The sequence below is a fragment of the Saccharopolyspora sp. NPDC000359 genome, assembly GCF_040300525.1.
Classification (GTDB): Bacteria; Actinomycetota; Actinomycetes; order Mycobacteriales; family Pseudonocardiaceae; genus Saccharopolyspora.
Genome location: NZ_JBEPDU010000061.1, coordinates 1 through 42,248 on the forward strand (window position 1 = coordinate 1; position 42,248 = coordinate 42,248).

40 protein-coding genes are annotated in these 42,248 nt (G+C 71.8%); 31 read left to right on the forward strand and 9 right to left on the reverse strand.

The window, feature by feature from the left end; genetic code table 11:
- Positions 1–245: 245 nt before the first annotated feature.
- On the reverse strand, positions 246–806 hold the full coding sequence (locus ABT324_RS29050; protein ID WP_351183928.1) for a TIGR03086 family metal-binding protein: 561 nt from the start codon (positions 804–806) through the stop codon (positions 246–248).
- Between the two features lie 253 nt (positions 807–1,059).
- Here ABT324_RS29050 and ABT324_RS29055 point away from each other — a divergent pair, with 253 nt between their 5' ends.
- The gene (locus ABT324_RS29055; protein ID WP_351183930.1) at positions 1,060–2,535 is read left to right on the forward strand and encodes a peptide MFS transporter; all 1,476 of its coding nucleotides are present in this window, start codon (positions 1,060–1,062) and stop codon (positions 2,533–2,535) included.
- Positions 2,536–2,584: 49 nt separating this feature from the next.
- Here the strand turns inward: ABT324_RS29055 and ABT324_RS29060 are convergent, their stop codons facing one another.
- The 3 genes from ABT324_RS29060 to ABT324_RS29070 form a co-directional block, all read right to left on the reverse strand.
- Entirely contained in the window at positions 2,585–4,099 is a 1,515-nt protein-coding gene (locus tag ABT324_RS29060; protein WP_351183932.1) for an alpha/beta hydrolase, read from the reverse strand.
- A gap of 82 nt (positions 4,100–4,181) precedes the next feature.
- On the reverse strand, positions 4,182–6,260 hold the full coding sequence (locus ABT324_RS29065) for an FUSC family protein (protein ID WP_351183934.1): 2,079 nt from the start codon (positions 6,258–6,260) through the stop codon (positions 4,182–4,184).
- A 105-nt stretch (positions 6,261–6,365) separates the two neighbouring features.
- Positions 6,366–6,953 carry a TetR/AcrR family transcriptional regulator gene (locus ABT324_RS29070; RefSeq protein WP_351183936.1) on the reverse strand — a complete coding sequence of 196 codons (588 nt, stop codon included), beginning with the start codon at positions 6,951–6,953 and terminating at the stop codon, positions 6,366–6,368.
- A gap of 208 nt (positions 6,954–7,161) precedes the next feature.
- Between ABT324_RS29070 and egtA the strand changes: the two genes are divergently transcribed.
- From egtA to ABT324_RS29095, 5 genes are all read left to right on the forward strand, one after another.
- Complete coding sequence (egtA, locus tag ABT324_RS29075) at positions 7,162–8,394, forward strand: ergothioneine biosynthesis glutamate--cysteine ligase EgtA (RefSeq protein ID WP_351183938.1); 1,233 nt, start codon at positions 7,162–7,164, stop codon at positions 8,392–8,394.
- Positions 8,395–8,413: 19 nt separating this feature from the next.
- The gene (gene egtB / locus ABT324_RS29080; RefSeq protein WP_351183940.1) at positions 8,414–9,736 is read left to right on the forward strand and encodes an ergothioneine biosynthesis protein EgtB; all 1,323 of its coding nucleotides are present in this window, start codon (positions 8,414–8,416) and stop codon (positions 9,734–9,736) included.
- Positions 9,736–10,488: an ergothioneine biosynthesis protein EgtC gene (egtC, locus tag ABT324_RS29085; RefSeq protein WP_351183942.1), complete on the forward strand. Its 753-nt coding sequence runs from the start codon at positions 9,736–9,738 to the stop codon at positions 10,486–10,488. The genes egtB and egtC overlap by 1 nt, the downstream gene beginning before the upstream one ends.
- Positions 10,488–11,459, forward strand: a complete 972-nt coding sequence (gene egtD / locus ABT324_RS29090) for an L-histidine N(alpha)-methyltransferase (RefSeq protein WP_351183944.1) — start codon at positions 10,488–10,490, stop codon at positions 11,457–11,459. The genes egtC and egtD overlap by 1 nt, the downstream gene beginning before the upstream one ends.
- A gap of 131 nt (positions 11,460–11,590) precedes the next feature.
- Positions 11,591–11,926, forward strand: coding sequence for a hypothetical protein (locus tag ABT324_RS29095; protein ID WP_351183946.1), 336 nt, complete (start codon positions 11,591–11,593; stop codon positions 11,924–11,926).
- Positions 11,927–11,971: 45 nt separating this feature from the next.
- Here the strand turns inward: ABT324_RS29095 and ABT324_RS29100 are convergent, their stop codons facing one another.
- Both ABT324_RS29100 and ABT324_RS29105 read right to left on the reverse strand, forming a co-directional pair.
- Positions 11,972–12,190, reverse strand: coding sequence for a hypothetical protein (locus ABT324_RS29100; RefSeq protein WP_351183948.1), 219 nt, complete (start codon positions 12,188–12,190; stop codon positions 11,972–11,974).
- On the reverse strand, positions 12,187–12,402 hold the full coding sequence (locus tag ABT324_RS29105; RefSeq protein ID WP_351183950.1) for an HC3 family zinc finger protein: 216 nt from the start codon (positions 12,400–12,402) through the stop codon (positions 12,187–12,189). Before ABT324_RS29105 ends, ABT324_RS29100 begins: the two co-directional genes overlap by 4 nt.
- Positions 12,403–12,695: 293 nt before the next feature.
- On the opposite strand from ABT324_RS29105, the gene ABT324_RS29110 reads away from it, so the two are divergent.
- From ABT324_RS29110 to metX, 6 genes are all read left to right on the forward strand, one after another.
- The gene (locus ABT324_RS29110) at positions 12,696–13,070 is read left to right on the forward strand and encodes an MmcQ/YjbR family DNA-binding protein (RefSeq protein ID WP_351183952.1); all 375 of its coding nucleotides are present in this window, start codon (positions 12,696–12,698) and stop codon (positions 13,068–13,070) included.
- Positions 13,071–13,281: 211 nt separating this feature from the next.
- Entirely contained in the window at positions 13,282–14,133 is an 852-nt protein-coding gene (locus ABT324_RS29115) for a hypothetical protein (RefSeq protein ID WP_351183954.1), read from the forward strand.
- Positions 14,134–14,227: 94 nt separating this feature from the next.
- The gene (locus ABT324_RS33445; RefSeq protein ID WP_502949815.1) at positions 14,228–14,674 is read left to right on the forward strand and encodes a 3-hydroxyacyl-CoA dehydrogenase NAD-binding domain-containing protein; all 447 of its coding nucleotides are present in this window, start codon (positions 14,228–14,230) and stop codon (positions 14,672–14,674) included.
- Positions 14,581–15,144, forward strand: coding sequence for an MFS transporter (locus ABT324_RS29125; RefSeq protein WP_351183956.1), 564 nt, complete (start codon positions 14,581–14,583; stop codon positions 15,142–15,144). The genes ABT324_RS33445 and ABT324_RS29125 overlap by 94 nt, the downstream gene beginning before the upstream one ends.
- A 186-nt stretch (positions 15,145–15,330) precedes the next feature.
- Entirely contained in the window at positions 15,331–16,647 is a 1,317-nt protein-coding gene (locus tag ABT324_RS29130; protein ID WP_351183958.1) for a bifunctional o-acetylhomoserine/o-acetylserine sulfhydrylase, read from the forward strand.
- Positions 16,644–17,780 (forward strand): homoserine O-acetyltransferase MetX, encoded by a 1,137-nt coding sequence (gene metX / locus ABT324_RS29135; protein WP_351183960.1) that lies wholly within the window; start codon positions 16,644–16,646, stop codon positions 17,778–17,780. Before ABT324_RS29130 ends, metX begins: the two co-directional genes overlap by 4 nt.
- Positions 17,781–17,783: 3 nt before the next feature.
- Here metX and ABT324_RS29140 read toward each other — a convergent pair whose 3' ends face one another.
- Complete coding sequence (locus ABT324_RS29140) at positions 17,784–19,694, reverse strand: glycoside hydrolase family 84 protein (protein WP_351183962.1); 1,911 nt, start codon at positions 19,692–19,694, stop codon at positions 17,784–17,786.
- Positions 19,695–19,948: 254 nt separating this feature from the next.
- On the opposite strand from ABT324_RS29140, the gene ABT324_RS29145 reads away from it, so the two are divergent.
- The 16 genes from ABT324_RS29145 (at position 19,949) to ABT324_RS29220 (ending at position 38,439) form a co-directional block, all read left to right on the forward strand.
- Positions 19,949–20,896, forward strand: coding sequence for a MetQ/NlpA family ABC transporter substrate-binding protein (locus ABT324_RS29145; RefSeq protein WP_351184001.1), 948 nt, complete (start codon positions 19,949–19,951; stop codon positions 20,894–20,896).
- Positions 20,893–21,918 (forward strand): methionine ABC transporter ATP-binding protein, encoded by a 1,026-nt coding sequence (locus ABT324_RS29150; RefSeq protein ID WP_351183964.1) that lies wholly within the window; start codon positions 20,893–20,895, stop codon positions 21,916–21,918. Before ABT324_RS29145 ends, ABT324_RS29150 begins: the two co-directional genes overlap by 4 nt.
- On the forward strand, positions 21,915–22,577 hold the full coding sequence (locus tag ABT324_RS29155; protein ID WP_351183966.1) for a methionine ABC transporter permease: 663 nt from the start codon (positions 21,915–21,917) through the stop codon (positions 22,575–22,577). The genes ABT324_RS29150 and ABT324_RS29155 overlap by 4 nt, the downstream gene beginning before the upstream one ends.
- 25 nt (positions 22,578–22,602) lie before the next feature.
- Positions 22,603–23,610 carry a LacI family DNA-binding transcriptional regulator gene (locus ABT324_RS29160; protein WP_351183968.1) on the forward strand — a complete coding sequence of 336 codons (1,008 nt, stop codon included), beginning with the start codon at positions 22,603–22,605 and terminating at the stop codon, positions 23,608–23,610.
- Positions 23,611–23,719: 109 nt separating this feature from the next.
- Positions 23,720–25,030, forward strand: a complete 1,311-nt coding sequence (locus tag ABT324_RS29165) for an extracellular solute-binding protein (protein ID WP_351183970.1) — start codon at positions 23,720–23,722, stop codon at positions 25,028–25,030.
- Entirely contained in the window at positions 25,027–25,962 is a 936-nt protein-coding gene (locus ABT324_RS29170; RefSeq protein ID WP_351183972.1) for a carbohydrate ABC transporter permease, read from the forward strand. Before ABT324_RS29165 ends, ABT324_RS29170 begins: the two co-directional genes overlap by 4 nt.
- Positions 25,955–26,794, forward strand: a complete 840-nt coding sequence (locus tag ABT324_RS29175) for a carbohydrate ABC transporter permease (RefSeq protein WP_351183974.1) — start codon at positions 25,955–25,957, stop codon at positions 26,792–26,794. The genes ABT324_RS29170 and ABT324_RS29175 overlap by 8 nt, the downstream gene beginning before the upstream one ends.
- Before the next feature lie 20 nt (positions 26,795–26,814).
- Complete coding sequence (locus ABT324_RS29180; RefSeq protein WP_351183976.1) at positions 26,815–28,758, forward strand: glycoside hydrolase 5 family protein; 1,944 nt, start codon at positions 26,815–26,817, stop codon at positions 28,756–28,758.
- Positions 28,759–28,902: 144 nt separating this feature from the next.
- On the forward strand, positions 28,903–30,330 hold the full coding sequence (locus ABT324_RS29185) for an MFS transporter (RefSeq protein WP_351183978.1): 1,428 nt from the start codon (positions 28,903–28,905) through the stop codon (positions 30,328–30,330).
- 12 nt (positions 30,331–30,342) lie between these two features.
- Positions 30,343–31,866: an FGGY family carbohydrate kinase gene (locus ABT324_RS29190; protein WP_351183980.1), complete on the forward strand. Its 1,524-nt coding sequence runs from the start codon at positions 30,343–30,345 to the stop codon at positions 31,864–31,866.
- Positions 31,860–33,533, forward strand: coding sequence for a glycerol-3-phosphate dehydrogenase/oxidase (locus ABT324_RS29195; protein WP_351183982.1), 1,674 nt, complete (start codon positions 31,860–31,862; stop codon positions 33,531–33,533). Before ABT324_RS29190 ends, ABT324_RS29195 begins: the two co-directional genes overlap by 7 nt.
- Positions 33,530–35,083 (forward strand): FAD-binding oxidoreductase, encoded by a 1,554-nt coding sequence (locus ABT324_RS29200; RefSeq protein ID WP_351183984.1) that lies wholly within the window; start codon positions 33,530–33,532, stop codon positions 35,081–35,083. The genes ABT324_RS29195 and ABT324_RS29200 overlap by 4 nt, the downstream gene beginning before the upstream one ends.
- Positions 35,084–35,111: 28 nt before the next feature.
- Positions 35,112–35,729 (forward strand): glycerol-3-phosphate responsive antiterminator, encoded by a 618-nt coding sequence (locus ABT324_RS29205; RefSeq protein ID WP_351183985.1) that lies wholly within the window; start codon positions 35,112–35,114, stop codon positions 35,727–35,729.
- 24 nt (positions 35,730–35,753) lie between these two features.
- Entirely contained in the window at positions 35,754–36,062 is a 309-nt protein-coding gene (locus tag ABT324_RS29210) for a putative quinol monooxygenase (protein ID WP_351183987.1), read from the forward strand.
- Positions 36,062–37,183: a zinc-dependent alcohol dehydrogenase family protein gene (locus ABT324_RS29215; protein WP_351183989.1), complete on the forward strand. Its 1,122-nt coding sequence runs from the start codon at positions 36,062–36,064 to the stop codon at positions 37,181–37,183. The genes ABT324_RS29210 and ABT324_RS29215 overlap by 1 nt, the downstream gene beginning before the upstream one ends.
- An 80-nt stretch (positions 37,184–37,263) precedes the next feature.
- On the forward strand, positions 37,264–38,439 hold the full coding sequence (locus ABT324_RS29220) for a serine hydrolase domain-containing protein (RefSeq protein ID WP_351183991.1): 1,176 nt from the start codon (positions 37,264–37,266) through the stop codon (positions 38,437–38,439).
- Here the strand turns inward: ABT324_RS29220 and ABT324_RS29225 are convergent.
- A complete protein-coding gene (locus tag ABT324_RS29225; RefSeq protein ID WP_351183993.1) occupies positions 38,412–38,819 on the reverse strand; it encodes a DUF5313 family protein in 408 nt (135 codons plus the stop codon). The two genes, ABT324_RS29220 and ABT324_RS29225, sit on opposite strands and share 28 nt — an antisense overlap.
- A gap of 73 nt (positions 38,820–38,892) precedes the next feature.
- On the opposite strand from ABT324_RS29225, the gene ABT324_RS29230 reads away from it, so the two are divergent.
- Positions 38,893–39,375: a MarR family winged helix-turn-helix transcriptional regulator gene (locus ABT324_RS29230; protein WP_351184003.1), complete on the forward strand. Its 483-nt coding sequence runs from the start codon at positions 38,893–38,895 to the stop codon at positions 39,373–39,375.
- Here the strand turns inward: ABT324_RS29230 and ABT324_RS29235 are convergent.
- The gene (locus tag ABT324_RS29235; RefSeq protein WP_351183995.1) at positions 39,362–39,568 is read right to left on the reverse strand and encodes a hypothetical protein; all 207 of its coding nucleotides are present in this window, start codon (positions 39,566–39,568) and stop codon (positions 39,362–39,364) included. The genes ABT324_RS29230 and ABT324_RS29235 overlap by 14 nt on opposite strands.
- A 110-nt stretch (positions 39,569–39,678) precedes the next feature.
- Between ABT324_RS29235 and ABT324_RS29240 the strand changes: the two genes are divergently transcribed.
- Positions 39,679–40,881: a dipeptidase gene (locus ABT324_RS29240; RefSeq protein WP_351183997.1), complete on the forward strand. Its 1,203-nt coding sequence runs from the start codon at positions 39,679–39,681 to the stop codon at positions 40,879–40,881.
- Positions 40,882–40,980: 99 nt separating this feature from the next.
- Positions 40,981–41,868: an oxygenase MpaB family protein gene (locus ABT324_RS29245; RefSeq protein WP_351183999.1), complete on the forward strand. Its 888-nt coding sequence runs from the start codon at positions 40,981–40,983 to the stop codon at positions 41,866–41,868.
- The last annotated feature ends 380 nt before the right edge of the window (positions 41,869–42,248 follow it).

Consider the following 42,248-nt stretch of genomic DNA (forward strand, 5'->3'; position numbering starts at 1 on the left):
CCCCGTCCCCACCGTCAACACACCCACGAACACCACACCCAACACAGCCCACACCACACCCATCACCGGCCACCCCACCGGCAACCACACACCACCACACCAACGCCGGGACCACACCCCGGCCCGGTACTACCACCCTCAGCCGACTGTGCCGCAGGCACCGAAACCGTCACTCCTCGGAAAAAGACGAAAACTCGTCCGCCGATTGTACCGTGATCGGTTGCGCGCCAACGGGAACAACGCCGTCACGAGCGGCCGAGCAGCGCCAACAGCCTGGTCTGCTCGTCGGCGCCCGGGGGCACCTCGCGCGGCGCGGCGAAGATCCCCATGCCCTGCCAGGCAGGCACCTGCGGGGCCAGCACGGTGTGCAGCTCGGCCACCAGCTCGGGGTCCAGCCGCTCGTCCGCGCCGATGCCGCGGGCCAGGTCCCAGGCGTGCACCGCGAGGTCGGTGGTCATCTGCCAGCCGTAGTCGACGGCCGGGATGACCCCGCCGGTGACGTGCACTTCTCCCTCGGTCGCCCCCGGTGCGTCCCAGGCCCGCCGCGCCGCGGCGGCGGCCTCGTCCCAGGCGCCGACCGGGTCGCTGCCCAGCACGTCGCCGTCAAAGCGGTCGCCCACCTCGTCGAGGGTGGCCCCGTCCAGCAGCCACGGTGCCCACAGCTGCTCGCTGACCAAGTGGTTGAGCAGGTCGCGGACGTTCCACTCGGTGCACGGGGTGGGGTTGTCCCACTGCGACGCCTCGATCTGCTGAACGCGGGTGTCGAACTCCGCCATCGCTGTGCGGTGAGCCGCCAACAACTGCACGATTCCTCCTGGGTGCTGGTGTGAATCCGGTCACGCGGCGGCCGCCGGGGTGCGCGGATCCGCAGCTAGTGGGCTCCCAGTGTGACTGCGGTGCAGCGCTGTGTCGCGCGTGCGGGAGGCGGTTTTACGCCCCGGTGGTCTGGGCCACTCCGGGGAGTCGTAACCTGCCGAGCAGTTTCTTACGTGCGAGTAACCAATCGCGCGGCACAACCGGAGGCGGTCATCGCCGCCTGGCCAACGAGAGGACGTGATCGTGAGTTCACCCACGGTTGCGGACGCACCGCAGAAGGGGTTCTTCGGACACCCCCGCGGCCTGTCGACGCTGTTCTTCACCGAGATGTGGGAGCGCTTCTCCTACTACGGCATGCGGGCGATCCTGGCGTACTACCTGTACGCCGCGGTCGCTGACGGCGGCCTGGGCATCCCGGAATCCACCGCGCTGTCGGTGGTGGGCATCTACGGTGCCTCGGTGTACATGACCGGCGTCGTCGGTGGTTGGCTGGCCGACCGGGTCATGGGCGCGCAGGCCGCGGTGTTCTACGGCGGCGTCGTGATCATGTTCGGGCACATCTGCCTGGCGCTGCCCGGTGGTGTCCCCACCGTGGTGCTCGGCCTGGTGCTGCTGGTCATCGGCACCGGCCTGCTCAAGCCGAACGTGTCCGGGCTGGTCGGTGGTCTCTACAGCGACGACGACACCCGGCGCGACGCGGGCTTCTCGATCTACTACATGGGCATCAACCTGGGTGGCCTGCTCGCGCCGCTGGTCGCCGGGACGCTCGGGGAGCGGGTCGGCTGGCACTGGGGCTTCGGCGCCGCTGCCGTGGGCATGGCGATCGGCCTGGTCCAGTACTCGATGGGGCGCAAGAACCTCGGCTCGGCCGGGGCCAAGCCGGTCAACCCGCTGCCCGCGGAGCACAAGGGCCGCGTCCTGGGCCGCGTCGTCGGCATCGCCGCGCTGTTCGTGGTGGTGCTCGGCGGCCTGTCGGTGTCCGGGGCGCTGGGCCTGGACGGCCTGGTCAACGTGGTCAGCATCATCTCCGCGGTGCTGCCGGTCGTGTACTTCGCGGTGATGCTGTCCAGCAAGCAGATCACCAGCGTCGAGCGGGACCGGCTGGTCGCCTACATCCCGCTGTTCCTGGCCACCGCGCTGTTCTTCCTGCTGTTCGAGCAGCAGCCGAACACCCTGGCCAACCTGGCCGAGGCCGACACCGTCCTGCAGGTGTTCGGCTTCGAGGTCCCGGCCTCGTGGTTCCAGTCCATCAACTCGGCGACGATCATCATCCTCGCCCCGGTGATGGCCGCGCTGTGGCTGAAGCTGGGCGACCGGCAGCCGAGCACCCCGCAGAAGTTCGTCGGCGGTGTGTTCTTCGTCGGTGTCGCCTTCCTGTGGGTCGTGCTGTCGAAGGTCGTCGTGGGCGGCGACAAGCACCTGCCGCTGATGCTGGCGCTGGTGTTCGTGATCATGACCGTCGGTGAGCTGCTGCTCTCGCCGGTGGGCCTGTCGGCCAGCACCAAACTGGCGCCGAAGGTCTTCGCCTCCCAGACCATGGGCCTGTACTTTTTGGCCCCGGCGATGGGGCAGGGCCTGGGCGCCCAGGTGGTGAAGCTCTACTCGGTGGACAACCAGCAGGTCTACTTCGCCATCGTCGGCCTGGCCACCATCGGTTGCGCCGTGCTGCTCCTGGTCTTCGCCAAGGGCATCAAGCGCAAGATGCACGGCGTGCTCTGAGCTGGTCGAGCGGCGGCCGGGTCCGGTGCGGGCCCGGCCGCCACCGTGCTCAGCGCAGGTCGAGCGTCTTCGGCGCGGCCTGCGGTGCCGCGGGGTCCGGCTCGGGGTGGCCGGGCACGACCACGTCCTCCGGCGGCAGCACCCCGTTGACCAGGTAGTCGGAGCCGATGCGGTCGACCTCGGCGTTGCCCGCCACGGCCCACACCCCGTGTTTGCCCGCGTCCCGCTCGGTGACCAGGACCGAGGACGGCAGCGAGCGGTGCATCTCCTGCGCGCCGCGCAACGGGGTGGCCACGTCGTGCTCGGAGTTGATCAGCAGGATCGGCGGCAGGTCCTCGCCGGTGATCGCCAGCGGCTGCTGCGCGGGCGCGTGCCAGGACCGGCAGGGCGCCACGGTCCAGCTGTTGTACCAGGCGGCCAGCGGGTGGTCGGCGGCCAGCCGTTCGGCGTCGCGCTCCCACTCCGCGCGCCGGGTCGGCCACGGCGCGTCCACGCACTCCACCGCGTTGTAGATGGCGTTGCCGTTCTCGGCGACCTCGTCCTTGGGCTCGACCTGGCCGACGAGCTTGCCGTCGTCGTGGCGCAGGTGGAAGTCGGCCAGCCCCTCGGCCAGCTCCTGCCACGTGCTCTCGCCGTAGAGCGCGTTGAAGGTGATGTCGATGAACTCCGCAGGACCCAGGTTGCCGCGCGGGGCCCGGCGCAGCTCGGCCTGCACGCCCTCCCACGCCGCCTGCACCTGGGCGCGCTCGGTGCCCAGGTGGAAGGCCTGGTCGTGCTGGGCGATCCAGTCGAAGTACTGCCCGAGCCGCTCCTGGGCGGCGATGTCCTGGTTGAGGTTGTTGCGGTACCAGACCTCCGAGGTGTCCGGGTTGACCACGCTGTCCAGCAGCATCCGGTCCACCCGCTCGGGGAACAGCTGCCCGTACACCGCGCCCAGGTAGCTGCCGTAGGAGTAGCCGAGGTAGCTGATCTTCTCCTCGCCGAGCGCCTCCCGCACCCGGTCGATGTCCCGGGCGTTGTTCGGCGTGGTCAGGTGCGGCAGGTACTTCCCGGCGCGCTGCTGGCAGCCGTCGGCGTACTGCTGGGCGCGCTGCCAGTTCTGCTCGCGGGCCTGCGGCGAGTCCGGGTCGGGCAACGGCGTCTTCCAGTAGGTCGCCGGGTCCACGCAGGTGATCGGCGTGCTGTGCGCGGTGTTGCGGGTGTCCAGGCCGATCAGGTCGTAGCTGTCGAGCACCGGACCGGGCAGCATCGGGGCCAGCGCTCCGGCGAACCCGACGCCCGGCCCACCGGGGCCACCGGGGTTGATCAGCAGCACCCCGCGCCGGGCCTCGGGCTTGCGGGCGGGCTGCTTGGACACCAGTAGGGTCAGCTGCTCGCCGCCGGGGTCGCGGTGGTCCAGCGGCACCTGCAACTCGGCGCACTGCAACTGCGGGTAGGGCGTGCTGACGTCCTCTGGGCACGGCCCGAACTGCAGGCCGGGGGCGGCCTGCGCGGTCATCCCGGCGACCGCGGTGCTGGCGAGCACCACGGCGCCGGCCAGGCCGAGTGCGAACGAGCGCTTCAACGAGTTCTCCTCACCGAGCGGGGTCGGACAGATCCGGAGAGTATTCGATCAGCGCCCGGCAACCCGGGAGCCTCGCCGTCGGTCAGGCGCGCTGCTCGGTGGCGACGCCGAGCTCGCGGGCCAGGTCCTCGATGATCTGGCTGGTGCGATCCAGCCAGCGGACCGCGCGGTGCAGTGAGGTCGGGCCGTCGGTCAGCGACTCGGCGATGTCGTGCAGCGAGTCGGCCGTGCGGTGCGCGGAGTCCATCGCCGCCTCGAAGCCCACCTGCGCCTCGCCGGTCATCGACTCCACCGCGTCGGCCAGCGCCCACAGCAGCTCGGCGAGCCGGTCGCGGGTGTCGGCGTCGACCATGCCCGCCGCGGCCGACAGCGCGACCGCCAGGTTGCGCACGTAGTAGGCGCAGCCGCTGAGCACCGTCACGCTCCGCTGCACCTGGCTGCGGCGCGACCGCAGCCGGTAGGAGGTCAGTGGCCGGGCGCTGCGGACCACGCGCTGCAGGCCGTCGTCGAGCTCGCGCATCGACTCCTGCATGCCGGTGACCTCGCCGCGCTCGCTGAGCTCGGTCCCGGTGCTGCGCAGGAAGTCCCGCAGCACCAGCAGGAAGTCCTCGGTGTTGGTGCGCACCAGCGACCGGGTGCGGGTGGGCAGCACGAACACCGCGGCCAGCACCCCGGCGGTCGCCCCGACCGCGGTCTCCCACAGCCGGGTCTCCAGCACGGTGGCGTCGAAGGTGCCGAGCATGCCGTAGAGGGCGCCCAGCAGGGTGGTGATGAAGAAGGTCATCACCGCGTAGGAGAACCCGGCGAAGTAGAAGCCGAGGAACACGCAGACCAGGATCGTGGCGATCTCGGCGGCCAGGTGCCCGGAGATCTGCGCGGCGAGCAGGCTGCCCGCCAGCACCCCCAGCACCGTGCCCGCGGTGCGCTGCCACGCCCGGACCAGCAGCTCGCCGCGGCTGTTGGTGCTGATGAACACCACGAACGCGGTGATCACCGCCCAGTACCACCGGTTCGGCGAGACCAGCTCGCCGAGCACGATGGCCAGCGCGGCCGCGCAGGTCACCTGGACTGCCATCCGCACTTCCGGCCGCTGCAGACCGGTCTCGCCCGGCTCGGTGGTGCCGGGCTCCTCGGCAGGTGCCGGTTCGCCCACCTCGGCGCGCTGGTCCTCGAGCTCGCCGGTGGCGGTGGCCAGGTCGGTCAGGCAGGTGCCCAGCCGCCGCACGGCCATCGCGACCGCCACCGACCCCTCCTGCTCGATTCGCTCGGCGACCAGCCGGCTGGCTTCCCGCAGCTCCCGCGGGTCGGCGCGCAGCACCGCCAGCAGCGCGCCGACCGCGTGCGGCACGGTGTCGCCGCCGCTGGGGTGGTCGACCAGCCGCAGCAGCGGGGTGAGCAGGTTCTCGGCGGCCAGCTCCACGTCGAGGACGCGCTGGCGCAGCCGCTCGCGGCCGGTCTCGTCGAGCGAGTCGAGCTGGCCGACGGCACCTTCGAGCATCAGCGCGGTCTCGTTGAGCCGGACCGACCGGTTGTTCAGCTCGCGCCGCCGGGCCACTGACCCGGGGTGCTCGGCGACGTCGCGCACCGCGTGCAGCAGGCCGTGCACCTGCGCGCGCAGCGTCCGGTGGCCGCGTTCGAGCACCCCTTCGGGATCGTCGCGCAGCACCAGGAACCGCAGCGCGAACGCGGCCAGCGCCCCGGCGACCGAGGCCGCGAACAGCGCGGGCAGCTGGGGCAGCTGCGGTCGCAGGAACATCGCGAAGAAGTAGCCCATGAACGCGACCATGCCCAGCGGGAAGTAGCGCGGGCCGAAGCGCCGGACGTAGACCGCGGCGAAGATCACCACCAGGAACAGCAGGGTGTGCACCAGCGGCCAGGCTGCGGTCAGCATCGCCAGCAGCAGCGCGGCGGTCACCGGCAGCGGCATCAACAGGGTGGTGACCTGCTGCTGGCGCCGCTCCGGGTCGTTGACCCCGAGCGAGGAGTTGATCGCCACCACCGCGCCGATCATCGCCAGCGGCAGCGGCTGGCCCCACCAGGCCAGCACCGGCAGCACCGCGGCGGTGGTGAGCGCGACCGCGAGCACCACCCGCGTCGCGGTGCGCAGCCTGCGCATGGCCGGGTCCGAGGCGAGGAAGCGATTCCACCACTCGCTCCACATTGCGCCGCGGGCTCCTTCGCGCTCAGCTGATCGGGCTTGCGAGGTTACGCCGGTTCGGCGCTCGGTGGTGGCGGCCAGGCGGGCGCTGGGGGGGGGGAGCGCGCCTCAGTGGGTGCGGTGGCGGCGGACGCTCTCCTCGACCAGGTCCAGCACCGGGCTCAGGTGCTGCGCGGGCAGGCCCATGGCCAGGTGGGAGAGCAGGCCCTCCAGGACCAGTTCGAGGTAGGCCGTCAGGACGTCGATGTCGACGTCGTCGCGCAGGTTGCCCGCGTCCTTCTGCCACTGCAGGCGGGCCCGGGTGGCGGCGGTGAGCTGCTCCGAGCGCTGCGCCCAGCGCTCCCGGAACTCCTGGTCGGTGCGCAGCCGACGGGACACCTCCAGCCGGGTGCCCAGCCAGTCCGCGCCCAGGGCGGGCGAGCCGTTGGAGGCGTCGAGCAGGTTGCGCATCACCTGCACCAGGCCCTGCTCGGCGACCACGTCGGCCATCCGGGTCGCGTCGTCCTCGGCGAGGGCGAGGAACAGCGACTCCTTGTCCTTGAAGTGGTGGAAGATCGCGCCGCGGGAGAGCTGGGTCGCCTCCTCCAGGCGGCGCACGGTGGCGCCTTCGTAGCCGAAGCGCGCGAAGCACGACCGGGAGCCGTCGAGGATCTGACGGCGCCGGGCGTCGAGGTGGTCCTGGCTGACCCGAGGCATATCCTGATCGTCCCAGGTCGCCCCCGCGAATTGCAATCCGTACGTACGTTTTGCTGGGAACGTCCCACCTGCCGGGCGAGCGTCCGATCAGGTGGTCGCGCGCGGCAACCCCCGAACACCGTTAGCAGTTGGCGGGTCCGAGAACAAGGGTCGCGACCACCGGGGGTGCGCGGTAGCGTCGGTAACCGGCCAATCACGGGCGGTGATCATGTCTCCGGTGTCGACCGATCCTGCAGCCGCTGATTTCCCGACCTCCCGGGTGCGGACCCGAGCGGAGGCCGAGGCCTACGTGGCCTCGGTCTGCTTCAAGCACGGCCCCCCGCGGCTGATGGGCATCGAACTCGAATGGACCGTGCACCACGAGGAAGACCCAGCTCGACCGCTCGACCCCGCGACGCTCATCGCCGCGCTCGGCGCCCACGCGCCCCGCTCCCTGGTCCCGGACAGCCCGCACCGCCCGCTGCCGAACGGCTCGGTGCTCACCGTCGAACCCGGCGGCCAGGTCGAGGTCTCCAGCCGCCCCACCACGTCCATGCGCTCGCTGTTCACCGTCGTCGCCGCCGACGCCGCGCACGTGGCGCGCCGGTTGGGCCGCGCCGGGCTGGTGCTCGGCGACCAGGGCACCGACCCGTGGCGGCACCCCCGGCGGATCCTGCGGGTGCCGCGCTACGCGGCGATGGAGACGGCCTTCGACCGCATCGGCCTGGACGGTCGGTTGATGATGTGCAGCACCGCCGGGGTGCAGGTGTGCCTCGACGCGGGCGAACCCGACCGGGTGGCCGCCCGCTGGAGCGCGCTGCACGCCCTCGGACCGGTGATGATGGCGACCTTCGCCAACTCGCCGCAGCTGTTCGGTGAGCGCACCGGCTGGGTGTCGACCCGCACCCGCGCGCTGCTGCGCACCGACCCGCCGCGCACCCGACCGGCCACCATCACCGCCGACCCGGCGGGCAGCTGGGCCAAGCGCATGCTCGACACCTCGGTGGTCTGCCTGCGCCGCGACGGTGACGACTGGACCGCGCCCAACGGGATCAGCTTCGCGGAGTGGATCCACGGCGCCCTGCCCGGCCCGCCCACCCGCGACGACCTCGACTACCACCTGACCACGGTGTTCCCGCCCGTCCGGCCGCGCGGATACCTGGAGGTCCGCTACCTGGACGCGCAACCCGGCGACGGCTGGATGCTCCCGGCCGCTGCCCTGATCGCCCTCTTCCGCGAAGAGGCCACCGTGGACGAGGTGCTGGCGCTGACCGCCCCGGCGGTGGGCCGCTGGGTGCACGCGGCGCGGCACGGCCTGCGCGACCAGCCCCTGGCGCACGTCGCCGCGGAGGTCTTCGAGCTGGCCTGCCGACTGCTCGAGGGGCCGGACGTCCCAGCGGGGATGTCCGGTCGGCTGGCCGATTTCGTGGCGCGGCGCCTCGCCGCGGCCGGTGATCGCTGATCTTCTCCCGGAGGTACCGGTGAACCTGGTAGAGCTGAGCGACGACGACCTGCGCGCGCACGTGGCGGCCGAGCTGGCCCGCACCCGGCAGCGCAGCGCCGAGCTGACCGACGCGGTCGACGACGAGGACCTCGTCCGGCAGCACTCGCCGCTGATGTCCCCGCTGGTGTGGGACCTGGCGCACGTGGGCAGCCAGGAGGAGTTGTGGCTGGTGCGCGACGTCGGCGGCCGGGAGGCGGTCCGCCCGGACATCGACGACCTCTACGACGCCTTCCAGCACCCGCGCGCCGACCGCCCGCAGCTGCCGCTGCTGGGCCCGGCCGAGGCCCGAGACTACGTCGGCACGGTGCGCGAGAAGGTCTTCGACCTGCTGGAGCGCACCCCGCTGGAGGGGCGGCGGCTGGTCGACCGGGCCTTCGCCTTCGGCATGATCGTGCAGCACGAGCAGCAGCACGACGAGACGATGCTGGCCACCCACCAGCTGCGCAAGGGACCGCCCGCGCTGAGCGCCGCCCCGCCACCGTCCGATGTGGACGTCCTGCCGCCCGAGGTGCTCGTGCCCGGCGGGAGCTTCACCATGGGCACCTCCACCGAACCGTGGGCGCTGGACAACGAACGGCCCGCGCACGAGGTGCACGTGGACGACTTCTACCTGGACACCACCCCGGTCACCAACGGCCAGTACCTGGCCTTCATGGACGCCGGTGGCTACGACGACCCGCGGTGGTGGAGCGAGGCGGGCTGGGCGCACCGCCAGCGCGCCGACCTGCGGGCACCGCTGTTCTGGAAGCGCGACGGGGACCGGTGGCTGCGCCGCCGCTTCGGCCACCTCGAACCGGTGCCCGCGGACGAACCGGTGGTGCACGTCAGCTTCCACGAGGCCGAGGCCTACGCCGCGTGGGCGGGCAAGCGGCTGCCCACCGAGCCGGAGTGGGAGAAGGCCGCCCGGTTCGACCCCGGCAGCGGCCGGTCGCGCCGGTACCCGTGGGGTGACGACGACCCGCGCCCCGAGCACGCCAACCTCGGCCAGCGGCACCTGCGACCGGCACCCGCCGGGGCCTACCGGGCCGGTGCCGCGCCCTGCGGGGCGCGCCAGCTCATCGGTGACGTGTGGGAGTGGACGGCCTCCGACTTCCTGCCCTACCCGGGGTTCGCGGCGTTCCCGTACCGCGAGTACTCGGAGGTGTTCTTCGGGCCGGAGTACAAGGTGCTGCGCGGCGGCTCGTTCGGCACCGACCGGGCCGCCTGCCGGGGCACCTTCCGCAACTGGGACTACCCGATCCGCCGGCAGATCTTCGCCGGGTTCCGCTGCGCCCGCTCCCCGCGGGCGGAGGAGCGCTGATGTGCCGCCACGTGGGGTACCTGGGCCCGCCGGTCGCGCTGGACGAGCTGCTGCTGGAACCCGAGCACTCGCTGCTGGAGCAGACCTGGGCGCCCGCCGACATGCGCGGCGGCGGCACCATCAACGCCGACGGGTTCGGCGTGGGCTGGTACCGCGCGGACGGGTCCACCGGCAGCTACCGGGCGGCGGTTCCGATGTGGACCGACCAGTCCTTCCGGGAGGTGGCCCGCGAGGTGCGCAGCGGCGCGGTGGTCGCCGCGGTGCGTTCGGCCACCGTCGGGATGCCGGTGGTGCCCGCCGCGTGCGCGCCGTTCACCGACGGCACCCGGCTGTTCAGCCACAACGGACGGGTCACCGGCTGGCCGGATTCGGTGGCCAAGCTGGCCGCGCGGCTGGACGTGGTCGACCTGCTGACGTTGCAGGCCGCCACCGATTCGGCGCTGCTGTGGGCGGTCCTGCGGCAGCGGGTGCTCGACGGGGCCGAGCCCGCGGAGGCGCTGTCGGAGCTGGTGGGCGAAGTGGTCGCCGCAGCCCCGGACTCGCGGCTCAACCTGCTGTTCAGCGACGGCGACCGGCTGGTGGCCACCACCTGGACGCACTCGCTGTGGGTGCGCCGGGAGCCCGCAGCGGTGACCGTCGCGTCCGAACCGTTCGGCCCGCGGGCGGGGTGGCGCGAAGTTCCGGACCGGAGCTTGGTCGTCGCCGACGTCCACGATGTCCAGGTGCGGCCGCTGGCCGGGATGGGGGAGTGATGAGCGAACCGGAGCTGATCGTGCGGTTCACCGCCGAGGACGCGGCCCGCGAGCTGCGCGCCGACGTGCGGGCCGGACTGGCCGAGGACCCGAAGTGGTTGTCGCCCAAGTGGTTCTACGACGCAGCGGGCAGCGAGCTGTTCGAGCGGATCACCGAGTTGCCCGAGTACTACCAGTTCCGCGCGGAGCAGCAGATCCTGCAGCGCACCGCGCTGGACATCGCCGAGCTCACCGGGGCGGGCACGCTGGTGGAGCTCGGGTCGGGGTCGTCGGAGAAGACCCGGCTGCTGCTCGACGCACTGCGCAAGCAGGGCACGCTGCGCCGGTTCGTGCCGCTGGACGTCTCCGAAGCCGCGCTGCGCGCCGCGGTGGACGCCATCGCGGTGGACTACCCGGAGCTGCAGGTGCGCGGGGTGGTCGACGACTTCACCAGCGGGCTCACCGCCCTGGACGCCGGAACCGACCGGCTGGTGGCGTTCCTGGGCGGCACCATCGGCAACCTGCTCCCGGCCGAGCGCGCCGACTTCTTCGCCTCGGTCCGCGCCGCGCTGCAGCCGGGGGAGTGGTTGCTGCTGGGCACCGACCTGGTGAAGGACCCGGACCGGTTGGTCCGCGCCTACGACGACGCCAGCGGCGTGACCGCGGAGTTCAACCGCAACGTGCTGCGGGTTCTCAACCGCGAGCTGCGCGCCGACTTCGCACCCGAGCAGTTCCAGCACGTCGCGCTGTGGAACGCCGAGCAGGAGTGGATCGAGATGCGGTTGCGGGCCGAGCGGCCGATGCGGGTCGAGCTCGCCGACCTGGTGCTGACCGCGGACTTCGCCGCGGGCGAGGAGATCCGCACCGAGATCTCGGCGAAGTTCCGTCAGAACCGGGTCCGTGACGAGCTCACCGCCGCCGGGTTCGAGCTGCGGCAGTGGTGGCTCGACGACGCGGGCGACTTCGCCCTGTCGCTGGCGGTGGCGCGCTGAGCGGGCCCAACGGACCGGGTGAACATCCCTGGGCGGATCACCTCACGGGCGGGTGATCGGAATGGCGGTGGGCGCGCCGTGGCGCAGGATTGCCCCTGCGATTCCGCAATCCGCCAGGAAAGGACGAACCGATGCGCCTTCGTGCGACTGCCGCCGCCGCTCTCGGTGCTGCTGGGATGCTGCTGTCGCTGCCGGGTTCCGCACTCGCCGCGGAGGGCGAGTTCTACTACGCGGCCCAGTACCAGGGACGGGAGTACACCAGCACCATCAGCGACCCGGCCGACCGCACCTGCCACCGGCTCCCGGTACCGGAGAGCAGCCCGGCGTACCGGGTGCACAACGGGACGGACGCGACGGCCGTGGTCTTCCTGGACGCCGACTGCGCCACCGACACCTACTTCGTCCTGCAGCCGGGTCAGACCGCACCCCGCGCGGTGCTGGTCCGCTCGGTGATCTTCGCGAGCTGAGGCCCGGACCGGAGGGCGCTGCGCGACGAGGTCGCGCGGCGCCCTTCACCACGTGATCGAGCGGGTGAGGTTGGTCAGGCAGCAGACGCAGGGCATGCCAGCCGGCCGGTCGGACACCTCCGCCTCGTGCGCCGGGATCTCCACGCCGCAGAAGGTCCGCCACGCGGCCGGGACCCCGGTCCCCGGCGCGGTCGCCAGGTGCGCCTCGCGGCTGGCCTCCCCGACGATCCCGAAGGCGTACCGGACGGCCACGGTGCGGGTCACGGCTCGGCCCCCGGCACCCGGCCCGCCGCGCGCAGGCACTCCTCGCACGTCGGCCACAGCCAGTTCAGCGCGGTTGGCTCGGCGGCGGTGACGTGCCGCGCGCACAGCGTCGTGAGCCGCTCGCCGGTGCGGTGCGGCCCGGCGGGCAGCGTCCCCGCGATCGCGTGGCAGCGTTGCGCCGCCGGTTGCCAGTGGTGCTCGGGTTGGAACATCCTCCCACCTCCGCCAAATGGGACTGCCCCGTGCGGGGCTGGTGACGGGCAACCACTCGACCTTGACCCGTTCGGCCCAACGAAGTCGGGCTGAACGCGCCCACCGATCACCCGAAGAGATCAGTGCTGGGTTCCGTGGGCACGCTGCGTGATCACGATGGGGGACGAGCTGGCCGCGTGCCTCGGCCACTGGGGGGAGGTGCCTCGGCGCGCGGCCAGCCGGGCCAGGCTACACCCGGCAGCGCGCGGGGGATCCGGTCGTCGGTGTCGGGGGTGCGGGTTAGGTTCCCGGCATGACACCGCAGGAGCTCAAGGCCGCTTGCCTGGCGATGACCGGCGCCCGGGAGGAGTTCCCGTTCGACGAGTCCACCAGCGTGTTCAAGGTGGCGGGCAAGATGTTCGCGCTCAGCAGGTTGGACGCCGAACCGCTGCGGGTGTCGTTGAAGTGCGAGCCGGAGCTGGCCGTGCAGCTGCGCCTGACCCACCCGGCCATCACCCCCGGCTACCACCTGAACAAGCGGCACTGGAACACCGTCGCGCTCGACGGGTCGGTGCCCGACCAGCTGGTCCGGGACATGATCGAGGACTCCTACGACCTGGTGGTCGCCGGCCTGCCCAAGCGGGAGCAGGAGAAGCTGCGCTGGCGCTCCCTCGGCGAACGGGGTTGAGCCCGGATCCCGTCCAGGCGGGGTGAATTCGGAAGACTTCCGGGGATCCCCGTTGCTGGATTCGTGGTGGGTACATCATTCGGTCGCTCCCGCCGGGGCCGTTCGTCCGCATCTTGATCGAACTGGTGCGGCGCCCGGGACCTGCTGGGTAAAGTCCTGCGGAAAGCGGGGTTCACGGGGGCTCGCGCGGTGGTGAATTCCCAGAATTGTGGTGACATCGCTGGAACCGGCCGCCGGTCGGTGTGCCCTCGCACTTCTGCCGCTGGCGCAACCGGGCTGGGATGGAGGAAGAAGGACCTCCGGGCGCCGCAATCCATGCCAGCTCTACGCGGACCTGGCCGGGACCGCGGACCGCCCGCGGGAGCGGATCGACCTTCTGCGCACCGCCAGCGAGCTGAAGGCGCTGGAGGGCCGGTACCTGGTCGCCGCCCGCGTCCTCGGCGAGCCGGTGGCGGCCCCGGGAACGGGGGCCGAGCGGTTGATCGCCGAGGACGTCGGCACCGACCTGGTCGCCCCCTCGGACTACCTGGTGCCCTGGGACCAGGAGTTCCCCAACACGGCGGGTGGGGACCTGACGCTGGCCGAGCTGATGCGCATCGCGCTGCTGTGCCCGGAGTTCAAGCTGCCCGACGCCGAGGTGCGCCCGGTGCTGGTCGACTTCTACCGCGCGGTGCTGCGGATCAGCGGCCGGTCGATCATCGGGCTGGCCGCCGGTGTCTTCCACGTCGAGCACGGCACCATGTCCGACCCGTCCTACTACTACCAGGGCCGCGACTCCATCCTCGGCAAGGGGTTGGTGATCGACTGCGTCGGTGGCGCGATCCTGCAGCAGGGCAGCTTCCTCGGCGGCGGGTTCATGCCGATCCTCATCCACACCCACAAGCACATCCGCAAGAGCGGCGAGGTTGGTGCCGCCGAGCGCAAGCGGGTGCTGCCGTGCCTGTTCGCCGCCGAGGCCGGGGCCCGCTTCCCGATGGACGCGGTCGGACTGTTCGAGGCCGTGGACTACCTGGAGCAGGAGACGCCGTACCCGGGGATCCGGGCGATCCCGCACGGGGCGTAGCGCCGAAGGGGGCCGGGGGAGGTCGTTCAGCAGTTCACCTCCGCGCCACCGGGCAGGGCGGCCCGGTGGCGCGGATCTCGTGGGAGCGAAGGGGATGATCGTGGTGGGTGGAATCAAGATCGCAGTGATCGGCGCGGGGTACGTCGGGCTGACGACGGCGGCCTGCCTGGCCTCGGCGGGCCACCGGGTGGTGTGCGCGGACGTCGACGCGGCGAAGGTGGAGGCGCTGTCCCGGGGGCAGGAGACGCTCCGGGAGCCGGGGATGGCCGAGCTGGTCGGGTCCGGCCTGGCGTGTGGTCGGTTGCGGTTCGTGGTGGCCGGCGATCACCGCGGTCAGCGGGTTCGCCGCGCTGTCCGGCTTCCTGTTCCTCACCTCCCTCTACCTCCAGCAGGTGCGTGGGTTCCCAGCGCTGCAGGCCGGGCTGCTGACCCTGCCGATGGCGGTGGGTGGCCGTCCTGTGCGCGCCCCTGGCCGGGCGGGTGGTCGGCGGGCGAGGTCCGCGGATCCCGTTGCTGGTCAGTGGTGCGGGTTTCGTGCTGAGCGGTCTGGTGTTCACCCAGCTCGCCGACGACACCCCGCTGCCCGTGCTGATCGCGGGATGCGCGTTGTTCGGGCTCGGGTTCGGCATGCTCAACGCACCGGTCACCGCCACCGCGGTCGCGGGCCTGCCCGCGGACCAGGCGGGCGTCGCCGCCGCGGTCGCCTCCACCTGCCGCCAGGTCGGCGCCTCGCTCGGCGCCGCCGTCCTGCCCACCGTGGTGACCACCCAGCTCCAGGGGCCGATGAGCACCGGGTTCAGCCACGCCAGCCACCTCGCGTGGTGGATCACGGTGGGCTGCGGTGCGCTCGTCGGTGCCGTCGGGCTGCTCACCACCGGCAGGTTGGGCCAGCGCACCGCCGTGGCCGCCGCCGCGGAACTCTGTTGCTCCGAACGGGTTTTCCCACCCCGTGTTCCCGGATTGTGGACTGGCTTGCGCGGGCAGCGCCGCCCGATACGCTGCGAGGCGTGATCCGCTTGGTTGCCCGTCGGCACGTCGACCTCGTGCGCGTGACCGCCGCCGCGTGTTGATCCCCCGCTGCGCTCGATAAGCGCTGCCCCCGCCACACGGCGGTCCCACCGCCCGTCCCCGCACGCCTCCGGTGCCGCACCGCAGGCGTGCCCGCGCACATCCACACCCACTCCAGGAGAAACACCCGTGAGCGCTGACGACCGTTCCGCTTGGTCCTTCGACACCCTCCAGGTGCACGCCGGGGCAGTGCCCGACCCCACCACCGGGGCCCGCGCGGTGCCGATCTACCAGACCACCTCCTACGTCTTCCGCGACACCGAGCACGCGGCGAACCTGTTCAACCTCAGCGAAACCGGCAACATCTACACCCGGATCAACAACCCCACCCAGGAAGTCCTGGAGAACCGGGTGGCCGCGCTGGAGGGCGGTGTGGCGGCGGTGGCGCTGGCTTCCGGGCAGGCCGCCGAAACGCTGACCGTGCTCACCCTGGCGCAGGCCGGTGACCACGTGGTGTCCAGCTCCTCGCTGTACGGCGGCACGCACAACCTGTTCCGGCACACGCTGCCGAAGCTGGGCATCGAGGTCAGCTTCGTCGAGGACCCCGACGACGTCGAGGCGTGGCGGGCGGCCGCGCGGCCCAACACCAAGCTGTTCTTCGGCGAGTCGCTGGGCAACCCGCGCTCGAACGTGCTGGACGTGCGGGCGGTGGCCGACGTCGCGCACGAGGTCGGCGTGCCGCTGGTCGTGGACAACACGGTGACGACCCCGTACCTGCTGCGGCCGATCGAGCACGGCGCGGACATCGTGGTGCACTCGGCGACGAAGTACCTCGGCGGGCACGGTGCCGCGGTCGGCGGCATCGTGGTGGACGGCGGGACCTTCGACTTCGGCGCGCACAGCGAGCGGTTCCCCGGCTTCGTCGAGCCGGACCCCAGCTACCACGGCCTGCAGTACTGGCCGGCCCTGGGCCACGGCGCGTTCGCCGCGAAGCTGCGGGTGCAGGGCCTGCGCGACATCGGCCCGGCCATCTCGCCGTTCAACGCCTTCCTGCTGCTGCAGGGCCTGGAGACGCTGTCGCTGCGCATCGAGCGGCACGTCCGCAACGCCCAGCAGCTCGCCGAGTGGTTGAACTCCCGCGACGAGGTCGAATCCGTGCACTACGCGGGGCTTCCCGGCAGCCGGTGGTACGAGCTCGGGCAGAAGTACCTGCCGGGCGGTGCGGGCGCGATCGTCTCCTTCGAGCTGCGCGGCGGAGTCGAGGCCGGGCGCGCGTTCGTCGACGGCGTGGAGCTGTTCAGCCACCTGGTGAACATCGGTGACGTGCGCAGCCTCATCGCGCACCCGGCCAGCACCACGCACAGCCAGCTCAGCGAGCACGACCAGGCGCTGGCCGGGGTGACCCCGGGCCTGGTGCGGCTGTCGGTGGGCATCGAGGCGGTGGAGGACCTCGAGGCCGACCTGGAAGCCGGTTTCCGCGCGGCAAAGGCCGAGCTGGAACGATGACCCGGACGCACGGTTCCCCGCCCGCCACCGGCGCGTGGCGGGCGGGGGACCCGGTCGGTCGCCGCCGCTGGTTCCGGCTGCCCGAACCGCTGGTGCTGGAGGCGGGCGGCGTGCTCCCGCAGGTCGACCTCGCCTACGAGACCTGGGGCGAGCTCGACGCCGACGGCTCCAACGCCGTGCTCGTCCTGCACGCCCTGACCGGGGACAGCCACGTGGCGGGCCCGGCCGGTCCGGGGCACCCCAGCCCCGGCTGGTGGGACGCGCTGGTCGGTCCGGGGCGGGCGCTGGACACCGACCGCTGGTTCGTGGTCGCGCCGAACGTCCTCGGCGGCTGCCAGGGCAGCACCGGCCCGGCGACCACCGCGCCTGACGGGCGGCCGTGGGGCGGGCGGTTCCCGGCGGTCACGGTGCGGGACGCGGTGCAGGCCGAGGTGCAGCTCGCCGATGCGCTGGGCATCCAGCGGTGGGCGGCGGTGCTGGGCGGTTCCTTCGGCGGGATGCGGGCGCTGGAATGGGCGGCGGGACACCCGGAGCGGGTCTCCGCCGCCCTGCTGCTGAGCTGCTGCGCGGTGGCCACCGCCGAGCAGATCGCCTGGTCGGCGGCGCAGGTCCAGGCCATCCGCAGCGACCCGGACTGGCTCGGCGGGCACTACCACGACCTGCCGGACGGCCGCGGCCCGCACGCGGGCCTGGGGGTGGCGCGGCGGATCGCGCACATCACCTACCGCAGCCCGCAGGAGCTGGAGCAGCGGTTCGGCACCGAGCACCAGGACGGCGAACACCCCTGGCGCGGCGGCAGGTACGCCGTCGAGTCCTACTTGGACCACCACGCCGACAAGCTGGCGCGCCGGTTCGACGCGGCGAGCTACGTCCTGCTCGCGCAGGCCATGTCCGGCCACGACGTCGGGCGCGGCCGCGGCGGGGCGCCCGCGGCGCTGCGCCGCATCACCGCCCGCACCCGCGTCGCGGGAGTCGACAGCGACCGGCTGTTCCCGCTGGAGCAGCAGCGGGAGCTCGCCTCGGCGATCTTCGGTGCCGAGTTCGCCACGATCACCTCACCGCACGGCCACGACGGGTTCCTGATCGAGGCCGAGCAGGTCGGCCAGCTGGTCACCGACCTGCTCGGCCGCTGATGCTCAGCGCAGGTCGGGTGCTTCGGTGACGAAGGTGTCCAGGACGCCGTCGCCGACCCGCACCGGCCCCTCCGGGCGCGTCTCGCCCGGGATGGTGTGGATCTCGCCCGCCTGGCGTGCCAGGTCGGCGGCTGTGGCGAAGGCCTTCTGCGCGGTGTCCTCGTCACCGCCCACCCGGGACTGCAGGCCGTCGAGGCTGGCCAGCAGCGCACGGCCCCACAGGTCGGTGGCCTCCAGCCACGGTGCGGCGTCGGCGGTGAAGCCCGGATCGACCACGCCGTCGCGGATCCGCTGCGGGGCCGCGGCGACCAGCTCCGCGTAGGGCCGCAGGGCCCGCACCGCCGCGTCCCCGTCCTCGGCCCACTTCGCGTGGAACTCCTCGATCCGGCGCGCCAGCTCCGGTGCCTGCGGCTGCCAGTTCTCGCCCTCCAAGGTCGGGGAGAGGTGCTCCAGGTCGAAGAACGCCAGCAGCGCCTCGGCCACCGCCGGGTCGCCACCCGCCAGGTAGCGGGCGGCTTCCCGCCAGGCGCGGTCGGCGTCGTACCCGGTGTCGTTCCAGGTGAAGTCGGCCGCGCCGAACTCGGCGACCTTGCTCGCCGAGGCCTGGTTCATCGGGTTGAGCACGATGCCGGACAGCTGGTCGTGCAGCCCGGCCTCCCGCTCGGCGTAAGGCGCGAGCAGCAGCCGCCCGGCGGTCGCGTTGAAGTCGTTGACCGGATAGTTGTCCCACACGAACACCTTGCGGCCCCACACCGCGGCGGCCTCCTCGGCCTGCGGCACGGTGATCTCCGGCGGCACCACGCCAACCCCGGTCCACATCACCTCCACCGCCGGGTCCAGCTGCTCCCGGATGGTGCGCTTGTACGGGCTGTCCTCGGTGTCGGAGTACTCGGTGGGCACGGTCTGCAACGGCTGCGCGCCCTCGTGGGTGGCGACGAACTCGCGCTGCACCCGGTTGAGCAGGTCCACCTGCGCCTGCCCCGCCGACTGCGGCGACGGCGCGCCGTACGCCGCCTCGTCCTCGGCGCAGTTCCACTTCGCGTAGTCGATGTCGTCCAGCGGCAGCGAGAACGCCCGCACCCCCAGGTCGTACATCGCCTGCAGCTTGGCCACCAGCGCCTGCCAGTCCTGCTCGCTGGAGTAGCAGATGGACAGCCCCGGGGAGAGCGCGAAGGTGAACCGCACGTGGTGCGCGTCGCTCTGCGCGATCAGCTCGGCCAGTTCGGCGAGCTTGTCCGCCGGGTACGGCTCGCGCCACTCCTCCCGGTGGTAGGGGTCGTCCTTCGGCGCGTAGATGTAGGTGTTCAGCTTGACGTCGCCGTAGAAGGCCAGCTGGTCCAGGCGCTCCTGGTGGGTCCACGGGCTGCCGTAGAAGCCCTCGATCGCACCGCGCAGCGGCATCAGCGGGTGGTCGACGATCCCGGCCCCGGCGATCCCGTGCGCGCGCACCAGCTGCCGCAGCGTCTGCGCGGAGTAGTAGATGCCGTCGGAGTCGACACCGCCGAGCACCACGGCTTCGTCCTTGGCGGCCAGCGCGTACCCCTCGGCGGGCAGCTCGGGCGGCACCTCGACACCGGCGTCCCGCAGCCCGCGCGCGATGTCGTCGGTGCCGAGCCCGCCGACCCGCACCACCAGCGGGGCATCCGGCTGCTGACCGGCGTCGACGACGTCGACGTCCTCCGCACCCGCGCCGCGCAGCACCGCGACGAGCAGGTCGCGGGTCGGTTGGTCCACCTCGGGGTCGGCCACCACCGACACCCGCTCGGGGACCGGCACGTCGTCGCCGAGCTGCGCGACCTGCTGCGGCTGCGGGGTGACCTGGGGCAGCGGGGCATCCGCGTCGGCGGTGGCCGGGGTGGCCACGCCAGCCGCCAGCAGCGCGGCACCGGCGAGGCCGAGAACGGAGCGGATCAACTCTCCTCCTCCTGGGTCGGGGCGTCGCGGGCGAGACCGTCGAAGCGGACACACCGGTCGCGATCGTGGGGACAACCCAACATCGCGTCGAGTGGTCTGAACAATCCGCCGGATGGTTGATCACCGCGCTAGCACAACCGGGCTCAGGACGGCAAATCCCGGCGTTCGGACCCAGATGCTGAAACGATTTCAGGCTGGCCGACCCGGTGCTGCAAGGTGTCCGCGAAGTGATCGACACCTGGAAGGGCCAGCACATGTCCGACAACGACCCCACCCCCGCCGACCTGGGACTGCCGGAGAGACCGCGTCGGCGCGGGGGCGCGCTGCTGGCGGTGGTCGCCGTCGTCCTGGTCGCCGTGGTCGCCGCCGTGCTCCACGCGGTCGGCACCGGGTCCGACGACACCGCCAGCGGGCGGACCAAGGTGCGCATCGGGGTCACCGACGCCAGCAAGGAGTACTGGAAGACCTTCAAGCAGCTCGCCGCCGAGCGGGGCATCGACATCGAGACGGTCAACTTCAGCGACTACCACCAGGCCAACCCGGCCCTGTCGCAGCGGCAGATCGACCTCAACCTCTTCCAGCACGTGCTGTTCCTGGCCAACTACGACGTGGCCAACAACGACACGCTCACGCCCATCGGCTCCACCTACGTCGTGCCGCTGAGCCTGTACTCGCAGAAGCACACCGCCGTGGCCGACATCCCGCCGGGCGGCACCGTGGCCATCCCGAACGACAAGACCAACCAGGCACGCGCCCTGCTGGTGCTCCAGCAGGCCGGGCTGATCGCGCTCAAGGGCGGCGGCACCGTGCTTTCCACCCCGGCCGACATCGACACCGCCGCCTCGAAGGTGCACGTCGTCCCGGTCGACGCCGCGCAGACCGTGGCCTCGCTGCCGTCGGTGGACGGGGCGGTCGTGAACAACAACTTCGCCCTCGACGCAGACCTGGACCCGAGCGCGGCGCTGTTCGGTGACGACCCCAACAGCCCCGACGCCGCGCCCTACATCAACGTCTTCGCCGCCCGCGCCGAGGACAAGGACAACCCGGTCTACCGCGAGGTCGTCGAGATCTACCGGGACGAGCGCATCACCGACCAGGTCGTCGCCGACTCCAAGGGCACCTCGGTCAGCGTCGACCGCCCGCGGGCCGAGCTGGAGGCGGTCCTGGCCGAGCTGACCGAGACCGTGCGGGGTGCGAAGTGAGCCCGGTCGTCGAGTTCCAGCAGGTCGGCAAGACCTACGGCAGCGGTGGCCGGGCGGTGACCGCGCTGGCCGACATCGACCTGACCATCGAGGCGGGCGACGTGTTCGCCGTCATCGGCTACTCCGGTGCGGGCAAGAGCACGCTGGTCCGGCTGATCAACGCGCTGGAGCCGGTGACCTCCGGGCGGCTGCTGGTCGACGGGGTGGACATCACCCGGCTCCCGGAGCGGCGACTGCGCGAGCTCCGGCGCGACATCGGCATGATCTTCCAGCAGTTCAACCTGCTGCGCTCCCGGACAGTGTTCGGTAACGTCGCCTATCCGCTGAAGGTCGCGGGCTGGGACAAGGCCAGCCGAGAGCGGCGAGTGGCCGAACTGCTGCACTTCGTCGGCATCGCCGACAAGGCGTGGAACTACCCCGACCAGCTCTCCGGCGGGCAGAAGCAACGGGTGGGCATCGCCCGCGCGCTGGCCACCAACCCGAAGATCCTGCTCGCCGACGAGTCCACCAGCGCCCTCGACCCGGAGACCACCGCCGAGGTGCTGCGGCTGCTCAAGCGCGTCAACACCGAGCTCGGCGTGACCATCGTGGTGATCACCCACGAGATGGAGGTGGTGCGGGAGATCGCCGACCGGGTCGCGGTGCTGGACTCCGGCCGCGTCGTCGAGCAGGGCACCGTGCTGGACGTCTTCGCCACCCCCGCGACCGGGACCACCCGCCGGTTCGTGGAGACCGTGCTGCCGGACCGGCCCGGCGGCGAGCACCTGGACCGGCTGCGGGCCCGGCACAGCGGACGGCTGATCACCGCGCACCTGCGCGACGACCGGCGCATCGGCGCGGTGCTCTCGGAGGCGGTGAGCCGCCACCGGGTGCGCTTCGAGATCGTCGACGGCGGGCTCAAGGAGCTCGGCGGCGTGCAGCTGGGGCGGCTCACCCTGGAGCTGCTCGGCGAGGAGTCCGATGTGGACGAGCTGATCACCGAGCTGCGCGGCACCACCGAGATCGAGGAGCTGACCGCGTGAACATCGACTGGCAGACCATCGGGCCGGTGCTGCTCACCTCGATCGGCCAGACCGTGTGGATGGTGCTGGCCACCATGCTGGTCGGCGGGCTGCTGGGCCTGCTGCTCGGCATCGCGCTCTACACCACCAGGGCGGGCGGGATCCTGGCCAACCGCCTGGTGTTCACGGTGCTCAACGTGCTGGTGAACATCATCCGGCCGATCCCGTTCATCATCTTCATCACCGCCATCGGGCCGCTGACCATCAAGGTCGTCGGCACCACGCTGGGCACCGGCGCGGCCACCTTCGCGCTGGTCGTGGCCGCCACCTTCGGCATCTCCCGGATCGTGGAGCAGAACCTGGTCACCATCGACCCGGGCGTCATCGAGGCGGCCCGCGCGATGGGGGCCAGCCCGCTGCGCATCATCACCACCCTGCTGGTGCCGGAGGCGCTGGGGCCGCTGATCCTGGGCTACACCTTCGTCTTCGTCGCGGTGGTGGACATGACCGCGGTGGCCGGTGCGGTCGGCGGTGGCGGGCTCGGCGACTTCGCCATCAGCTACGGCTACCAGCGGTTCGACTGGAGCGTCACGGTGATCGCGGTGGTTATCATCATCGCACTGGTGCAGGCCGCCCAGTACCTCGGCAACTGGTTGTCCCGCAAGGCGTTGCGCCGCTGAGGGGGTGGTCGGGGAGGAGACCGGCGTGAAGCGGCCAACCATCATCGACATCGCCCGCGAGGTCGGGGTGTCCAAGGCCGCCGTCTCCTACGCGCTCAACGGCCGCGGCGGGGTCTCCGCGCGGACCCGGGAGCGCATCCTCGAAGTCGCCGCCGAACTCGGCTGGCGGGCCAGCAGCGCCGCCCGTGCGCTCTCCAGCGACCGGGCGGCCTGCGTGGGCATCGTGCTGGCCCGCCCGCCCGAGGTGCTGCACACCGAACCGTTCTTCATGCAGATGGTCGCCGGGCTGGAGCAGACCCTGTCCGAGCACGGGGTGTCGCTCCAGCTCGCGCTGGCCACCGACACCGCCACGGAACTGGCCACCTACCAGCGGTGGTGGGCCGAGCGGCGGGTGGACGGCGTGGTGGTGACCGACCTGCGGGTGTCGGACCCGCGCCCGCAGCTGCTGCGCGAGCTGGGCACCCCGACGGTCTTCTTCGGCACCGCGGAGCCGATGCCGGGCAGCTCGGCGTTGCGCGTCAACGAGAACGACGTCGCGCGGGCGGCGCTCGCGCACCTGGTCGAGCTCGGCCACCGGCGCATCGGGCACGTGCAGGGGCCGCGCGACCTGCAGCACAGCGTGCGCCGCGAGCAGGCGTTGCGCGCCGCCGCGCGGGATGTCGACGTCGTGGTCAGCCGGGCGGCCGGGGACTACACCGAGGAGGGCGGGGTGCGGGCCACCCGGCGGCTGCTCGCCGCTCGGGACCGGCCGACCGCGGTCGTCTACGACAACGACGTGATGGCGGTGGCGGTGGTGGCCGCCGCGGACGACCTCGGGATCGCCGTACCGGCCGACCTCGCGGTGCTGGCCTGGGACGACTCCATGCTGTGCCGGGTGGTGCGGCCCGCGGTCACCGCGTTCGCGCACGGGGTCGCGCAGGATGCCGCGACCGCGGCGCGGATGCTGCTGGAGCTGGTCGAGACGGGTGCCGTCGAGGACGGCGAGCTCTCCTCCCGGCGGCTCGTCCCGCGAGCCAGCACGGCCGCCCGCTGAAGTTAACGACACGATAACGGCGATTCACGACTCTTCTGATTAACCGGTTAAGTCCCTAGCTTGATCGGCGGGTCCAACGACGGGCCCGACAAGCACGAGGAGTCGTTTCGTGGACAAACGCTCGCTCGCGGCGGTGTCGTTGATCGCGGCGCTGCTCACCGCCATGCTCACCGGCTGCGCACCACCGGCCGAGGACCCCCACCGCATCACCTACTGGGCCAGCAACCAGGGCAAGAGCTCCGAGCAGGACCTGCGGATCCTCGGCGAGGAACTGGCCAAGTTCACCGACCGCACCGGGATCGAGGTCGACGTCGAGGTCATCGGCTGGTCCGACCTGCTCAACCGGATCCTCGGCGCGGCCACCTCGGGAGTCGCCCCGGACGTGGTCAACCTCGGCAACACCTGGGCCGCCTCGCTGCAGGCGACCGGCGCGTTCGTGCCCTTCGACGACGCGCTGATGGACCGCTTCGGCGGTCGGGACCGCTTCCTGGACAGCAGCATGAGCTCGGCCGGCATGCCCGGACGGGCGCCGTCGTCGCTGCCGCTGTACGGGCTGTCCTACGGCCTGTTCTACGACAAGGCCCGCTTCGCCGAAGCGGGCATCGACCCACCGCGCGACTGGTCGGAGTTCCTCGCCGCCGCCAAGCGGTTGACCGACCCGGCGCGCGACCGCTGGGGGCTGACCATCGCTGGCGCCAGCTACACCGAGAACGCGCACTTCGCGTTCATGTTCGGCCGCCAGCACGGCACCCACCTCATCGACGAGCATGGCACCGCCACCTTCACCTCGCCGGAAGCGGTGGCCGCGGTGCAGCAGTACATCGACCTGATGGGCGCGCACGGCGTGGTGAGCCCGGACGACGCCGAGGAGGGCAACTCCTCGGGCGCGGCATCGGACTTCACCAACGGCAAGGCCGCCATGCTCGTCGCGCAGAACAGCGTCATCCCCACGCTGCAGGAGAACGGCATGCCCGAGGACGCCTACGGCGTCGTGCCGCTGCCGGTGCCCGACCCGCTGCCACCCGGCGGGAAAGCGGTGCGCAGCCACGTCGCCGGGTCCAACGTCGCGGTCTTCGCCGACAGCCCGCGCCGCGAGCAGGCCCTGGAGCTGGTGGAGTTCCTGACCAGCGCCGAGGAGCAGGCGATCCTCAACGACAAGTACGGCACGCTGCCCGTCGTCGAGGACGCCTACGACCACCCGGCCTTCCAGACGCCGAAGAACCAGGTGTTCCGCGACGTGCTGGCCACCGGGTCGGAGACCGTGCCGATGATCCCGAACGAAGCGCACTTCGAGACCACCGTCGGAGCCGCGATGCGCGACCTGTTCGCCGAGATCGCCACCGGACGCCGGGTCGGGACGGCGGAGGTGCGCGACGCACTGGCCGATGCCGAGCAGAAGATGCGGGGGAGCGGCGGATGACGACCACGACACCCGTGCGCGCCGAACGTCGCAAGTGGACGCTCAACCGCGCGCTGCCCTACCTGTTGCTGGCCCCCGCGCTGTGCTTCGAACTGCTGGTGCACCTGGTGCCGATGCTCGGCGGGCTGTGGATGAGCCTGCTGGAGCTGACCCAGTTCCACGTGCGCAACTGGCTGCAGGCACCGTTCGCCGGGCTGGACAACTACCGGTTCGCCATCGACGTCAACGGGGCCGTCGGAGCCGAACTGTTGCGCTCCTTCCTGATCACCTGTGCCTTCACGGTGCTGACCGTCGCGATCTCCTGGGCACTGGGCATGTTCGCCGCGACGTTGCTGCAGCGGTCCTTTCCCGGCCGCGCCGTGCTGCGCGCGCTGTTCCTGGTGCCCTACGCGCTGCCGGTCTACACCGCGGTGCTGATCTGGAAGTTCATGCTCGACCGCAGCGACGGCATGGTGAACACCGTGCTGTCCGACCTCGGGCTCGGCGGTGGCACGTTCTGGCTGCTGGGCGACAACGCGTTCCTGAGCCTGGTGGTCACCGCGGTGTGGCGGCTGTGGCCGTTCGCGTTCCTGGCGCTGATGGCCGGGATGCAGTCCATCCCGGCCGACGTGCACGAATCGGCCACCGTCGACGGCGCCGGGCCGTGGCAGCAGTTCCGCTCGATCACCCTGCCGATGCTGCGGCCGGTGAACCAGGTGCTGGTGCTGGTGCTGTTCCTGTGGACCTTCAACGACTTCAACGTCGCCTACCTGCTGTTCGACAAGTCCGTGCCGGGCTCGGCGAACCTGCTGTCCATCCACATCTACAACAACTCGTTCCTCACCTGGAACTTCGGGCTCGGCTCGGCGATGTCCGCACTGCTGCTGCTGTTCCTGCTGGTGGTCACCGCGGGGTACCTCGCGTTCACGTCCCGGAGGGTGAAGGATGTCTGAGCCGCGCTGGTTCCGCGTCCTGCGGGTGGTGGGGCTGACCGGCCTCGCGCTGTTCGTGCTGGTCCCGCTCTACGTGATGATCACCTCGGCGGTCAAACCGCTGTCCCGGGTCCAGGACCGCTTCGAGTGGTTCCCCAGCGAGATCACCCTCCAGCCGTTCGTGGACATGTGGTCGACGGTCCCGCTGGCCACCTACTTCCGCAACAGCGCGGTGGTGTCGCTGGGCGCGGCGGTGCTGTCGGTGGCGATCGCGGTCCTCGCCGCCTACGCGATCAGCCGCTACCGGTTCCGCGGGCGCGACACCTTCCGCATCGTCGTGCTGTCCACCCAGATGTTCCCCGGCATCCTGTTCCTGCTGCCGCTCTACCTGATCTACGCCACCATCGGGCAGGTGACCGGCATCGCCCTGCACGGCAGCCACCTCGGGTTGGTCATCACCTACCTGACGTTCTCGCTGCCGTTCTCCACCTGGATGCTGGTCGGCTACTTCGACTCCATCCCGCGCGACCTCGACGAGGCCGCGCTGATCGACGGGGCGAGCCCGGTCGGCGCGCTGCTGCGGGTGGTGCTGCCCGCCGCCCGGCCGGGCATCGCCGCAGTGGGCATCTACTCGTTCATGACCGCCTGGGGCGAGACGCTGTTCGCCTCGATCATGACCGACTCCGGGTCGCGCACCCTCGCCGTCGGGTTGCGGGAGTACTCCACGCAGTCCTCGGTGTACTGGAACGAGGTCATGGCCGCCTCGCTGGTGGTCAGCGTCCCGGTGGTCATCGGCTTCCTGTTCCTGCAGCGCTACCTGGCACAAGGGCTCACCGCGGGCGCGGTCAAGTGACCGCCCGGAAAGGGGAATCGATGCGACGCAACTCGGCCAAGCTGGTGGTCGACGGCCAACCGCAGGTGTGGCTCGGGGCGAACTTCTGGTCCCGCACCGGTGGGCCGCTGATGTGGCGGAACTACTCGCCGGAGGTGGTGCGCGAGGAGCTGCGGGTGCTGCACGACCACGGCCTGCGGCAGACGCGCTCGTTCTTCTACTGGCCCGACTTCATGCCCACCCCGGACGAGGTCGACGAGGCCAAGGTCGAGCACTTCGCCGACTTCCTGGACGCGCACCGCGAGATCGGGATGAGCAGCATCCCGACCTTCATCGTCGGCCACATGTCCGGCGACAACTGGGACCCGGCCTGGCGCGGCGGCCGCGACCTCTACGCCGACGTGTGGCTGGTGTCCCGGCAGGCGTGGTTCGTGCAGCGCATGACCGAGCGATTCGCCGCGCACCCGGCGGTGGCGGGCTGGCTGATCAGCAACGAGATGCCGATCTACGGGCGGCTGCGGCACGAGCCGAAGGCGCCGACCGAGCAGGTCACCGCGTGGGCACAGCTGATGGTGCAGGCGGTGCGCGCCGGGGGCGGGCACCAGCCGGTGTCGCTCGGCGACGGCGCCTGGGGCATCGAGGTCACCGGCACCGACAACGGCTTCTCGGTGCGCGACACCGGCGCCCTGGTCGACTTCGTCGGCCCGCACGTGTACCGGATCGACAGCGACCCGGTGCGCCAGCACCTCAACGCGGCGTTCCTCTGCGAGCTCTCCGCGGTGGCCGGCAAGCCCGTGGTGCTGGAGGAGTTCGGGCTCTCCAGCGACCAGGTCTCGGCCGACGGCGCCGGGCACTACTACCGGCAGGTCCTGCACAACTCGCTGCTGGCCGGGGCCACCGGGTGGATCGCCTGGAACAACACCGACTACGACGACCTCGTCGAGCAGGGCCCGTACTCGCACCACCCGTTCGAGATGCACTTCGGGATCACCGACCACACCGGGAAACCCAAGCCACCGCTGCACGAGCTCGCCGAGTTCGCCCACATCCTGTCCGAAGTGGACTTCGCCGGGTGCGAGCGGCCCGACGCCCGTGCCGCCCTGGTGGTGACCGAGTACCTGGAGCGCGGCTACCCGTTCAGCCAGGACGACGACCGGCCGCTCATCTTCACCTCGCTGCAGCAGGCGCACGTGGCGGCGCGGGAGGCGGACCTGCCGGTGGGCTTCACCCGGGAACGCGACGGCATCGACCCGGACTGCTCGCTGTACCTGCTGCCCTGCGCCAAGCAGGTCCAGGGCCCCACCTGGCAGCGGCTGCGGGACCGCGTCGCCGACGGGGCGCTGCTGTACCTGTCCTACACCGCGGGCGAGGTGGGACACCACCGGCAGCCGTGGATCCCGTACCTCGACGAGACCTTCGGGGTGGAGAAGCAGATCACCTACGGCGTCGTCGACGAGGTGGACGACGAGGTCGTGGAGATGACCTTCGTCGAGGACTTCGGCGACATCACCGCCGGGGAGGTGCTGCGCTTCCGCGTCGGCGGCAACGAGCACAGCCGCGCCTACCTGCCGGTGCGGCCACGCGGCGCCAAGGTCGTGGCCACCGACGCGCACGGGCGCCCGGCCCTGCTGCGGCACCCGACCGGCAGCGGGGAAGCGGTGCTGTGCACCTACCCGGTCGAGCACTTCGCCGCGTGCAACTCGCGCGTCAACCCGGAGGACACCCACCGGCTCTACTCGGCGCTGGCCCGCATCGCCCGGATCGACCGGCTGGTCGCGGTCGAGGACCCGCGGGTGCTCGCCGACGCGCTGGTGCACCGCGACGGACGGGTCTTCGCCTGGCTGGTCAGCCAGCACGACCAGGAGGTCTCGGTGGTGCCCACCGCCCCCGGCCGCTCGGTCCACGAACTCGGTACCGGGGAGGAGCTCGCGGAGGTGGTGCTGCCCGCGTACGGCGTTCGCGTCGTCGAGCTGAAAGCGCGCTAGACCGGGTTGACGGGCGGGTTTCGGCGAGGTTAATGTCTCGCCTCAACGACAGGCATAGACGAAGAGCCACTGTCAGCGGTCTTCGTCGTGCCCTCGTCCCGCCGGATCGCTGCCAGCGGCCTTCTCCCCGAGAGGTGGCGATCCATGGCCTCACCTTCGAACCCGGCAGCGCGCACGATCTCCAGCGTCCCGCAGGTGGCGGCGCTGATCAACACGCTGGAGCGGCTGCCCGGCAAGGCGAACCTGCTGTGGTACCTGGTCCTGGGCGGGCTGTTCCTCGACGCCTACTCCAACGCCGCGCTGAGCGCCGGGCTCTCCCCGATGGTCGGGGAGCTCGGCCTCACCGCCACCCAGGTCGGACTGCTCACCGCGACCGCACCCGCGATCGCGATCGTGTTCAACCCGATCGGCGGCTGGCTGGCCGCCCGCACCGGCCGGGTCAAACCTCTGCTGCTGGCCAAGGTCGTCGCGGTGGCGGGCGCCCTGCTGACCGCGTACTCGGGCAGCTTCGAAGCCGTGTGGGGCGGCCGGGCACTGGTCGGCGTCGCCTACGGCATCGACTTCGCGGTCGCGATGGCGATGCTCGCCGAGTACACCCCGGCCAAGCTCAAGGGACGCCTCAACCTCTGGCAGTGCGTCTGGTACGTCGCCACCACCACGAACCTGGCGCTGACCCTGGTGTTCTTCAAGCTCGGCATCGGCACCGACATCTGGCGCTGGTCGGTCGGTTCGGCCGCCGTGTTCGCCGCCGCGCTGCTCGCCCTGCAACTGCTGTTCCTGGTGGAGAGCCCCGCCTGGCTGGCCTCCCAGGGCAGGCTCGCCGACGCCGCGGAAAGCCTGCGCCGCATCTACGGCTTCACCGTCGTCGCCGGTGAGCGGGCGCAGACCCGCGACGAGCCGCCCGCCATCGGGTTCCGGCACACCGGGGTGCTGTTCCGCAAGCCCTACCTGGCGCGGACCGTGCTGTCCACGATGATCTCGCTGACCCAGTCCATGCAGTACTTCGCCATCGGCTGGTACCTGCCGGTGATCAGCCTGGCGATCTTCGGCGAGCAGTTCGAGAAGGCCACCACCGGGTCGATGGTGTTCAACGCGGCCGGCATCATCGGCGGCGCGGCCTCGGCCTACATCGGCCGCCGGATGGGCCTGCGGATGAGCTCGGCGGCCGGGTACGCGATGGCGTTCGTGCTGCTGCTGACGCTGGGGCTGGGCTTCGGCACGCTGCCGACGCTGCTGGCCTTCGCGGTGCCGTTCCTGTTCATCTTCTGCCACTCGGCCGGGCCCGGCGCCAACGGCAAGTCCATCGCCGCGCTGTCCTACCGCAGCGACATCCGCACCCTGGGCACCGGAATCACCGGCATGCTCGGCAGCTTCGGCAGCGTGATCGGCCTCTACATCTTCCCGCTGATCAAGGAGTCGCTGGGACTCGGGCCGACCATCGCGCTGCTGTCCGCGGTCCCGCTGCTGGGCCTGATCACCTGCCTGCTCATCAAGTGGGACCCGACGCGCACCAGCATCGACCCGGACGAAGAGGTCATCGACCTCGAAGCGCGCGAGCTCGCGGGTCGCTGAGGGGAGCACGACATGCGCGCAACGCAGCGAGGCGTCCTGGCCATCGACGAGGGCTCCACCGGCACCCGCGCCGCAGTGGTCACCACCGACGCGGCCAGCGGCCCCTCCGCCTACCAACCGATCACGGTGCTGCACCCCGACCCGCTGCGCGTCGAGCAGGACGCCGACGAGCTGTGGCGGCGGACCCTGGACGTGGCGCAGCAGGCGGTGCGGTGGGCGGGCGACAACGCCGTCGAGATCAGCGGGGTCGCCCTGTGCACCCAACGCGCCACCGCGGTGCTGTGGGACCGCGAGACCGGTCGCCCGCTGGCCCCGGCCGTGGTGTGGCAGGACCGCCGCCACGCAGCCGAACTCGACGCGCTGGCGGCCGAGTGGGACCCGGTCCTGCTGTCCCGCACCGGCCGCCCGGTCGGCACCCGCTCGCCGTTCTACTGGGCGGCGCGGCAAATCGAGCAGAACCCGCAGGTCGCCGCCGCAGCAGCAGCCGGACGGCTGCTGTTCGGCCCGGTCGACACCTGGCTGAGCTGGAACCTCAACGGCGGCTCCCGGCACCGCGTGGCCACCTCCAACGCCGCCGCGCTCGGCGGCTACCTGCTGCGCGAGCACCGCTGGGACGCCGAATGGCTCGCCGCCTGCGGCTTCCCGGCCGAGCTGGCCCCACCCGTGGTCGACGACGACGGCGACTTCGGCTGGACCGACCCCGACGTGCTGGGCCTGCGGGTGCCAATCGCGGCGGCGATGGGGGACCAGCACGCATCGCTGATCGCGTTGGGCGCGCTCGAAGCCGGGCAGGGCATGTGCGTGCACGGCACCGGCACCTTCGTCGGTGCGCTGACCGGCGACGAGCCCGCCGACGCGGCCAGCGCCGCGGCCGGGGTGCTCGCCCTGCCCGGCTGGCGTTCCGGCGGGCGCACCCGCTTCAGCCTCGAGGCCTACACCTCCACGACCGGGTCGGCGCTGCGCTGGCTGGTGGAGGACCTCCAGCTGTACGCCTCCGCCGAACAGATCAGCGCACTCGCCGAGGAGCACCCGCGCGACCGCGGGACCTGGTTCGTACCCACCCTGGCCGGGCTCCGCACCCCCGTCGCGGAGCCCGCCGCGCGGGCCAGCCTCACCGGGCTGAACCTGGCCACCACCCGAGCCGGGATCGCCCGCGCCGTCCTCGAGGGCATCGCGCACTCGGTGTGCGACACCGTCGACGGGGTGCGCGCGGCGATGCCGTCCGAGCGCGAGCTGACCCGGTTGCGCGTCGGCGGCGGGCTCGCAGCCAGCGACGCGCTGCTGCAGAGCCAAGCCGACCTGTCCGGCGTCGCCATCGAACGGGCCGCCGACTCGGCCACCGCGAGCCTGCGCGGCGTCGCCTACCTCGCCGGGGCCCGCCTCGGCCTGTGGGCCTCGCTCGACGAGGCCCGCCACGCACTCCCGACCGGTCGTGCTTTCGAACCCGCGATCGGCGAGGACGAACGGCAGGAGCTGCGCGCGCAATGGGGACGCGTGCTCCGCAAGTCACTGCCAGGAGAAGGAACACCATGCTGAAACTCCCCGGCCGGCGGCCGAACTCGGCCGCCGCCAAGGCCACTCCCGGTGCGCCGGTGACCCTGGACCGGCAGCGGTCGCTGCGTCGGCTCGGCGACGCCGAGTTCGACGTCCTGGTGATCGGCGGCGGCATCACCGGCGCCTACACCGCGCTGGACGCGGTCTCCCGCGGCCTGTCCACCGCGCTGGTGGAACGCGACGACTTCGCCTCCGGCACCTCGTCGAAGTCGTCGAAGATGGTGCACGGCGGGCTGCGCTACATCGAGCAGGGCAACGTCAACCTGGTCCGGCACTCGTTGCTGGAGCGCCACCGGTTCCGCCGCAACGCCCCGCACCTGGTGCAGCGGCTGCCGTTCCTGTTCCCGATCCTGGAGCAGGAAGGCGTCTTCGACGCCCGCATCGCCAAGGCCTTCGAAGGTCTGCTGTGGACCTACGACCTGGTGGGCGGCTGGCGCATCGGTCGGCTGCACCAGCGGCTCACCCCCAACGAGGTGCTCTCGCACGCGCCGACACTGCGCGCCGACCACCTCAGGGGCGGCTTCATGTACTACGACAGCCGCGCCGACGACGCCCGGCTGACCCTCACCGTGGTGCGCACCGCCGCCCACCTCGGTGCGGTCGTGGCCAACGGCGCCAAGGTCGAACGGCTACTCAAGAGCGGCGGTCGGGTGCGCGGTGCCCGGGTCCACGCCGACGGCGAGCAGATCGACGTGCGGGCCCGCGTCGTGGTGAACGCGACCGGCGTGTGGACCGACGACGTCGACGCGCTGGCCGACGACGCGCACCGGCCCCAGGTCCGCCCCGCCAAGGGCGTGCACATCGTGGTGCCGTGGTCGAAGATCCGCAACGACTGCACCGTCACCGTGCCGATCCCCGGCCGAGCCCGCCGCGCCACCTGCACCCGCTGGGGTGACGTGGTCGTGCTCGGCACCACCGACACCGACTACACCGGCTCCGTCGACGACGTGCACTGCACCCGCGAGGAGATGCAGTTCCTGCTCGACGGCGCCAACGTCGCCTTCGACGTCGAACTCGGCCCCGACGACGTGCTCGGCAGCTACGGCGGCCTGCGACCGCTGGTCGGTGGCAAGGAGGGCGCCACCCTCGACATGCGCCGCGACCACCACATCGAGGTCGGCACCGGCGGCATGGTCACCGTCACCGGCGGCAAGCTCACCACCAGCCGGCACATGGGCGAACTCGTGGTGGACGAGGTCGCCGGGCTGCTCGGCCGCAAGACCCGCAGCCGCACCACCCACCTGCCCCTGCTGGGCGGCGCGGGCTACGACGCCGAAGCCGTCGGCGCCTCCGGTGGCACCGCCGCTCACCTCGGCGGCCGCTACGGGACCGAAGCCCGCTTCGTCAGCGCGCTCATCGACGAGGACCCCGAGCTCGGCGAACCGCTGCTGCCCGGGCACCCGCATCTGAAGGCCGAAGTCGTCTACGCGGCCCGCTGCGAGATGGCGCGCTCGGTCGACGACGTGCTCTCCCGCCGCACCCGCCTGCGCCTGTTCGCCCGCGACGCCTCCGCCGCCGCAGCCCCCGTCGTCGGCGAACTGCTCGGCGCCGAACTCGGCCTCGACGCGGCGCAGGTCGCCGAGCAGGTGCGCAGCTACCAGACCGAAATCGCCCGCGAGAAGTCGATCCTGTCAGGAGACCAGGCATGATCAGCCGTCAGACCATCACCCACCCCTTCAACCGGGGCAACTACGTCGTCGGCGCCCCGACCCCACCCCGCTACGCGGCGCGCACCGGGATCGGCCAAGGCCCGGCGTCGCTGCAGACCGCGGCAGTGGAGGTGCCGGCGGCCGTGCTCGCCGAACTCCGCACCACCGCCGACGCCGTGCACACCGACCACGACGAGGTCGTGCTGCGCACCCGCGACTGGTGGGCCGGCTCGATGATCGGCGAGACCGCCAACCGCCCGGCCACCCCGGACGCGGTGGTCGTCGAGGTCAGCACCGTCGAGCAGGTCCAGGCGGTGGCCGCGCTCTGCCACCGCAACACCATCCCGCTCACCGCCTCGGCCGGGCGCAGCAACGTCACCGGCGCCGCGCTGCCGGTGTTCGGCGGCGTCGTGCTCGACCTGTGCGGGCTGACCGGCATCACCTCCTTCGACGCCGAATCGCAGATCGTCGAGGTGCGGGCCGGGACGTTCGGCGACCTCTTCGAGCAGGAGCTGCAGGAGTCCCACGGCGCCACCACCGGGCACTGGCCCTCGGCGTTCGCCATCTCCACCGTGGGCGGCTGGGTCGCCTGCCGCGGCGCCGGGCAGCTGTCCACCCGCTACGGCAAGATCGAGGACATGGTCGTCGGGCTCGACGTGGTCCTCGCCGACGGCACCCTGGCCAGCTTCGGCGACCACCCGCGCGCGGCCACCGGGCCCGACCTGCGGCAGCTGTTCGTCGGCTCGGAGGGCACGCTCGGCATCATCACCTCGGTGCGGCTGCGCACCCACCGGCTGCCCGAGCACGCCCAGGCCACCGCCTACGGCTTCGCCACCTTCGCCGACGGCCTGGACGCCTGCCGGGAGATCATGCAGCGCGGCGGCACCCCCGCCGTCCTGCGGCTCTACGACCAGCTGGAGAGCGGCACCCACTTCGGCCACCCGGGCACCAACCTGTTGCTCATCGCCGACGAGGGCGACCCGCTCGCGGTGCGGGCCAGCATGGCGATCAGCGCCGAGGTGTGCGCCGCCACCGGCACCGAACTCGACGGCCAGGCGATCTTCGACCGCTGGTTGGACGAGCGGATGCTGGTCGGCAAGTCCGCCGACGGGTTCACCCCCGGCCCCGGGTTCGTCGCCGACACCCTGGAGATGGCCGGGCCGTGGGCCGCGCTGCCCGCCATCTACGACGACGTGTGCGCCGCGATCAACAGCGTGCCCGGCACCCTGGCCGCCTCCGCACACCAGTCGCACGCCTACACCGACGGTGCCTGCCTGTACTTCTCGCTGCGCGGCGACGTCGAACCCGAGCAGCGGCGCGAGTGGTACCGGGCGGCGTGGGACGCGGCCAACCAGGTGCTGATCCGACACGGCGCGGCGCTGAGCCACCACCACGGGTCCGGCCTGCTGCGCGGCCCGTACCTGGCCGACTCGCTGGGCAGCGGTTTCGGGGTGTTCGAGACCGTCAAGAACGCGCTCGACCCGCGCGGGGTGCTCAACCCCGGCAAGCTGGGCCTGCCCAGCCCCTTCGGGACCGGCCCGCTGGACTGAGCGCGCCGACGAGGGGGAAGGTCCTGTCATGAGCGAACGCGCCACACCCCAGCCCCGACCGGTCAAGCCGCAGCTGGCCGCGGCGTTCCAGGACATCCCGGTCTGCGCGTCCGTGGTGGGCACGGCTCGGATCAAGGACTTCGCCTCGGCGTCGTCGCAGGTCTGCGTGCTGGCCTCGATCCCGGTGGGCGATCTGGCGAACGCGGTGCGCGTCCTGGTGCACCTCGGCAAGACCGTGTTCGTCAACATCGACGCGTGCCCCGGCCTGGCCCAGGACCGGGGCGCCATCGACTTCCTCACCGGGATCGGCGCCCAAGGCGTGGTCAGCACCCGGGCCGCCCTCATCGACCGGGCCCGGGCGCTGGACATGCTGACCATGCAGAAGGTGTTCGTCACCGACCGGTCCAACCTCAACCGGAGCCTGGAAGGCGTCGGGCGCAGCAGCCCCGACCTGGTCGAGGTGATGCCCGCGCCGATCATCCCGTGGATGCCGGACGAGGCGCGTCGGGTGCTCTCGCCGTTCGTGGCGGCGGGATTCGTGATGGACGCCGCCGGTGTCGCGCACTCGCTGGCGCTGGGCGCGGTGGCGGCCGCCACCTCCGACCCCGCACTCTGGTCCCTGCGCCGGGACCAGCTGCGGGGCTGAACAGCCGATGGAGTTGGGAGAACCATGAGTTACGTCGTCGTGGCCCGCTACCTCGCCCGACCAGGTGAGCGTGACCGGGTGCTGGATCTGCTCGAACCCGTGGTGACCGCGTCGCGGGCCGAACCCGGCTGCCGCCGCTACGACGTGCACACCGGCGTCGAGGACGACGTCGTGGTGCTCGTCGAGGAGTACCACGGCGCGGCCGACTTCACCCGGCACTGCGAGACCGAGCACTTCCAGCGGATCGTGCTCGGCCAGGTGGTGCCGCTGCTGGCCGACCGGCAGGTCACCCGCTGCGTCCCGGTCGACGCGGGGCGCGGGGCGGAGGCGTGATGCGGGTCCGCGCTGCCGTCCTGCGGGAGTCCGGTGGGCCGCAGCCCTACGCCGACTCGCGCCCCATCGAGGTCACCGAGCTGCACCTCGACCCGCCCGGCCCCGGCGAGCTGCTGGTGCGGGTCCGCGCCGCCGGGCTGTGCCACTCGGACCTGTCCGTGGTCAACGGGTCGCGCCCGCGCCCGCTGCCGATGGCCCTCGGGCACGAAGCCGCCGGTGAGGTGGTGGAAGCGGCGGAAGGCAGCGGGTTCGCACCCGGCGATCACGTGGTGCTGGCCTTCGTGCCGTCCTGCGGCGACTGCGAGCGGTGCGTGGCCGGGCGCCCCGCGCTGTGCGGACCGGGGGCAGCGGCCAACGCCCGGGGCACCCTGCTCGGTGGTGGCATGCGGTTCCGCGCCGACGACGGCACGCAGCCCTACCACCACCTCGGGGTGTCCGCGTTCGCCGAGCACATCGTGGTGTCGGCCCGTTCGGCGGTGCGGATCGACCCCGACATCCCCTTCGAGATCGCCGCGCTGTTCGGCTGCGCGGTCCTCACCGGCGCCGGGGCCGCCCGCTACTCCGCCCAGGTCCAGCCGAGGGAGAGCGTCGCCGTGCTCGGCCTCGGCGGTGTCGGGCTGGCCGCGCTGCTCATGGCCAAGGCCGCTGGGGCGGCCACCGTGGTCGCCGTCGACGTCGTGCCGCACAAGCTGGAACTGGCCACCCAGCTGGGCGCGACGCACTCCGTGGTGGGCGGCAGCGGTGCCGTCGAGCAGATCCGCGAGCTCACCGGCGGCGGAGCGGAGAAGGTCATCGACACCACCGGCGTGGCACCGGTGCTGCGCCAGGCCTACGACGCGACCCGCAGCGGCGGCACGACCGTCACCGTCGGCCTGCCCGACCCGCAGGCCCAGCTCACACTGCCCGCGCTGGGCCTGGTCGCCGAGGAGCGGACGCTGCGCGGCAGCTACCTGGGCTCCTGCGTGCCCCGCCGCGACGTGCCCCGGTTCATCGAGATGTACCGCTCCGGCGTGCTCCCAGTCGACCAGCTGCTGTCGCACCGCATCGAGCTGGATGAGGTCAACGAGGGCTTCGACCGGCTGCACGACGGGAGCGCCGTTCGGCAGGTCGTGGTCCTCTAGGCGGCGGTGTGGGAATTTTCCGGCGACATCGCGGCTTGATGATCAACAGCTGCCTGACCGAGCGACGTTGAGGAGCGCCGATGCCGACCGAAGCCACCCCCCAGGGCACTGTCGCGACAGGATTCGAGGCGGTGCGGGACGAGTTCGCCGCCGTCGCCGCCGCCGAAGGCGGTGACTACGCGGCGCAGCTCGTCGCCTACGTGGGGGCGCAGCGCGTGGTGGACCTGTGGGTCGGCCCGGACTTCACCGGCTCTGCGCTGACCGGCGTGTTCTCCTCCACCAAGGGGGCGGCGCACCTGGTGGTGGCGCTGCTGGTGCAGGACGGCGTGCTCGACCTGGACCAGCGGGTCAGCCACTACTGGCCGGAGTTCGGCGTCGAGGGCAAGCAGGACATCACGCTGCGCGACCTGCTCGCCCACCGCGCCGGGGTGGTCGGCGCTGACACCGGGTTCTCGCTGGAGGAGCTGGCCGACGACCGCGCGATCGCCGAGCGGCTCGCCGGGCAGCGCCCGTACTGGCGGCCGGGCACCGCGTTCGGCTACCACGCGCTGGTGATCGGGGCGTTGACCGGTGAGGTCGTCCGCCGCGTCACCGGGCGCACCCTGCAGGAGGTGTTCGAGACCCGCGTCCGGGCGCCCTACGACCTCGACTTCTACCTCGGCCTGCCGGAAGCCCACGAGGACCGGTTCCTAACGACGTTGCCGATGCTGCCGACCCCGGCGCAGCAAGCAGAGCTGGCGGCCGACGCGAGCGGCCCGGAGAGCCTCCGCGGCATCGCCTTCAACCACCACCACCCGGACGCGTTCGACCTCGCGGAGTTCCCCAACTCCCGCGTCGTGCGGGCCCAGGGCCAGGCCTCCGCCGGGGGCGTGGCCTCGGCGCGCGGTCTGGCCGGGATGTACGCGGCAGCGATCAGCGAGCTCGACGGCCGCGCGCCTCTGCTCAAGCCGGACACCGCGGCGGTCTTCGCGCAGCTGCACTCGGTGGGTTACGACCTCGTCTCCCGCCAGGACAAAGCGTTCGGACTCGGCTTCTCGGCGGTGTCCGAGACCTACCCGTTCCTGGGGCAGGGCGCGTTCGGGCACAGCGGCGCCGCCGGTTCCCAGGCGTTCGCCGACCCGCGCAGCGGCCTCGCCTACGGCTACAACCGCCGCCGCTTCGCGTTCCCCGGCGGCGCTGCCCCGGAGAACGCGCGCCTGGTCCGCGCGGTGCACACCGCAGCGGTCGCTCAGGCCTCCTCGGGTGGCCTGCGGTAGATCTCCGCGTAGCGGGAGGCCTTGGCGGCGCGCTGCTCCGCCTTGGCCTCCTCCCGCGTGGCCCTGCCCGCGCCGAGCGGGTAGCCGTGCTTGTAGAGCCGGTACTCGGTGGTGTGCTCCATGTAGGAGAGCGAGTACCAGACGCCCAGGATGTACCCGCCGAGCACCGCCATGCCGCGGATCCACAGCGGCCCGGGCAGCAGCAGGAACAGCAGGCCGGGGGAGAGCTGCACCAGGGTGCGGCTGACGTGCCGCAGCATCCACGTCGGGCACGTGATGTCGTGCAGCACCCACTCGCGGTACCGCTGGGGAAGGCGGCCGCCCATCGCGTACCAGATCCACTGCAGCGGATTGGGGCGCGGTGGCTTGGTGCCGGTCACAGCAACCTCCCTCGCAGTCGATTAGTACGCTAATTATTAACGCATGACGGAGTCGAGGCGGAAGGTGGCCCGGATGAAGCCGGTGGACCTGGGGGAGGACCCGCTCGCCCTCGAGCGCCAGGTGTGCTTCGCGCTGTCGGTGGCGTCGCGCAACGTCATCGCGCTGTACCGGCCACTGCTCGCGCCGATGGGGCTGACCCACCCCCAGTACCTGGTGATGCTCGCCCTGTGGGAGCGCTCGCCGCGGTCGGTGAAGGACCTGTGCGAGGCGCTGCACGCCGAGGCGGCAACGCTGTCACCGCTGCTCAAGCGCCTGGAGGCGGTTGGCTACGTGGTGCGGCCGCGCAGCCGGAGCGACGAGCGCCAGCTGGCCGTGGAGCTGACCGACGCGGGGCGGGAGCTGCGCGCGGAGGCCGAGAAGATCCCGTACCGGGTGGTCGAGCTGCTGGGCATGGACGTGGCTGATCTGGAGCGGCTCAACGCCGCTCTCGGTCAGGTGATTTCGGCCACCGCGAAGGCCCTGGACGGGCCGCGCGCTGGGTTCACGTCCCGCTGACGGGGTCGGTTTCCCTCGGACCGGACAGCCGGGCGATGTGCTCGTCGATCAGCTCGTCCAGTTCGGCCAGGCGTGCGCGCAGCGCCTCGGCGCCCCGTCGGGAGGCGCCCGGCAGCTGAGCCGCCAGGTGGCCGTACTCGGCGAGCACGCTGGGCAGGTCGGTGCCGACCTGCTGCCTGGGGATTTCGTCCATTCTTCGATGGTGCGGCCGGTGGCGGGATTCGTCGATTCGATCTCGGTGCTCCGGGCGGGCCGGATATCTTCCCCAGGGTGTTGATCTCGCTCGCGAATTGAGGTGTTCTGATGACCGACGTGGCCGCAGTGGAGCGGGCCCGCGCGCTGCTCGCCGAGAACCCGGTGCTGGACGGGCACAACGACCTGCCGTGGTCACTGCGCGAGCAGGTCGGCTACGACCTGGAGCGCTGCGACATCGCCCAGGACCAGTCCGCCCGGTTGCACACCGACCTGGCGAGGCTGCGCGCCGGTGGGGTCGGTGGCCAGTTCTGGTCGGTGTACGTCACGGCCGCCTACCAGGGGGACAAGGCGGTCAGCGCCACCCTCGAGCAGATCGACTGCGTGCGCAACCTGCTCGCGCGTTACCCGGACGAGCTGCAGCTCGCGCGCACCGCCGACGAGGTGGCGGCGGCCTGGGCGAGTGGCCGGATCGCCTCGCTGATGGGAGCGGAGGGCGGTCACTCGATCAACTGCTCGCTGGCTACCCTGCGCGCGCTGCACCAGCTGGGTGTCCGGTACATGACGCTCACGCACAACGACAACGTGCCGTGGGCCGATTCGGCGACCGACGAGCCCGCGGCGAACGGCCTGACGGCCTTCGGTGTCGAGGTGGTGCGCGAGATGAACCGGATGGGCATGCTGGTGGACCTCTCGCACGTGGCCCCGAGCACGATGCGCGACGCGCTGGGTGCCACCCGAGCCCCGGTGATCTTCTCCCACTCGTCGTCGCGGGCGGTCTGCGACCACCCGCGCAACATCCCGGACGACGTGTTGGCGGCGCTGCCCGCCAACGGTGGCGTGGCGATGGCGACGTTCGTACCGCAATTCGTCCTGCAGGAGGCGGCGGACTGGGCGAAGGCGGCCACTGAGGCGGTCCGCGAGCGCGGCCTCGACCCGCGGTCCAAATCCTCGGAGGTGGAGGCGGTGCTGCGGGCCTACGAGGAGGCCAACCCGAAGCCGACCGCCACGGTGGCGACGGTGGCGGACCACCTGGACCACATGCGCGAGGTGGCGGGGGTCGACCACATCGGCATCGGCGGGGACTACGACGGCGTCCCCGCCAACCCGGAGGGCCTGGAGGACGTCGCGGGCTACCCGAACCTGATCGCGGAGCTGCTCGACCGGGGCTGGTCGGAGACGGACCTGGCGAAGCTGACCTGGCACAACGCGGTCCGCGTGCTCAAGGACGCGGAGGCGGTGGCGCGAGACCTGCAACGCACCGAAAGCCCGTCGATCGCGACGATCGAACAGCTGGACGGACCTGCGCAGTAGCCTGCGCTTCGCGACTGGTGGGGCAGGAATTGACCGCTCGTCCCACCAGTCGCTACTTTCGGCGCACTCGCCCCAGCTCAAGACGAGGTGCGCGCACGAATGAGGCGTTTCGACCGGATGGAGCGGATCCTCGACCTCGACGCCGATCGAGACTGCGAGGAGATCTACCGGCTGCTCTCCGAGTACGAGTTCCCCTGGGACATCACCAAGGCCCTGGAGTTCGCGCTGTTCCGGACCTACGCGGTGCCGAGCATCGGTCGGCTGCTGGACCGCACCGGCGAGTTCGCCCGGTGCCCGCAGAAGCGCTACGACGACACGCTGATGATCTTGTACGAGATCTTCCACTGGGGCACCGGGAGCGACCGGGGCCGGGCGGCGCTGGAGCAGCTCAACGCCATCCACGGGCGGTACCGGATCAGCAACGACGACTACCTGTACACCCTGTCGACCTTCGTGGTGACCCCGGTGCGCTGGATCGAGCAGTTCGGCTGGCGGCGGTTGCACCCGCACGAGATCAAGGCGCTGACCAACACCATGCGTCGCATGGGCGAGGGGATGAAGATCTCCGGGGTTCCGGATACCTACGACGAGTTCGCACGCCTCTTCGACGACTACGAGCGTGAGCGCTTCGGATTCGACGTCGGGGGCCGCCGCGTCGCCGATGCCACGTTGGAGCTGTTCGGCAGCTGGTATCCATCGATGTTGTCGCCGGCCGTGGTTCGGGCTGCTCGGTTCCTGATGGATCCCCACCTGTTGGGCGCTTTCGGGTTCCCGCAGGTCTCCCGGTTCGGGCGCAAGGCTGCTGAACTCGGTCTCAGGCTGCGGGCTCAGTTGATCCGGGTTGGGCCCGTGCGGTCGGATTCTCGGCCTGCTGTGCCGGATCCGTTGACCTATCCGGGGGGTTATCGGATTTCTGAGCTTGGGCCTGAGTCTTTTCACCGGGCTCAGGTTCGGCGGCATGGGCCGGTTTGTCCTGTCGCTCCCTGAGGTGTTGCTCCTGTCCCCGGTTTTGGCCCTGTGGTCGTCCGGGGTTCGGGGTTGGTTCTGGGTTGGTCGCTGTTGAGTTTTCAAGGTGCTTGGGGCTTGTTGCCGGTTGTGTCGTGCGGGGTGGTCATCCCCGTGGTTTTCCGGGGTTGTGGGGGCTGGGTCCCGGATGTCAAGCCCGGCCTGGCGGCCGTCACTGCGGGGTTTCAGGCTTGACATCCGGGCCCCAGCCCCTGTTTGGCTTCATGTCACGGGGATGACCCGGTGTGGGACGGACCCGGTTTCTCGACTCGGCCCCCGGCGGCGAGGTGGCCGGGACTGGGTGGGGATTGTGCCGTGCGGAGTTGTGGTGCACCGGTGAGTTCCTTTCGTGGTTGGTGCGG

What these genes read in the sequence shown, in the direction of transcription:
- ABT324_RS29065 (WP_351183934.1), bottom strand. Translation starts at nt 6,260, where the DNA reads ATGTGGAGCGAGTGGTGGAATCGCTTCCTCGCCTCGGACCCGGCCATG.
- ABT324_RS29070 (WP_351183936.1), bottom strand. Translation starts at nt 6,953, where the DNA reads ATGCCTCGGGTCAGCCAGGACCACCTCGACGCCCGGCGCCGTCAGATC.
- egtA (WP_351183938.1), top strand. Translation starts at nt 7,162, where the DNA reads ATGTCTCCGGTGTCGACCGATCCTGCAGCCGCTGATTTCCCGACCTCC.
- egtC (WP_351183942.1), top strand. Translation starts at nt 9,736, where the DNA reads ATGTGCCGCCACGTGGGGTACCTGGGCCCGCCGGTCGCGCTGGACGAG.
- egtD (WP_351183944.1), top strand. Translation starts at nt 10,488, where the DNA reads ATGAGCGAACCGGAGCTGATCGTGCGGTTCACCGCCGAGGACGCGGCC.
- ABT324_RS29095 (WP_351183946.1), top strand. Translation starts at nt 11,591, where the DNA reads ATGCGCCTTCGTGCGACTGCCGCCGCCGCTCTCGGTGCTGCTGGGATG.
- ABT324_RS29105 (WP_351183950.1), bottom strand. Translation starts at nt 12,402, where the DNA reads ATGTTCCAACCCGAGCACCACTGGCAACCGGCGGCGCAACGCTGCCAC.
- ABT324_RS29110 (WP_351183952.1), top strand. Translation starts at nt 12,696, where the DNA reads ATGACACCGCAGGAGCTCAAGGCCGCTTGCCTGGCGATGACCGGCGCC.
- ABT324_RS33445 (WP_502949815.1), top strand. Translation starts at nt 14,228, where the DNA reads ATGATCGTGGTGGGTGGAATCAAGATCGCAGTGATCGGCGCGGGGTAC.
- metX (WP_351183960.1), top strand. Translation starts at nt 16,644, where the DNA reads ATGACCCGGACGCACGGTTCCCCGCCCGCCACCGGCGCGTGGCGGGCG.
- ABT324_RS29145 (WP_351184001.1), top strand. Translation starts at nt 19,949, where the DNA reads ATGTCCGACAACGACCCCACCCCCGCCGACCTGGGACTGCCGGAGAGA.
- ABT324_RS29170 (WP_351183972.1), top strand. Translation starts at nt 25,027, where the DNA reads ATGACGACCACGACACCCGTGCGCGCCGAACGTCGCAAGTGGACGCTC.
- ABT324_RS29175 (WP_351183974.1), top strand. Translation starts at nt 25,955, where the DNA reads ATGTCTGAGCCGCGCTGGTTCCGCGTCCTGCGGGTGGTGGGGCTGACC.
- ABT324_RS29180 (WP_351183976.1), top strand. Translation starts at nt 26,815, where the DNA reads ATGCGACGCAACTCGGCCAAGCTGGTGGTCGACGGCCAACCGCAGGTG.
- ABT324_RS29185 (WP_351183978.1), top strand. Translation starts at nt 28,903, where the DNA reads ATGGCCTCACCTTCGAACCCGGCAGCGCGCACGATCTCCAGCGTCCCG.
- ABT324_RS29190 (WP_351183980.1), top strand. Translation starts at nt 30,343, where the DNA reads ATGCGCGCAACGCAGCGAGGCGTCCTGGCCATCGACGAGGGCTCCACC.
- ABT324_RS29195 (WP_351183982.1), top strand. Translation starts at nt 31,860, where the DNA reads ATGCTGAAACTCCCCGGCCGGCGGCCGAACTCGGCCGCCGCCAAGGCC.
- ABT324_RS29200 (WP_351183984.1), top strand. Translation starts at nt 33,530, where the DNA reads ATGATCAGCCGTCAGACCATCACCCACCCCTTCAACCGGGGCAACTAC.
- ABT324_RS29205 (WP_351183985.1), top strand. Translation starts at nt 35,112, where the DNA reads ATGAGCGAACGCGCCACACCCCAGCCCCGACCGGTCAAGCCGCAGCTG.
- ABT324_RS29210 (WP_351183987.1), top strand. Translation starts at nt 35,754, where the DNA reads ATGAGTTACGTCGTCGTGGCCCGCTACCTCGCCCGACCAGGTGAGCGT.
- ABT324_RS29215 (WP_351183989.1), top strand. Translation starts at nt 36,062, where the DNA reads ATGCGGGTCCGCGCTGCCGTCCTGCGGGAGTCCGGTGGGCCGCAGCCC.
- ABT324_RS29220 (WP_351183991.1), top strand. Translation starts at nt 37,264, where the DNA reads ATGCCGACCGAAGCCACCCCCCAGGGCACTGTCGCGACAGGATTCGAG.
- ABT324_RS29230 (WP_351184003.1), top strand. Translation starts at nt 38,893, where the DNA reads ATGAAGCCGGTGGACCTGGGGGAGGACCCGCTCGCCCTCGAGCGCCAG.
- ABT324_RS29235 (WP_351183995.1), bottom strand. Translation starts at nt 39,568, where the DNA reads ATGGACGAAATCCCCAGGCAGCAGGTCGGCACCGACCTGCCCAGCGTG.
- ABT324_RS29240 (WP_351183997.1), top strand. Translation starts at nt 39,679, where the DNA reads ATGACCGACGTGGCCGCAGTGGAGCGGGCCCGCGCGCTGCTCGCCGAG.
- ABT324_RS29245 (WP_351183999.1), top strand. Translation starts at nt 40,981, where the DNA reads ATGAGGCGTTTCGACCGGATGGAGCGGATCCTCGACCTCGACGCCGAT.